The organism is Variovorax sp. PvP013 (genome assembly GCF_050435945.1).
Taxonomy (GTDB): Bacteria; Pseudomonadota; Gammaproteobacteria; order Burkholderiales; family Burkholderiaceae_C; genus Variovorax.
On record NZ_JBNDLF010000004.1, the window covers coordinates 395,409 to 452,432 of the forward strand.

At 60.2% G+C, this 57,024-nt stretch carries 54 protein-coding genes (2 of these 54 running past the window's edge); 20 read left to right on the plus strand and 34 right to left on the minus strand.

Annotated features, from left to right (window positions below; translation table 11 throughout):
- Both ABID77_RS14575 and ABID77_RS14580 read right to left on the minus strand, forming a co-directional pair.
- Positions 1–868, minus strand: the 5' portion of a protein-coding gene (locus ABID77_RS14575; protein ID WP_429597107.1) for a ChbG/HpnK family deacetylase. Its footprint begins 44 nt before the window's first position; 868 of the gene's 912 nt are visible here — the first part of the coding sequence; its start codon is at positions 866–868; its stop codon lies beyond the left edge, outside the window.
- A complete protein-coding gene (locus ABID77_RS14580; RefSeq protein ID WP_429597110.1) occupies positions 858–2,048 on the minus strand; it encodes a glycosyltransferase family 2 protein in 1,191 nt (396 codons plus the stop codon). Before ABID77_RS14580 ends, ABID77_RS14575 begins: the two co-directional genes overlap by 11 nt.
- A 260-nt stretch (positions 2,049–2,308) precedes the next feature.
- Here ABID77_RS14580 and ABID77_RS14585 point away from each other — a divergent pair, with 260 nt between their 5' ends.
- Complete coding sequence (locus ABID77_RS14585; protein WP_429597113.1) at positions 2,309–3,994, plus strand: glycosyltransferase family 39 protein; 1,686 nt, start codon at positions 2,309–2,311, stop codon at positions 3,992–3,994.
- 244 nt (positions 3,995–4,238) lie between these two features.
- Here the strand turns inward: ABID77_RS14585 and ABID77_RS14590 are convergent, their stop codons facing one another.
- The 5 genes from ABID77_RS14590 to ABID77_RS14610 all read right to left on the minus strand — a co-directional run bounded on the left by ABID77_RS14590 (position 4,239) and on the right by ABID77_RS14610 (position 10,044).
- Positions 4,239–4,673, minus strand: coding sequence for a hypothetical protein (locus ABID77_RS14590; RefSeq protein ID WP_429597116.1), 435 nt, complete (start codon positions 4,671–4,673; stop codon positions 4,239–4,241).
- Positions 4,670–6,667 carry an integrase gene (locus ABID77_RS14595; RefSeq protein WP_429597118.1) on the minus strand — a complete coding sequence of 666 codons (1,998 nt, stop codon included), beginning with the start codon at positions 6,665–6,667 and terminating at the stop codon, positions 4,670–4,672. Before ABID77_RS14595 ends, ABID77_RS14590 begins: the two co-directional genes overlap by 4 nt.
- Positions 6,664–8,187, minus strand: a complete 1,524-nt coding sequence (locus tag ABID77_RS14600) for a tyrosine-type recombinase/integrase (protein ID WP_429597121.1) — start codon at positions 8,185–8,187, stop codon at positions 6,664–6,666. The genes ABID77_RS14595 and ABID77_RS14600 overlap by 4 nt, the downstream gene beginning before the upstream one ends.
- Entirely contained in the window at positions 8,174–9,412 is a 1,239-nt protein-coding gene (locus tag ABID77_RS14605; protein WP_429597123.1) for a site-specific integrase, read from the minus strand. Before ABID77_RS14605 ends, ABID77_RS14600 begins: the two co-directional genes overlap by 14 nt.
- A gap of 197 nt (positions 9,413–9,609) precedes the next feature.
- A complete protein-coding gene (locus ABID77_RS14610; protein WP_429597126.1) occupies positions 9,610–10,044 on the minus strand; it encodes a helix-turn-helix domain-containing protein in 435 nt (144 codons plus the stop codon).
- A gap of 511 nt (positions 10,045–10,555) precedes the next feature.
- Between ABID77_RS14610 and ABID77_RS14615 the strand changes: the two genes are divergently transcribed.
- A complete protein-coding gene (locus ABID77_RS14615; protein ID WP_429597128.1) occupies positions 10,556–10,930 on the plus strand; it encodes a hypothetical protein in 375 nt (124 codons plus the stop codon).
- Between the two features lie 22 nt (positions 10,931–10,952).
- Positions 10,953–11,186, plus strand: a complete 234-nt coding sequence (locus ABID77_RS14620; protein ID WP_429597131.1) for a BPSL0761 family protein — start codon at positions 10,953–10,955, stop codon at positions 11,184–11,186.
- 899 nt (positions 11,187–12,085) lie between these two features.
- Here ABID77_RS14620 and ABID77_RS14625 read toward each other — a convergent pair.
- Positions 12,086–12,979 carry a LysR family transcriptional regulator gene (locus tag ABID77_RS14625; RefSeq protein ID WP_429597134.1) on the minus strand — a complete coding sequence of 298 codons (894 nt, stop codon included), beginning with the start codon at positions 12,977–12,979 and terminating at the stop codon, positions 12,086–12,088.
- Between the two features lie 94 nt (positions 12,980–13,073).
- Between ABID77_RS14625 and ABID77_RS14630 the strand changes: the two genes are divergently transcribed.
- From ABID77_RS14630 to ABID77_RS14645, 4 genes are all read left to right on the plus strand, one after another.
- Complete coding sequence (locus ABID77_RS14630; protein ID WP_429597136.1) at positions 13,074–14,285, plus strand: MFS transporter; 1,212 nt, start codon at positions 13,074–13,076, stop codon at positions 14,283–14,285.
- A 3-nt stretch (positions 14,286–14,288) separates the two neighbouring features.
- On the plus strand, positions 14,289–15,005 hold the full coding sequence (locus ABID77_RS14635; RefSeq protein ID WP_429597139.1) for an SDR family oxidoreductase: 717 nt from the start codon (positions 14,289–14,291) through the stop codon (positions 15,003–15,005).
- 117 nt (positions 15,006–15,122) lie between these two features.
- Complete coding sequence (locus ABID77_RS14640; protein WP_429597142.1) at positions 15,123–16,985, plus strand: glycoside hydrolase family 15 protein; 1,863 nt, start codon at positions 15,123–15,125, stop codon at positions 16,983–16,985.
- Between the two features lie 55 nt (positions 16,986–17,040).
- Complete coding sequence (locus ABID77_RS14645; RefSeq protein WP_429597145.1) at positions 17,041–17,913, plus strand: glucose 1-dehydrogenase; 873 nt, start codon at positions 17,041–17,043, stop codon at positions 17,911–17,913.
- A gap of 45 nt (positions 17,914–17,958) precedes the next feature.
- Here the strand turns inward: ABID77_RS14645 and ABID77_RS14650 are convergent, their stop codons facing one another.
- The 3 genes from ABID77_RS14650 to ABID77_RS14660 form a co-directional block, all read right to left on the minus strand.
- Complete coding sequence (locus ABID77_RS14650) at positions 17,959–19,299, minus strand: amidohydrolase family protein (protein ID WP_429597148.1); 1,341 nt, start codon at positions 19,297–19,299, stop codon at positions 17,959–17,961.
- An 85-nt stretch (positions 19,300–19,384) separates the two neighbouring features.
- On the minus strand, positions 19,385–20,167 hold the full coding sequence (locus tag ABID77_RS14655; RefSeq protein WP_429597153.1) for an alpha/beta fold hydrolase: 783 nt from the start codon (positions 20,165–20,167) through the stop codon (positions 19,385–19,387).
- 10 nt (positions 20,168–20,177) lie between these two features.
- The gene (locus ABID77_RS14660; protein ID WP_429597156.1) at positions 20,178–21,047 is read right to left on the minus strand and encodes a fumarylacetoacetate hydrolase family protein; all 870 of its coding nucleotides are present in this window, start codon (positions 21,045–21,047) and stop codon (positions 20,178–20,180) included.
- A 216-nt stretch (positions 21,048–21,263) separates the two neighbouring features.
- Between ABID77_RS14660 and ABID77_RS14665 the strand changes: the two genes are divergently transcribed.
- The gene (locus tag ABID77_RS14665) at positions 21,264–22,118 is read left to right on the plus strand and encodes a helix-turn-helix domain-containing protein (protein WP_429597159.1); all 855 of its coding nucleotides are present in this window, start codon (positions 21,264–21,266) and stop codon (positions 22,116–22,118) included.
- Positions 22,119–22,258: 140 nt separating this feature from the next.
- Complete coding sequence (locus ABID77_RS14670) at positions 22,259–22,654, plus strand: hypothetical protein (protein WP_429597162.1); 396 nt, start codon at positions 22,259–22,261, stop codon at positions 22,652–22,654.
- Positions 22,655–22,883: 229 nt separating this feature from the next.
- Here the strand turns inward: ABID77_RS14670 and ABID77_RS14675 are convergent, their stop codons facing one another.
- From ABID77_RS14675 to ABID77_RS14690, 4 genes are all read right to left on the minus strand, one after another.
- Complete coding sequence (locus tag ABID77_RS14675; protein WP_429597165.1) at positions 22,884–23,417, minus strand: RipA family octameric membrane protein; 534 nt, start codon at positions 23,415–23,417, stop codon at positions 22,884–22,886.
- The gene (locus tag ABID77_RS14680) at positions 23,417–23,806 is read right to left on the minus strand and encodes a TIR domain-containing protein (protein WP_429597167.1); all 390 of its coding nucleotides are present in this window, start codon (positions 23,804–23,806) and stop codon (positions 23,417–23,419) included. The genes ABID77_RS14675 and ABID77_RS14680 overlap by 1 nt, the downstream gene beginning before the upstream one ends.
- A 319-nt stretch (positions 23,807–24,125) precedes the next feature.
- Positions 24,126–25,103: a bestrophin family protein gene (locus ABID77_RS14685; RefSeq protein WP_429597170.1), complete on the minus strand. Its 978-nt coding sequence runs from the start codon at positions 25,101–25,103 to the stop codon at positions 24,126–24,128.
- A complete protein-coding gene (locus tag ABID77_RS14690) occupies positions 25,100–25,843 on the minus strand; it encodes an SDR family oxidoreductase (protein ID WP_429597173.1) in 744 nt (247 codons plus the stop codon). Before ABID77_RS14690 ends, ABID77_RS14685 begins: the two co-directional genes overlap by 4 nt.
- An 80-nt stretch (positions 25,844–25,923) precedes the next feature.
- Here ABID77_RS14690 and ABID77_RS14695 point away from each other — a divergent pair, with 80 nt between their 5' ends.
- A complete protein-coding gene (locus ABID77_RS14695; RefSeq protein WP_429597176.1) occupies positions 25,924–26,934 on the plus strand; it encodes a GlxA family transcriptional regulator in 1,011 nt (336 codons plus the stop codon).
- 182 nt (positions 26,935–27,116) lie between these two features.
- Here the strand turns inward: ABID77_RS14695 and ABID77_RS14700 are convergent, their stop codons facing one another.
- The 7 genes from ABID77_RS14700 to ABID77_RS14730 form a co-directional block, all read right to left on the minus strand.
- Entirely contained in the window at positions 27,117–27,791 is a 675-nt protein-coding gene (locus ABID77_RS14700) for a hypothetical protein (protein WP_429597179.1), read from the minus strand.
- 26 nt (positions 27,792–27,817) lie between these two features.
- A complete protein-coding gene (locus tag ABID77_RS14705; RefSeq protein ID WP_429597182.1) occupies positions 27,818–28,033 on the minus strand; it encodes a hypothetical protein in 216 nt (71 codons plus the stop codon).
- Between the two features lie 58 nt (positions 28,034–28,091).
- The gene (locus ABID77_RS14710; protein ID WP_429597185.1) at positions 28,092–28,829 is read right to left on the minus strand and encodes a restriction endonuclease; all 738 of its coding nucleotides are present in this window, start codon (positions 28,827–28,829) and stop codon (positions 28,092–28,094) included.
- A 491-nt stretch (positions 28,830–29,320) separates the two neighbouring features.
- Positions 29,321–30,388, minus strand: a complete 1,068-nt coding sequence (locus ABID77_RS14715; protein ID WP_429597188.1) for a hypothetical protein — start codon at positions 30,386–30,388, stop codon at positions 29,321–29,323.
- Between the two features lie 70 nt (positions 30,389–30,458).
- On the minus strand, positions 30,459–31,313 hold the full coding sequence (locus ABID77_RS14720) for a hypothetical protein (protein WP_429597191.1): 855 nt from the start codon (positions 31,311–31,313) through the stop codon (positions 30,459–30,461).
- A 202-nt stretch (positions 31,314–31,515) separates the two neighbouring features.
- Positions 31,516–31,710, minus strand: a complete 195-nt coding sequence (locus ABID77_RS14725; RefSeq protein ID WP_429597194.1) for an antitoxin VbhA family protein — start codon at positions 31,708–31,710, stop codon at positions 31,516–31,518.
- A gap of 351 nt (positions 31,711–32,061) precedes the next feature.
- Positions 32,062–32,259 (minus strand): hypothetical protein, encoded by a 198-nt coding sequence (locus ABID77_RS14730; RefSeq protein WP_429597197.1) that lies wholly within the window; start codon positions 32,257–32,259, stop codon positions 32,062–32,064.
- Positions 32,260–32,692: 433 nt separating this feature from the next.
- Between ABID77_RS14730 and ABID77_RS14735 the strand changes: the two genes are divergently transcribed.
- From ABID77_RS14735 to ABID77_RS14760, 6 genes are all read left to right on the plus strand, one after another.
- A complete protein-coding gene (locus tag ABID77_RS14735) occupies positions 32,693–33,133 on the plus strand; it encodes a LexA family protein (protein WP_429597200.1) in 441 nt (146 codons plus the stop codon).
- Between the two features lie 7 nt (positions 33,134–33,140).
- Entirely contained in the window at positions 33,141–34,439 is a 1,299-nt protein-coding gene (locus ABID77_RS14740) for a Y-family DNA polymerase (RefSeq protein ID WP_429597203.1), read from the plus strand.
- A gap of 27 nt (positions 34,440–34,466) precedes the next feature.
- Positions 34,467–34,709 carry a hypothetical protein gene (locus ABID77_RS14745; protein ID WP_429597206.1) on the plus strand — a complete coding sequence of 81 codons (243 nt, stop codon included), beginning with the start codon at positions 34,467–34,469 and terminating at the stop codon, positions 34,707–34,709.
- Between the two features lie 66 nt (positions 34,710–34,775).
- Positions 34,776–35,255 (plus strand): GNAT family N-acetyltransferase, encoded by a 480-nt coding sequence (locus tag ABID77_RS14750; protein WP_429597209.1) that lies wholly within the window; start codon positions 34,776–34,778, stop codon positions 35,253–35,255.
- 115 nt (positions 35,256–35,370) lie between these two features.
- Complete coding sequence (locus ABID77_RS14755) at positions 35,371–36,438, plus strand: PIN domain-containing protein (RefSeq protein ID WP_429597212.1); 1,068 nt, start codon at positions 35,371–35,373, stop codon at positions 36,436–36,438.
- 405 nt (positions 36,439–36,843) lie between these two features.
- Positions 36,844–37,551 (plus strand): hypothetical protein, encoded by a 708-nt coding sequence (locus ABID77_RS14760; protein ID WP_429597215.1) that lies wholly within the window; start codon positions 36,844–36,846, stop codon positions 37,549–37,551.
- 227 nt (positions 37,552–37,778) lie between these two features.
- On the opposite strand, the gene ABID77_RS14765 is transcribed toward ABID77_RS14760, so the two are convergent.
- The 10 genes from ABID77_RS14765 to ssb all read right to left on the minus strand — a co-directional run bounded on the left by ABID77_RS14765 (position 37,779) and on the right by ssb (position 47,929).
- Positions 37,779–38,633, minus strand: a complete 855-nt coding sequence (locus tag ABID77_RS14765) for a DUF2971 domain-containing protein (protein WP_429597218.1) — start codon at positions 38,631–38,633, stop codon at positions 37,779–37,781.
- A 175-nt stretch (positions 38,634–38,808) separates the two neighbouring features.
- Positions 38,809–40,005, minus strand: a complete 1,197-nt coding sequence (locus ABID77_RS14770; protein WP_429597221.1) for a hypothetical protein — start codon at positions 40,003–40,005, stop codon at positions 38,809–38,811.
- A gap of 45 nt (positions 40,006–40,050) precedes the next feature.
- On the minus strand, positions 40,051–40,563 hold the full coding sequence (locus tag ABID77_RS14775) for a hypothetical protein (RefSeq protein ID WP_429597224.1): 513 nt from the start codon (positions 40,561–40,563) through the stop codon (positions 40,051–40,053).
- A gap of 127 nt (positions 40,564–40,690) precedes the next feature.
- A complete protein-coding gene (locus tag ABID77_RS14780; RefSeq protein ID WP_429597227.1) occupies positions 40,691–40,933 on the minus strand; it encodes a hypothetical protein in 243 nt (80 codons plus the stop codon).
- Positions 40,934–40,984: 51 nt separating this feature from the next.
- A complete protein-coding gene (locus ABID77_RS14785) occupies positions 40,985–41,641 on the minus strand; it encodes a hypothetical protein (RefSeq protein ID WP_429597230.1) in 657 nt (218 codons plus the stop codon).
- Positions 41,642–41,793: 152 nt separating this feature from the next.
- The gene (locus ABID77_RS14790; RefSeq protein WP_429597233.1) at positions 41,794–42,309 is read right to left on the minus strand and encodes a Mov34/MPN/PAD-1 family protein; all 516 of its coding nucleotides are present in this window, start codon (positions 42,307–42,309) and stop codon (positions 41,794–41,796) included.
- Positions 42,296–44,098 (minus strand): ThiF family adenylyltransferase, encoded by a 1,803-nt coding sequence (locus ABID77_RS14795; RefSeq protein ID WP_429597236.1) that lies wholly within the window; start codon positions 44,096–44,098, stop codon positions 42,296–42,298. The genes ABID77_RS14790 and ABID77_RS14795 overlap by 14 nt, the downstream gene beginning before the upstream one ends.
- Entirely contained in the window at positions 44,099–45,241 is a 1,143-nt protein-coding gene (locus tag ABID77_RS14800; protein ID WP_429597238.1) for an SMODS domain-containing nucleotidyltransferase, read from the minus strand. It abuts the gene before it with no gap.
- Between the two features lie 2 nt (positions 45,242–45,243).
- Entirely contained in the window at positions 45,244–46,683 is a 1,440-nt protein-coding gene (locus tag ABID77_RS14805) for an SAVED domain-containing protein (protein WP_429597241.1), read from the minus strand.
- 703 nt (positions 46,684–47,386) lie between these two features.
- On the minus strand, positions 47,387–47,929 hold the full coding sequence (gene ssb / locus ABID77_RS14810) for a single-stranded DNA-binding protein (protein ID WP_429597244.1): 543 nt from the start codon (positions 47,927–47,929) through the stop codon (positions 47,387–47,389).
- Positions 47,930–48,152: 223 nt separating this feature from the next.
- On the opposite strand from ssb, the gene uvrA reads away from it, so the two are divergent.
- The 3 genes from uvrA to cas3f all read left to right on the plus strand — a co-directional run bounded on the left by uvrA (position 48,153) and on the right by cas3f (position 55,684).
- Complete coding sequence (gene uvrA / locus ABID77_RS14815; RefSeq protein ID WP_429597247.1) at positions 48,153–51,215, plus strand: excinuclease ABC subunit UvrA; 3,063 nt, start codon at positions 48,153–48,155, stop codon at positions 51,213–51,215.
- 66 nt (positions 51,216–51,281) lie between these two features.
- A complete protein-coding gene (gene cas1f / locus ABID77_RS14820) occupies positions 51,282–52,292 on the plus strand; it encodes a type I-F CRISPR-associated endonuclease Cas1f (protein WP_429597250.1) in 1,011 nt (336 codons plus the stop codon).
- Entirely contained in the window at positions 52,289–55,684 is a 3,396-nt protein-coding gene (gene cas3f / locus ABID77_RS14825) for a type I-F CRISPR-associated helicase Cas3f (RefSeq protein ID WP_429597253.1), read from the plus strand. Before cas1f ends, cas3f begins: the two co-directional genes overlap by 4 nt.
- On the opposite strand, the gene ABID77_RS14830 is transcribed toward cas3f, so the two are convergent.
- Positions 55,668–56,063, minus strand: coding sequence for a HepT-like ribonuclease domain-containing protein (locus tag ABID77_RS14830; protein WP_429597256.1), 396 nt, complete (start codon positions 56,061–56,063; stop codon positions 55,668–55,670). The two genes, cas3f and ABID77_RS14830, sit on opposite strands and share 17 nt — an antisense overlap.
- Positions 56,060–56,350 (minus strand): nucleotidyltransferase family protein, encoded by a 291-nt coding sequence (locus ABID77_RS14835; RefSeq protein WP_429597259.1) that lies wholly within the window; start codon positions 56,348–56,350, stop codon positions 56,060–56,062. The genes ABID77_RS14830 and ABID77_RS14835 overlap by 4 nt, the downstream gene beginning before the upstream one ends.
- A 391-nt stretch (positions 56,351–56,741) precedes the next feature.
- Between ABID77_RS14835 and csy1 the strand changes: the two genes are divergently transcribed.
- Positions 56,742–57,024 carry the beginning of a type I-F CRISPR-associated protein Csy1 gene (gene csy1 / locus ABID77_RS14840; RefSeq protein WP_429597262.1) on the plus strand. Its footprint extends 1,076 nt past the window's final position, so the window shows 283 of its 1,359 coding nt (coding positions 1–283); it begins with the start codon at positions 56,742–56,744; the stop codon falls past the right edge of the window.

Genomic DNA, 57,024 nt, shown 5'->3' on the forward strand with positions numbered 1-57,024 from the left:
CCAGGCTGTCGCCGAAGGCGGCCGACGACAGGTAGTCGAACTCCACCACGCGCTGCGCCGCGATGGCGTCGCCGGCGACGAGCGAGGTCGCCGGGTGGCACATCATCAGCGTGCCGTCGGGGCTGCCGGCGAGCCAGCGCTCCATGTGGCGGCCGTAGTCGGCCGGGGTGGGGGCGTCGAAGCCGTAGACGCCGGCGAAGCCGGTGTTGTGCGGGATGCCCAGGTGGTCGAGCCGGCGGCGGAACCACCAGCCGCCCAGCACCGCCAGCACGCCGGCCTTGCCCGCGCCCCAGCCACGGCGGGCCGGCACCGTGGCGCGCACGGCGGGCATCGGCGACGGGCCCGCTGCCGATGTCGATGAGGGCGGGTCCGAGCCGCCGCCGTAGCGCTCCATCAGCACGTCCAGCAACGCGTCGCGCACGCCGGGCAGCTGGTGGACGTGCTGGTGGCCGTCGACGAAGTCCGGCGCCCGGCCCATGGCCTGCTCGAAGGCGTCGAGCTGGCACACGATGCGCTCGCGCACGTCGGCCATCGGCAGGCGGCGCGCGTAGGTGTCGCGCAGCACGGCCACGAGCGTCGGCGCGGCGTCGCCGTGGCCTTCGGTGAGGTTGAAGTGCAGGCCGGTCGACAGCGTCGGCGGCGCGTCGGCGCGCAGCCCGCGCGCGGACTCGGCCCAGCGCGGCGAGGTCGTCATGCAGCTCGTTGCGCCCAGGCGGCCCTGGCGGGCCAGGCGCAGCACCGCGTCGTCGACCGCGGGGTGCAGCGCGAAGTCGTCGGCGCACAGGGCGATGCGCACGGGCGCGCGGACCGCCGCGACGGTCGGCCGCGCCGTCGCGCGGGACGTGTCCGTCGTCGCTTCAGCCGGCATGCGGCGCTCCGCCCTCGTCCTTCGTGGTGTTCCGCGGTCGATGGGCGGCGTGGGGTTCCGATCGCGGGCGCGACGGCTGGGCCTGGGCCTGTACCTGCGGATGCGGGTGGTGCGCGTCGGTCAGCGGGCTGTGGTCGAGGTCCTCGGCCAGCAGGTAGAGCGGGCGGCGCTTGACCTCGACGTAGATGCGGCCGATGTACTCGCCCAGGATGCCGATCGACAGCAGCTGCACGCCGGAGAACAGCATCAGGCCGGCGGCCAGGGTCGGCCAGCCCTGCAGCGGGTTGCCGTACAGCCAGGCGCCCACGGCGATGTAGAGGCCGTAGCAGATCGCCAGGAACGAGATGATCAGCCCGGCCGCGCTCCACACCCGCAGGGGCAGCGAACTGAAGGAGGTCAGTCCCTCGAGCGCCAGCATGCCCAGGCCGCGCAGGCTGAAGCTCGACTCGCCGCCGCGCCGCGCGTCGGGCGTGAAGGGCAGGGCCACCGAGCGGAAGCCGACCCAGGCGTAGAGCCCCTTCATGAAGCGGTTGCGCTCGGGCAGGCGGCGCAGCGCGTCGACCACCTTGCGGTCCATCCAGCGGAAGTCGCCCGCGTGCTTGGGGATGGGCAGCGAACTGCCCATGCGCAGCAGGCCGTAGAAGACGTCGCTGCCGGCGCGCTTGCCCCAGGACTCGGCGTCGCGCTCGGCGATGACGCCGTAGACCATGTCGTAGCCGTCGCGCCAGAGCCGGGCCATCTCCGGCACCAGGGACAGCGGGTGCTGGAAGTCGGAGTCGATCAGCAGCACCGCGTTGCCGCGCGCGTGGGCGATGCCGGCGGTCAATGCCGCCTCCTTGCCGAAGTTGCGCGACAGCTCCAGGTAGCGCACGCCCAGGGCCTCGGCGTGCGCGTGGGCGATCTCGCGCGTGGCGTCGCGGCTGCCGTCATTGACGACGATGATCTCGACCTCGGGCGTGAGGGCGGTGAGCGCGGCGTGCAGCGCGTTCAGGAATTCGGCCAGGTGCCCGGCCTCGTTGTAGGCCGGCACCACGCAGCTCAGGCGCAGGGTCTCGCGGCCGGTGGCGGTGCCGGCCTTGCCCGAGGGCAGCGCGGCGAAGGCGTCCGCGAGCCGCGCGGCGTAGGAGGCCTGGGAGATCGGGTCGGGCGAGTCTTCCAGCGAAGGCGGATAGAAGGACATGTTCGTTCGTTTCGAGGGACGGCGGTGCGCGCCAAGCGGCGCCCCGTCCGTGCAATGTACGTGGCGCCGCGTGGCGCGGGGCACGGCACCACGCGGCGCGATGGGGATAATCCGCACGCCGCGGCGCGCGTCGGCACGCCGACCCCCGCAGGCCGCCACGCGCACCGCGTCGCCCGGTACCGGGCCGGTTTCGATTGTCTTCGCTGACGTCCGCCGCCCGCCGCCATGTCCCTGTTTACCCCTCCGCCCGCCGTCCCACGATGCGCCCTGACCGCACCTCCCACCCGCACGCCCTGTCGCCGGCCGCCGCCTTCGGGCTCTTCGCGTTCCTGCACGTCGCGCTGTGGACGCTGCTGCCGAGCCTGCTGGCGGCCAACCTGCCGCTCGACACCATCGAGGCCCTGAGCTGGGGCCGCGAGTGGCAGGCCGGCTACTACAAGCACCCGCCGGCCTCGGGCTGGCTGGCCGAGCTGTTCCGCTGGGGTTCGGCGGACTGGCCACTGTTTCTGCTGTCGCAGCTCGCCATCGCCGCCGCCTTCTGGGCCGCCTGGGAGCTGGCGCGCGACGTGCTGCCGCCGTGGATGGCGCTGGCGGCGGTGATGGCGCTCGAGGGCGTCAACTACTACAACCTCACCGGACTCGAATTCAACGCCAACGTGGTGCAGTACCCGTGCTGGGCGATCGCCTCGCTGGCCTTCTGGCGCGCCGCGCGCCGCGCGCCGGGCACGGCGGGCGCCGCCGGCCTGGGCTGGTGGGTGCTGTTGGGCGTGGCGTGCGGTTTCGGGGCGCTGGGCAAATACTCGTTCCTGACCCTGCCGACGTCGATGGTGGTGGCGCTGATCGCGGTGCCCTCGCTGCGCGGCCACTGGCGCGGCGCCGGTCCGTGGCTGACGCTGGCGATCGTGCTGGCGATGTTCGCGCCGCACCTGGCCTGGGCGCACGCCAACGACTACCCGACGCTGCGCTACGCTGCCGCGCGCGCGGCCCCGGTGGGCGGCGAGTCCGGCGGCGCGGTGGCGGGCCGCCTCAAGGACATCGCCGGTTTCCTGGGCGCGCAGGCCGGCTCGGTCGCGCCGCTGGCATTGCTGCTGTGGATCGCCAACGGCTGGCGGCGCCGCCGGGGCGCCGCGCCGCGTCCGGAGGCGCGCGCGGAGGCCACCGGCGCCGCAGCCCATGTCGACGCCGCCTCCGCGGCCGCCGCTGCCGGCGGAGGGCGCGACGGCGCCGTTGCGCTGCGCGGCCGCGACGGTTGGCTGCTGGCGGCGATGGGCGGCGGCCCGCTGCTGATCTACCTCGTCGCCGGCGCCGCCGGGGTGCACCTGCACGACATGTGGGGCTCGCCGCTGTTCCTGGTGATCGGGCCGGCGCTGGCGGCCGCGCTCGGCCTGCGCCTGCGCCATCCCCGGCGCTTCGCGGGGGCCTTCGCGGTCTGGACGCTGGTGCTGGTGCTGCTCTACGGACTGATCGCCATCGGCGGGCCGCTCGCGCGCGGGCGGCTCTCGCGCATCCACTACCCCGGCCGCGAGATCGCCGTGGACGTGGCGCAGGGCTGGCACCGCGCCGTGGGCCGCGACGCGCCGCTGCGCATCGTCGCCGGTCATGCCTGGCCGGCCGGCAACGTCGCGCAGTACCTGCCGCCCCAGGCCGGCGGGCGGCCGTCGGTCTACATCGACGCCGACCCCGGCCGCGCCGCCTGGCTCGACGACGCGACGGTGCGCGCGCAGGGCGCGGTGTTCGTGTGGGAGGCGGTGTCGGGCCAGGTGCTGGAAACGCCCGACGCCGTGCCGCCGGCGGATTGGTCCCGGCGCTTCCCGGGCCTGCGCGTGCAGCCGCCGCTGGCGATCGCCGTGCGGCGCTTCGGGCGCGAGTTCAGGGTGCCGGTGGGGTGGGCGATCCTGCCGCCGGCGGCGTCGGCCGTCGCCATGCCCGTCGTGCCCGGCCCATGAAAAAAGCCTTGCGGGCCGTGAGGACCCGCAAGGCTCGACCGACGTGCGGAGCCGCATCGCGGCCCGGGATCAAAAAGGTAACCACCACTTAGCACTGTGGGTAGCGCCCCAGTTCCACCCGCTAATTTGCCAGAACCTTGGCTCGAATGGTAAGCGAAATGTTGGTAAGCATGCTTGATCTATGCAGACGCTGGCCTTCCATTGTTTTGTGGGTTGTGGATGTTGGTACTGTCAGTGCGCATGCCTACTTCAACCCCTTCGTGCGATCTCGGTCAGGTTTAGGCAGCGGCGCGTTCAGCATCTCCATGGTGACCCCCTGGCGTTGAGCATTCAAGGCCCACGTCACAAACTGCTCGTGGAAAAGAGCATTTTGTTCACTCAATCGCTCCACTTTGGAGTGAAGTCGATGAATGGAATTTTCCAACGCCTCCAACTTTCCGTCTTTCGACTGTCGCCTCGTTGATGGCAAGCCAAACTTGGGAGATTTCTTTCTTAGATCGAATGCGTTTGCTATCTCAGAATGCTCAAGCAGCGTAAATCTAGAATAAAGGATTCCACTCGATTTTTTATACGACTCAAGTAAAAGATTCCACGTCAACTTACCCTCCCAAACGTCTAGAATATCAAGAATCTCTTCTACCCTCGTTGCAGTTAAATCCGGCGATCTTGGTTTTTTCACGAGATATTTTGAGAAAGATTAATTTCAATCTGTGCTTTATCGCGTTTGATTAACGGAATATTGTCAGCGGATAACCGTATTCGAGCACCAATACTGACCTTTGGATCATCGAACACTGAAAGCAATGCTTCAATTCGCTCAAGCGTCCTGGTTTGATGCAAAACCCAAGTGTTAGCATTGTATTCTTCTTTTGAAAGCGACGCCTCGGCCCGCTTTAACAATATCGCGGTCTCATGCTTTGCACTTCTCAAATTCATTTCTTTTTCGTCGTCGCCTTTTATGCACTCTTGCTCCGAACAATTCATGCAATCTCGGAACAACTGGCACGGCTCACTCGCGAAGTCATGTTCGCAAAAGCCGAAATCAGTCGTATGTGCAGCGCCCAAAAACAGACCGCGAAATGATCCGCGCTTTACAACTCTCGTCGGCCGGTCGCGCCGAACTTCTAAATGCGATGTCATACCCGCCTGAAGGGCAAGCGTGACAGGTTTTTGGACTTCTTCGGAGGATCGGTCATCATAAAAGCGATTTTGACGAATGTCTTTTCGACCAGAGAAAATGGCAATATCAGAGTCGTTCAAGCCACCAGTTTGCGAAAGCATATTTAAATAATGACGCAATCCGTGACTTTTTAGATACAGGGAGGTGCCATCATCTTCAAAACATTCAAAACGATCGAAAATTGAGAGACCACGACCCGCCCTGCCGAATGAATTTGTGACGGCGTTGTAATCAATAGCTACAAACATGCATAGATAAGTTGCTTTACGCGGGTGCATTTCGTTAGTACGCATCACTGCAAGCGAATCCTCAAATTTTAGATTGGGGTCTCCAGGCACGCAGGGGAATGTTTCCGGCAACATCGACAGGACGGCTTTTTCAAAGTCAAGAAAACTAAATTCCTCTTTTACCGATTTGCTGCCGTTTAAGGCCGATACATGCTTATCTGACATGAACCTCCTCGCGCTTTCAATATTCTTACGACCCCAGAGAATTTCGGAAATTTCCGCTAGGCTCAACGTCTTTTTAGTCCTCAGATGAGTAACGTTGTGGTGAAGGTAAATAGCTCCGGAATTTCGGGTATACCAAACGGCTAGCTCGTGCCCGGAATGGCTCGCGCGAAGTAAATTGCCTACTGCCTCGCGCGCAATCGGGCCCATGACGGTTGGCAACCATTTCGTCGTGTCCGCAAAGCCCTTGGACCCACTCCACCGTAGACCTAGCTCCCCCTTAAACTCGTTTTGTCCGTTCACAAAACAGTTTCTGCGCAAGCGCAAAACCTCGTTTATCCGTTCAGGCGCACACAACATTAGTGCTGTGGTGCTCCCAACCATAACGTCGCGCGGTTCCTTTGATTCGAAAAAAATTATGCCCAGAGCTTTAATAAGCGCGGCAGACGGCAACACTTCTCTGCGACGCTTCAATGCCTGCTGCGAAATTCGACTTCCTAGCTCGGCGGGCTTGCTCATTGAATGATGCCATCGATGCCTGAGTGAAATGAATTGACTTTCCCGCATCAGGCGAGCGATTGCCTCGATTTGACCAGCGATTCGATAGGCAACGGATGGCGAGACACTGGTCCGCGCAAGCTCCACAGCTCTGTCAAGTACAACTTCATTGACAGCGCTAGGACGCGAATCTTTATTTAGATCGACTAGAGCGCTTTCGATGCAGCGTAAGGCTCCGATCCGAGGCGCTTGACTCACCACCGGGGCATAGTCTTGCATGTACACAATGATTGCTTTCGCAAAATCCAAGAACGGCGCCGGAAAGCTGGGTGTAAATGCGTTTGCCGCGGCCGCGTCCAACGTCACGAAATTCGCGCGATTTTTCTTGTTATGCCCCTTTAGGTAGCCGCATTCCCAATTGTTCGACGTCCACTGCTCACATGCACGCAACACCATTGATGATCTGCATAGCAAAACAAACGCGCGAATGTTCTCCGTTGCGCTCAGTTCATTCTTTGGGGTAAAGTAAAGCACTGATGCCGTCATCGCGTAATCCTATGCGCTTCAGAAGGGTTATTGTGGAAAAATTCATTGCATAATGCAATGACCTCTTCAACCGCTTTGATTGTTAAGTCTTTGACCGCAGCAATCCTCGCGTCCGAGATTAGCCGGCGTTCAAGTTTCAAACGCTCCAAAACACTCTCATGGGGAGCGTCGACCCACGGTTCGAATCTGAAACAGGTGTAGCAGCCGTCTGGTTTTAGAAAACCACATCCTTTGCAACCGCCCTCACATGCGCCTAAGCTCTTCGTTGATATTCGAAAGTCAATGATGACGCTGTCTGGTTGCCCTTTTAAAGTGCTTTCAGCTTTGCCACGCACCAATTTGCCTTGAAAGGCCTGTGCGACTGGCGCGAGCATCGCACCAATCGCAGTGTTGATTCGTTCGATGATTTTGGGGGAGGCGGCGAAGTAGACGCCAACGTTTTGCAGGTCGGCATGCGCTAACCGATCAGCCACCACAGCCTTACTTGCCCCTTCCTCCACCAGTCGGGTGCCGAACGTGTACCTGAATCGCCTGGCTGTAACCGGCATCGGGGCGTAATCTAGGCGCTCGGTGGCCGGAGCAAACTCAGACATACGCCTGCTGAAGACCTTTGAAAGGTTTGTCGCTAAGCAGTGTCCGCGGAAAAGATCGCCAACACTGCGACTACTAAGGTCGGCGAGCGAGTTGATGTGTGACTGCGGGAACAGCGCATCGTCGTTTTTGAATCCGGCAACGCGTAGTGCGCGGATGTACTCACTTAGAAGTTGGCTGGTCTGCGGGGAAATATCGCACTCGAGAAAACTTACCCTTTGGTGGGCATTACCTGTCTTGGCCCTCGGGAGCTGCAGCACACGCGAATCTTCATCAAAGTCTCGAATCTTCAAAGATGCATACTGTGAAATTCGGGCTCCGCAGGCTGATAGCAGTCTGAAGAGCACCAGTGTCCACATTGGAAGCTCCGCACGCCCATAAGCTGCGTTGGCGGCCGCGTTTAGCGAAACGAACTCCTGCTCGGTGAACGGTCCTTCTACAGGATCCCTCGTTTCGACTGCTTTGCCTTTCACGTTCCCGGGGATACGTCGCCGGCTTAAATAGTCCGCGCACGACGGCTCCACGCCGGGCAATCGCAGAGCCACCCACTTCTGAAGCAGCCCGTTCACCGTGCCTAGGCGCCATCTGCTGCTTTCTGCAAGACTGGCGGCCCAATCAGACACTCTCTGCGTTGTCACTACCGAACCATAGCGCTCGTGCTGGAAGGCCGTCATTTCAGAGAAGGTATTAAAGAGGTTTTGCACATGCGCTGAGGACCTGCCCATGACAAATGGCAATAGCGCAAGCTTTAAACAGGTCTCAAATCCAGATAGATGACTCACTCCAAAGTCGAGATGGCAGCGATGAACACCTTCCGTCCACTCCCAGACTTGCGGGCGGGTGTCGATCAGCGTGCCACCGTACGTAAGAATCTGCAGTGGCAGCGCAGTGATGATGTCGGCGCTTAAGGGCCAATCAGATTTCCGCATCAAGCTTCTCCTGCAACTTGAGCGAGAGCGAGCGGCCGATCGCAGCTGAACTTCGGCGGGTATAGACGGCTGCAGACTTAGAGTTCTCCGACCATCCTTGCTGCTCGTTGCGTGCGCTTGCTTCGTGCGCATCATTGATGCCGAGTTCGTCGGCCTTTTCAGAGAACCTGTCGTTCCAAGTGAAGCGCAGCCCATGGCTGGTGAAGTGATCGGGCAGCCACGGGCAAACCCGTCGAAGGTCTGCAAACATTTTCTGCGCGGCGGACATCGAGATTGCTTTCCCATCGTCCGTGACGATGAGCTTCGGATGAAAGGCGGCGAAGCGAAGGTGCCGACGGTCGGAGATGTACGCAACCAATCGCTTCATGATCCCAGGCCTAAGCTCGAGTTCGCGGTCGCGCGTTTTGGGGTTGGGCTGCTCTAGACGCGGGTCCTCGACGGCGTCGGCTCGCCGAACAATTCGTACTTTGCACGTTGCAAGATCCAGGTCTGCCAACTCAACACCGAGCAGTTCGCCAATTCGTATACCCAACCCAAGCATCAGTACGAAAATGATCCAGTTTCGTTCGCGAACAAAAGGGTGGTGCCAAGGATTGTTGGTGGACAGCGGATCTATCACGGACAACAAACGGTCTTCAATCTCCCGTGGCAGCCCTTGACGCTTGCCCAGCTTTGCATTGCGGGAAGTCTTAGGGATAGCTGCTCTAAATTTCGCAATCTCTTCCGCGCACCGATTCTTGAACTCTCGCTGTTGCTCCATTGGAAGACCACTGTGCACATAGTCCACGAGGTACTCAAGAAAATTGGCGATGTAGCGCAGCCGAGAGGAATGTGTGTCTTTGACTACGGCGTTTACTTGAGCTGCAGTCGCTTTGCGACGCATTGCGATCTTGCGAATGTCCACGACTTTATGAGAGCGATGGGCACTCGGGCGAATGAGTTCATCGATCCGGTACTGAGCGCTCGAAGTCAAGCGACCCAGTTCTGCAGAACTCAAGAATTTGCCGCTGCGCAAGCGGGCCAGCAGGTCAACCTCGCCAAGCGTGCGGTAGAGCAAAGCTAGTGCTACGCACGCGTAGCGGATGGTGTTGGCAGCGAGGCCCCTCGTGCGAAACGTACCAAGGAACAGTGTTACCTCGTGGACCGGCAGGCCGTTCGGCCCTGACAGCACGAAGAACCTCTCACCATTTCGGAACCTGATCGGCCTCGCAACATACTTCGTCATGTGATCCCACAAACATTGACAAAGCGGTGTCTTGACCTAGCTCATGAACTGGTCGCGATCCTGGATAAGCAGGCACTACATTCGACGCCGCGTTGTCGTAGACAAAGTGGGGAGGATGCACTGCACCCTCTTCAGACGCAACGCCGGTCCTTAGTCGCCATAAAGACCTAAAGCCGATTGTTTGTGTCGAAATGACATCAAGTTCTCGGCCTCGGACGCTTCGGCGGTCGAGACCTTGCTTCCTCATCAGTTCTGCCATCTGAGGAAGCGCGAGATCTTGAGGCCGATGGCGCAAACTTCGCCGCGCCGAGCGCTGCTACCTCCGCCTTCACACGCTCGAGCAATGAAGCGATCGCTTCTGCCGTTGGCTGCGGTGCGTAGGTCAATGCGGCAAGGGTCAAGGGGTGAACCCTGAGTTCGGAAGCCAGCCCTTCAATGGTAGTGAGCGTGGGTGTGTTCACGCCTCTTTCAAGCATGCTGACATGCGTTCTTCCGCTCGTCTGCACGAAATCCTCCTGCGTCTTGCCTTTTGCAAGACGCACAGTTCGGAACGCTCGTCCGAACGTCTTCTTCGCAGCAGGAATCTTCGAGCTTGGCACACCCGGATTTCCGCACTTAGAATAGAAAAACACTACATAGAAAACAGCGAGTTAGCGTGTTTCTGACTGTTAATCAAAACCAACTTCCTACGCTTGCTGGCGACGGGCTACGCGCGTGGCCTGCGGTCGAACTCGAATTCGACGAGCCAGTGTTCCTTTGCTCGTGGTCTGATGAGTCCACGTTCGATGCCGTCCGCGGGACTGCGCTGGTGCTGTTGGAGCGTGACCTGCGGCACTGGATCCAACGGAAATCGCCAGGGCCAACGCTGCGGTGCTTGCAGATGCTGATGCCGACGGAATATGGATGGGAGGCTCACGACATTTCAAGCGTGTGGGATGAGCGAGATGCTGGCTTAGGACGCATCCTCGTTTTCGAGGACAGGCGGGGAGAGTTCCGGAGCCTTTGGAGTGGCGCCGATGTCCTAAGACCCGGATCGGTACCGGTGTGGCGCTCGCGCGCCCAAACAACGGAGCATCAAGATGATCGGCCGCGGCAGTCCACCCGACGCGGCAGGCCTAGGAAACCGTCAAATCATGGAAACGGATGACCAGAAAGTTCCCCCTGGTTTCCGCAATCGAGGCCACGTACACGGTTGTTCCGGCACCGTCGGTCGCCGACCAGCCTTCCATGGATCTCTGGTTTTGGAGAGTGATCGAGGACGGAAACCGCGCTCGGCATCTGTTTGGCTATTTGCCGGACACCGAGCGCTGCCGCATGACGACGGCGATCGTTGATGTGGATCTTGCTCAGCGCAAATGGGTAACGTCTTCGGGAAGGGTCTACCGGACCCATGATGTACCAGGGCAGGAGATCGAGTCCGACCTTCTAATTTTTTTGGCCTCGCACCATAGGCTCCCGGGAGATCCGACTGATGTCACCGCCGAGTTCTGGCGAGCAATGCAAGCGGCGCTGCAATAGAAAGGCCTCACGAGGGATACCTATGACGCGACCCTACGAACGACGCCGCGCGATCGAATGGGCGGGCGAGATGCTTCGCGACATTCAGATTGCCAGCAAGGACGAAGCAAACTGGGGCGGCCCTGTGCCGGAAAAACTGCGTGCACTGGCCGTTCGCATACTTCGCCACTATCCCCAACCTTCCCAGATCAAGGCAGCTGCGACCATGGATGCCGTTCCTGTGAGCGATTGGATTGGCCCAGAACCTGAGCAGTAAGCGGCACTCGCCACTCGCCTGTTCGTTGATCAGCATATCGGTCTCGCCCGCACTGAAGTTGCTCTTAGAGCAAAGCGCGCACATTCACGCTCGGAGCACATAAGGCTTGGTGGCTGTGGATCTCGCACGAAGTATGGGGGCGCACGACACCGTTGCCTTCTTGGAAGCTTGGAAGCTTGGAAGCTTGGAAGCTTGGATGGTGGGTTGATTTCGCTGCGTCGATCGTTAAGGACATGGGTAAAATGATTACAGCGTACGGCCATCACTGCGCAAAAGAGAGGGGCGGTCGACGCTGCTGAAATCTTGGAAAATCGATCACCTAAACCAAATACACGGCCGCAACGTCCTGAGAGGCTTACACCGGAGGAATTGCGAGCGCTGCATGAACTTGCCGTTGCTCGCGGGAAGGAGCTTCAGCGACGATTGAAGCTTCGCCGTCTTGCTTAAGAGACGTTCGGCTTGTGGAGGCGAATGTCAGCGATGTCCGAATGCTTCCGACGGCAGTGCCTGTAAACGAATTGCTGGTCCCGGTGGCAGCGGCCCGTCGGCCCCTTGGGTCTCGTGCGGAGTGCTATCGAGCCAATGACGCAATACTGTAGAAATCAACGCCATAGATGCTTTCTGGAAGAGGCACTGGCGGGGATCAGAGCTGGCAGCCTCAGTCGTACTTTTCGGCGACTACAGGACCGCCTATCGGGCCTCTGGGCAGCAAAGACGCCATCGTCGCTCACCCCGCGAACGGCACCCGCTGCATAGCAGCCCGTGACGACCGGCTGCAAAAGACTGTTTGCAGACAGTCGCCTGCAAAGCGCGAATGACGCCAATGAGCATCAAGCAGGCTTTTGCAACCAATTGGTGGAATTATCTTGATTTTGCTGATCACATTCTCTGATTTATCATCAATAGACATCAGATTTGTTAAGAAAATGCGCCCGAAGATAGTCGATCAGAGTGCGCACTCTTGATGCCATATGATGGCTTGCAGGATAGACAAGATAGAAATCGGTTTGATCAACTGAATCCCAATCATCGAGCAAGGGTAGCAACTGGCTGCTCTCAACCACGCCTGCTGCGTAATAGGCTGGCACTTGAATAACCCCAAGGCCGTTAATCGCTGCGCGGACCATGGCTGCGCCGCTGTTGCTGGAAAACCGTCCAGCAGGCTTCAAGTCGAACTGTTTCGTGCCTTTTTTCAATCGCCAGATACGCTCTCCCAACGGCAGGCATAAAGCAGCGTCGAGATGTTCAGGTAATTTGATATTTCTAATTCTTGCTATCAGTCCAGGGCTGGCCAAAACGCGCATTGGCACCGTCAGAAGTCTTGTGGTTATCAGCGACGTGCTGCTTGCCAATGGCCCGACACGGACAGCTAAATGAAATCCTTCAGCCAGCAAGTCCACGTTGCGGGCTGAGATGTCGATGTCAAGTTCGATTGCAGGATGCTCAACGCAAAAGCGGGTGAGCGCAGGCACGAGTTGTTCTTCTGCAAATTTCCCCGCCAGACTGATGCGAATCATGCCTTCCAGCATCTCTTGGTTCGCGACCACATTTTCCTGCGCCTGAAGCACTTCCTCCAGTAAGGGCTGACAGGTCTTGAACAGCCGACTTCCAGGTTCGGTCAGTTGCATCTGACGCGTGGTCCGCACGAACATCTGCGCCTGCAGGCGGTGCTCCAGATCGGCGATCTGACGACTGATGTGGGACACGGAAACGCCCAGTTGCCGCGCCGCGCCGGTGAAGGTGCCGCACTCCACAACGGCAATGAATTCGAGCAGGCCGTCCAGGGTCTTCATATTTGCCATGCAGCAAAGGTCTGTTGCATAAACGCTGGATTATCAACTCCTGCGCAAATTTCTAACATGAGGCCTTCGATCACTGGAGCCCTACATGTCACCCGCCCTCCTTGCGCTCAGCGCCTGCACTTTCGCCTTGGGCTTTGCGGAGTTTGTTGCCATCAGCTTGGTCCCCTCGATCGCCAGCAGCACGGGCTTGCAGGTCGGCTCCGTGGGCTTCATGGTGGGCATCTACGCCATCGGGGTCAGCATCGGCGCACCGGTGCTCAGCGCGATGCTTGCCAACGCGTCGCGTAAAACAGTGCTGGCCGCCGGCATGTGGCTTTTCGTCGCGGCCAACGTCCTCACCGCCACGACGACATCGCTGCCATTGCTGCTGGGCAGCCGCTTGGTGGCCGGCCTGATGCACGGCCTCGTGCTCGCCCTTGCTGCGTCCACGGCGGCAGCGGCGGCAGGCAAGGAGCGCAGCGGCGCTGCGATCGCGACCGTGTTTGGTGGCCTGACCCTGGCGCTTCTTCTGGGGGTTCCGCTCGGCACCCTGGCCGGAGGCACGTTCCGATGGCAGTACGTCTTTCTGGCCATCGCCGTCATCGGTGGCGTGGGTGCGATCGCGTTGATGTTGTTCGCGCCATCGAGCACGCCACGTGCGGCCACGGAGGCATCGGCCTCGCCCTCGGTGTGGTCCACGGTCTCGGATCGCCGGACGCTGCATCCGGTTCTGATCACCGCGCTCACCTATGCCGGCTCTTTCACCGGTTTCACCTACATCTCGGTCCTGCTCGAGAACGCCACCGGCCTGGGCACAGCGGGTGTCACCGGCATGTTCGTGCTCTACGGCGCAAGCGCCGCCGCAGGCAACACCCTGGGCGGGCGTTTCGTGGACCGCTTCGGCAGCCGGGTTGCCGTTCTGTCAGTGATCTTGAGCCTGGCCCTCGCCCTGGTTCTCGCTTGGCTCGGCTCGGCCTCCATCGTCGTCATGGCCCTTTCTATGTTGGTGTGGGGTCTGGCGTCGTTCGCGGCCGTGCCGGTCCTGCAAAAGACGGTGCTCGTTGCCGCGCAGCAGAACCCTGCCGGCAGTCCTGAGCTCGCCTCCGGAATGAACATCGCGGCGTTCAACGTCGGCATCGCCGCAGGCTCCAGCCTCGGCGGCTTTGCCAGCAGTGTGTCTCCTCTCACTCCCATGGCGGCCGGACTGGCGCCACTTGTTCTGGCCCTGGCGCTTGCGTTCCTCCTTCGCAAAGCGGATGCGGCCCGCCGACCCCTCACCTCGACTTCCTCTTCAACCATCACCAACCAAGGAATCTGACAAATGAAGCTCCAAGACAAACACCTCGTCGTTGCCGGCGGCAACAGCGGCATCGGTTTCGCCATCGCGTCGATCGCACTGGCCCAAGGCGCCCGCGTCACCATCCTCGGGCGCTCCAGCGCCAAGCTGGCGGATGCGGCGACGCGCCTGGGCGGCAAGGCGGTCACCGTTCAAATGGACCTCGGCGATGCAATGTCGGCCCAAGCGGCATTCGCCGAGATCGGCAAGTTTGACTATTTCGTCTCGACCGCCGCTGACCTGACCTACGGTCCCCTGGCCAGCATGGAGCGCTCGGCCATCGAGAACATGCTGTCGGGCAAATTCTGGGGTCCGATCAACCTGGTTCAGCACGGTCTCAGCCAGCTCAATGCAGGTGGGTCGGTGCTGTTCTTCTCGGGACTCGCCGCGGACCGGCCTGGCGCGGGCACGTCCATGGTCTCCGCGCTCAACGCGGGCGTCGAAGGTCTGGCCCGTGCCTTGGCCGTAGAGCTGGCACCGATTCGCGTCAATGCGATTTCGCCGGGCGTGGTCGAAACCGAGGGCTGGAGCTTCATGGACGAGGCCAGTCGCAAGGCCTTCTTCAGCGACCTCGCCACAAAGCTGCCCGCCCGAAAGGTCGGCGCGCCCGAGGATCTGGCCGAGGCCGCGCTGTCCATGCTGACCAACCCCTATCTGACGGGTGAAGTCCTCCACGTCAATGGCGGTGGCAGCCTGACCTGACAGGCACAACGCCCAGCCGACGACAGGCCACTAACCCTGCGTCGGCGAAGCTGCCTGCTTCGTGCCTGCAGTTCACCCGCCTGCTTTTCCATCTCGACGATCGCTCGGAGTTCCATCTTGCAACCTCATGCCTCGGCACTGAACCGTCGCGTCCTGGCTTCCTCGAAGCCCAACGAAAGACCGATTACGGACCATGCCCTGATCGGTGACATGCGCGGTGCGGCGCTCGTCGCGAACGATGCCATGATCGACTGGCTGTGCTTGGAACGCTTTGACGCCGACCCGGTGTTCGCGGGCTTGCTGGACACCGGAATCGGTGGCGCCTGTAGCGTTCATGTGGAGGGTGGCGTGGTCTCGAAGGCTCAGCGCTACCGCGCGCGCACGAACATCCTGGAAACCTCGCTGCGCGCAGACACCGGCGCCATTGTCGTTTGCGACTTCATGCCCGTTCATGCGTTGAGCAAGGCTGGGCCGGTCGGGCCTGACTCAGAAAGCCGAGGAAGATTGATCCGGCTCATCCGGTGCGAAGCCGGCACGGTCAACGTGCAGGTTCGTGTGCAGCCGGGATTCGACTGGGGACGACGCACCGTCGTGCCATTGATTGCGGGAAAGTCAGCCGACTATGGGGACCAGGGCTTGTACGTCACGGCGTCGCACGATCTGGCCGCCGACGGTCCGGTCGTGACGTGCAGCGTCACGCTGCAGAAGGGCGAGCACCTCACCGTGATCCTCTCGCAAGCCCAAGTGCTCGAGGCAGGCGTGAGCGACGCACAGGAACACTTGATCGAGACCGAACGCTACTGGCAGCACTGGAATGCACGGGGAACCTATCGCGGTCCCTACGAGAGCGCCGTCGAACGCAGCGCGCTGTGCCTCAAGTTGCTGACCTATGCGCCGACTGGCGCCATGATTGCGGCGCCCACAACCGGCCTGCCCGAGGTGGCCGGGGGTATCAGGAACTGGGATTACCGGTTCGTCTGGACCCGTGACGCTTCGTTCTCGGTTTCCGCGTTCCTGAACCTCGGACATCGGCGCGAAGCCGCTGAATTCCTCAGGTTCCTGCAGGGCGCGTGCCACGGCGGCGAAGCCGTGCGCGTCATGTACACCGTCGAAGGCAAACCAGCGCCGGACGAGGTGAAGATGACGCACCTCGCAGGCTGGAAGGGTTCCACCCCCATACCGTCCGGTAACGGCGCTGTCGACCAGAAGCAGCACGAGATCTACGGCGAGCTGCTGGCCGCCCTGAATTCATACATCAGCCAGCATGGAACCGAGGGCCTGTGTGCCTCGCTCGTCAGCGCGCTTCCGGATTTCGTCAGCCGTCTGTGCGAGGAAGCGATCCAAAGCTGGCCGACACCCGACCAAGGCATCTGGGAGCTTCCCGGACGGCCCAGACACATGCTCCACAGCAAGGCCATGTGCTGGGTTGCCGTGGACCGCGCCATTGCCCTGGCACCGCGCATCGGCCTAGAAGTGCCACTGCACTGGCCCGAACAGCGCCATGCGATCAAGGCGGACTGCCTGCAAAACGGATGGAACGAGAGGGCTGGCACATTTGTCATGGAGTACGGCGGAACCGACCTCGACATGTCGCTTCTTCGTCTGACGCTGATGGACATGGTGCCGGCCAACGATCCCCGCATGACTGCGACGTTGAAGGCACTTCAGCAGGAACTGGGTCACGACGACCTGTATCGCCGCTACCGTTTCGACGATGGACTGCCGGGGGAGGAAGGCGCGTTCGCTGCCTGCTCGTACTGGGTCGTTGCGGTGCTCGCCGAGTCGGGCGAAACAGCGGCAGCGGTCGCGTTGTTCCAGCAGCTCTCAAGGCGTTCGAACCATGTCGGGTTGTACGCCGAGGAGTTCGACATCCCGACCGGTGCCCAGCTCGGCAACTTTCCTCAGGCGTTCACGCACATGGCGCTCATCCACGAGGCCGTTCGGCTGGCCTCCATCCCTGTCAAACCTGTCGGTTCCTGAGCGCCAGCAGCCGATTGTTCAGCCTTCAACGTTTTAATCAACTCAAGGAAGCAACATGTCAGATCAACAAGCCAACCACTTTCCCGAGCCGCCGTTCGACACGCCGAGCCAATCCTATCCGGGGAGCACCGAGCGCATGAACCCGCATCCCGATCACGGTGAAGAAAGCTACCGCGGCTCTGGCCGTCTGGCAGGCAAGGTGGCCATCGTCACGGGTGCTGACAGCGGCATCGGCCGTGCGGTGGCCATCGCGTACGCCCGGGAAGGCGCCGACCTGGTCCTGGCCTACCTCGACGAACACGACGATGCGGCCGAGACGGCGCGGTGGGTGGAGCAGGCGGGACGCAAAGCCGTCGTCGTCGCAGCCGACATCGCCCAGCGCGAATCGGCCAAGGTCATCGTCGCGAAGGCCGTCGATGCCTTCGGTCGCATTGACGTGCTAGTGAACAACGCGGGCTTCCAGAAGTGTGCCGACTCGATCGACGAGATTACCGAGGAAGACTGGGAGCATCATTTCGCTGTCAACGTGCACGCCATGTTCTATCTGATCAAGGCCGCCTGCGCGCACATGGCACCCGGCAGCTCGATCATCAACACGGCTTCCATGAACGCGAAGATGCCGATGCCGCGTCAGGTGGCTTATTCGGCCACCAAGGCATCGATCACCAACATCACGGCAAACCTGGCCAAGCTGCTCGCCGAAAAGCACATCCGCGTGAACGCCGTGCTGCCGGGTCCGATTTGGACGCCGCTGATTCCCGCGACGATGAACGACGAAGAGGTCGAGGGTTTCGGTCAACAGGTGCCCATGAAGCGCCCGGGCCAGCCCGTCGAGGTGGCACCGCCCTTCGTGATGCTGGCCTCCAACGAAGGCAGCTACATCTCTGGCGCGATGATCGCAGTCACGGGCGGCGCCGCACTGCTGTAACGCCCAGCGGGCGTGGTTTTCATACCCACGCCCGCTGCGTGCCATTCAGTGCATTTCCGCGAGCGCTTCGCGCACGCCGTTTTCCTGCAGCGGTGAGTCCGCGCCTTCCAGGTGCAACGCCGCCTCGTTCGGTACCGGCGTGGCGCAATCCTTGTGAATGACACCGTCTTTCATGACCAGCTGCACCTTGGTCGGGTCCGTGAGAATCGACAGGTCTTTCAGCGGATCGCCGTTCACGAGGATGATGTCGGCCAGATAGCCGGCTTTCAGCTGTCCCAGTTCCTCCGGACGCATCATGATCTCGCCGCCCAGCTTGGTCGCCGCCAGTAGCGCTTCCTTCGGCGTCATGCCGATGTAATCGACGAAGTATTGCAGGTCGTTGGCGTTGGTGCCGTGCGGCATCCAGGCGAACCCGTAGTCGCCACCGGGCAGGATGCGGATGCCGCGCTTGTGCATTTCGCGCAGCGAAGCCGATGCGATTTCCAGTTCGCGCTTGTAGCCCATCTGCGTGGCCACGGCTTCAGTGATGCCGTAATCGGCTGCGTGGTACGTGGTGCGGATCAGCCAGCCGATGCCCGGTGCAACGAAGTGCTTGTTCTTGGCCGCTTCGAGCATGTCGAGTGCTTCTTCATCGGCGAAGCTCGCGTGATAGACCATCTCGATGCCGTGGCGCACGCACTGCTTGACCGATTCGCTTGAACGCGCATGGGCCGCCATGCGCTTGCCGTAGCGCTTGGCCTCCTGCGCCAGCATGGCCACCTCCTCCTCTGCGAAAGGCGACATCTCCGCGGGCAGGCCGGCGATGTACTCGCCCGACAGGTTGATCTTCAGGTGATCGACGCCGTACTTGATGAAGGTGCGTGCCGAGCGCCGGATTTCCTCGGGACCGCTGCACACGCTGCCGAAGCTCAGCTCCTCAAAATTCATGTGCGGCAGCGTGTTGTCCCCCAGCGCGCCGATGGTGGTGATCTCCTGGCTGCCGGCGAGGTAGCGCGGCCCGGGGAATTCGCCGGCGTCGATGGCATTGCGCAGCACGACGTCCAGACGCGCTTTGGCCGCAGCCGCACCGATGGCCGAGGTCCAACCCATGTCCAGGTAGCGCTTGGCCACACGCACACACCAGAGCATGTGTTCCTCGGGCGGCATGAACTGGATCGCCGCGAGCGAGGGCTGATCGTTCCAGGAAAAATGGGTGTGGGCCTCCGTCATGCCGGGCATCAGGAAGCGGCCTCGGCCGTCGATGACGCGCGCGTCATCGGTGCTCACGTGCTGCGGCGCCCGCGCAACTTCGACGATGCGCTTGTCCTCCACGAGCACGTCGCCCATGTAGGGGTCGCTGCCCGTGCCGTCAAAAATGCGGACGTTGGTGAATGCGATGCGAGTCATGTGTGTCTCCTTGGGTCACTGTGGTGACGATTGCGGTGCAAAAACGTTACTGACAGAGAAATGCAAGCCCGACTGCTCGGGTCGCTCAGGCGATGCGTTCGTAGAAACTCTGGAGGAGTTCGGCGCAGGCACCGGGTTGCTCGAAAGGCGTCCAGTGCCCGCAGCCCGCGAGAACAACCTGCTGGCTGCCTGCGATGCGTGCGGCCATCGCAGCGACGTTGGGCGCGGGTGCAACGCCATCCTGGTCGCCGGTCACGAGCAGCGTCGGCACCCGGATTTGCTCGATGGCCGCGGACTGTGCGCCCGCCAGCGCTTCGCAGCTCTGGGCGTAGCCCTCGGGCGGCTGGCGCATGACGATTTCGCGGATGAGCGCCAGCACGGCGGGCTGCTGCGCTTTGGTCTCCTTTGAGGTCGCAGCCTGAACGATGGCATCGGCGATCTCCTGCATCGCCGGGAGACCCGATCGAGCCAGTTGCGCACGCGCCAGCGTGCCTGGACGTGCCGCATCGGGCGGCGCCACCAGGGTACCGAAGAGCGCCAGCGACCGGACCCGCGCGGGATGCGCCACGCTCAGGTGCTGCGCCACGACAGTTCCCAGCGAATGGCCAACCACGTGGACGGACGAGATGTCCAGCGCGTCGAGCAGTGCCACCAGCGACTGGACGTAGCCGGCAATCGTCAGCGGCTCCGACAGGAGCGGTGAGCGGGCGCTGCCGGGAAGATCCGGCCGCACGATCTTGAACTGGGCCAGATGCGCCACGAGCGGCGTCCAGACGTTGGACGAACCGCCCAGGCCGTGGATGCACAGCAAGGCCTCACCGTCGCCGCTGACCTCGACGGCCAGGCCATTCACGATTTGAGTGGTCATGCTTGCCGCCTCAAACGAACTTGTTCTCGATCGCGCCGAGGCCGTCGATTTCCACCCGGACGACGTCGCCCGCCTGGAGGTAACGCGGCGGGCTCATGCCCATGCCCACGCCGGCCGGGGTCCCGGTAGCGATGATGTCGCCGGGGTACAGCGTGATGCCGCGCGAGATCGTCTCGATCAGGGTGGGGATGTCGAAGATCATGTTTTCCGTCGGACCGTCCTGGCGCAGCTCGCCATTGACCCAGCAGCGCACCCGCGTCTTGGTGCCGTCGAACTCGTCGGCCGTCACGATCCACGGACCCATCGGGCAGAACGTGTCGAACGACTTGCCCATGTCCCACTGCCCATGGCGCATCTGCACGTCGCGCGCCGTCACGTCATTGACCACCGTGTAGCCGAACACGTGCTCCAGGGCTGCCGCGCGGGTGATGTTCTTGCCGCCCTTGCCGATCACCACGGCCAGCTCGGCCTCGTAATCGATCTGCTTGGAAATCTCGCTCGGCACGAGCACGTCGTCGTGCGGTCCCACCACGCATTCCGGGACCTTGGTAAAGACGATGGGCCACTCGTCGGCCTTGGCGTTGTTGTCCTTGAAGACCGATGCCGACAATTCTTTGGCGTGCGCGTGGTAGTTGCGCCCGACGCACCAGACGTTGCGGCGCGGCTGCGGCAGGGGTGCGGCCAGGACCACGTCGGCCACCTTGACCTTGGAGCCCGAAACAGCCGGGAGTTCGCCGCCCGCCGCAAGGGTCTCGATCAGCGACAGAGCGCCTTTCTCGGCCAGTTCGGGCGTGAGGTCCATCGGTGTGAGGGTCAGTCCGTCGGCGGACACGAGACCGACGTGGTGGCGGCCGTCGGCGAAATAGGTTGCGATGCGCATGTGTTTGGCTCCGGTGGTTGTGGGGACTTGCCGTGGTGGCGAGGCTCGCCTTGGCAAGAAGCAAATTTACAAACGCAGTGTTTTTTGCGCTTATCAGCGCATCCATCCACGTATCAGGGAGTCTTCCGTAGACCTAAGGACTTACCCGATCCGGTGTGCCTGGACACCCGTCAGGCAGGAACAATCGCAGCCGTCTGAACTTTGCAGAGCACCCCTATGCAGGAGGCCTATGCGCTCCATGAGGGCGCGTTCGGCACCGCCATCGTGCTGGAGGCACGAGCCAATCTGGTGGCGCACGCGCACTCGGAAACCCAGCTGGCCTTGTGGCTGGGTGGCGCACGCGCCTGCGCCCATGTCGGCTCGGAAGTCGTCGCCTACAGCGAGGATGTGGCGCTGGGCGTCAACGCCTTCGAGGCCCATGACATGGCGCGGCTCGACTCGGCGGGTACCTCGCTGTTCCTGGTTTTCATGGTGAAGAAAGCCTGGCTCGACGAACTGGGCGCGGCCAAGGCCCGCAGTTTTCGCTTTCCCTCGCCGCAAGTGCCCATCAGCGCCACCATGCGCCGCTCATGCTGGCGGGTGCTGGACCTGATCATCTCGGCCAATTCCTTGAAGCCATCGATTGATGACGAAGTGGAAAGACTGCTTGAAGCCGCCATTGCCGCTTCCACGAACGGGAAGGAAGGCAGGCCGGAGGAAATGGCCAGCTTGATGCTGGATCACCGCATCCGCAGCGCCATCTCCCACATGCGTGCCAACGTTTCGGAGAAGACCACCATCGAGGAAATCGCAGGCAAGGTGGGTCTGTCGCGCGCGCGCTTGTTCGCGCTGTTTCGCGATCAACTCCACACCACCCCCCAGGTGTTCTGGAGCGGTGTTCGCGTTGAAGAGGCCATGCGCCGCGTGAGCGAAGGTGGCGAGCTCACTGATGTGGCCCTCGATCTTGGCTTCTCGGCGCCTGGGAATTTCTCGCGGTTCTTCAAGGAGCACACTGGGGTGTCGCCATCGATCTTCAAGCGGGCCACCCGCAGCCCTTCGCCCGTAACGGTGACAGGCGTCCCACGCGAGTGACCCACCTCACTGCTGAAGACTCATCATCAGAAAGCCATCTGACCGACAGGGCATGAATGACACCCCGTGACTGAACCTGGGTCAAATGAGGATAATTCTCATTTACTATCAATGAGTCCATTTCTCCGAATGGGTGTGCCATGAATTATCAGATTCACGACGTCAGCTGCTTTCCATTGATCTCCTTGCGCTCCGAAGTGTGCACGCCCGGGTTCTCGGAAGCTTGGTGTCAAGAGATGGATCAACTGGTGGGCGCCACTGATCCTTTCGTGATCGCCTTTGATCCATCGACCATTGAGGAAACACCCGAGGACTATCGAGTTCGGGCGATGTGGTTCAAGGCGAATCGGCAACTTTTGCAAGGACGTTGCGCTGCGATGGCGGTGATCGTTCCATCGAGCAGTCAACGTGAGGCCATGAAGGCTGATCTCGGAAAACGCACTCGTGGGTTTGGAGTGCCCTATCTTGCGGTGGCTTCATGGACCGAGATCCAAGAACAAACTCCTGAGCTTGTGGAAGCATGCAACGTGTCTTAGCCACGGCAAAAGTCAGTCAGGAATAAGCCGACGCAGCGAGGAAGGCAGGCCAAACATAGGCAGAAACGCAAGTCTGTCGCGATTAAGTCTGTTGATAAACTACATTTCGCCGATTTATTAACATACCAAATTATCAAAGCTCGTATAAACCCATCAACTTGTTTTTTTTATAGCAACCGATGGTTAAAATTTACTATTTCCGACTGGCGTCTCGAACGGCACCAAGCAGCTAGCCGAGGAGTTGAGTCAGGTAAGCCCAATACCGCTCGAAGGGCATTGTCTTCACGAAAACGAAAAAGTGGAGAAGCAAGAAGACCCATGGCACGCCGCCCTCGACATGTGAGATCGGACGGTAGAGCGCCGAATTCTTGCCCCGCTCGACATAGTCCCACTCGGCGTCATAGGGGCTGATGGGCAGCCTCTTCTCAATCTCGTGAACGACCTTCCACTTCGCGGTGTTCAGGTTCCGGTACGAGGCGATGCCGACGCGCCAGAGAATGCAAAGAGTCATGCCGGCAAGCGCAAGAAGCCAGAGGTACTCCTCAGAGTCCTTTGAGTTCAGGTACCCGACGAATGCAAGGATTGCCGAGTTCACCGTTAGGAAATACGAGTTGGCAGTCGTCCGGCGTTGGCTAATTCGATCTGCCATCTCGACATACAGCTTGTACTGTTCCAGCAGATGGCCGTGCCACTTGTCGTTGGACGGGTAGACGACGCCTTCAGTGATCTCGTTCCAAAGAGTCCTCTGCGGAACGTCTGGCATCACCGCCCGCCGTGGATCAAGTTTTTCAGGTTTTCCCACGTCCAGTCGTACATCTTGTCGGCAGACGACGCAGATGTCGGTTTGGTGCAGGCTAAATTTTTGTAGCCCTTGAGCAGGAAATACTCCTTGCCAAGATCCTTCGCAATCTGCAGTTCGATGGCAACGCCCTTTGCGGTATAAGTCGTCGAGCTGCAGAGGACGCAGACAACATCAACGTTCCGAATCTTTTCACGCACCTTTGCCTGCCAATCACCGGTCATGTGCTCCTTCACCGATGAATCCCAGATGTCGAAAGGAGCGTCCGGGTGCTTCGACTGATTGACGAACAGCATTTTTAGCGTCGCGTCATTGTCAAAGTCAAAGCTCACGAACAGCTTTTTTTCTGCCATGTTGTCACCTCTGCAGTTGTTGTGAAAGCGGAAACGCTTCTACGAAGTCCCAGAGTTGCACCTGCTCATTAAGCTCGCGAGGAACTGATCGACTGGTGGATTAACCGGTTTTTCAGTTTCTAGCACAACTCGCTTCGTTTGTAATCGGCGCCATTGTGCGCCTGGGTGGTCGCCAGGCCAATCAAAGTCCGGTTCTAGCCAAATTCTGCTGCACAGGGGAACGTCCGGTTCTGGCGGAACTGCGCCGTTTCCTGCTCGAAGCCGACTGTCTGCAACCGCTGCAAAGCAGACAGTTCGCTTTTATCTGACCCTGAGCGGCCTAAAGAATGATGTTGTTCTTGGCCCGCAAGAGTGGCGGCAAGTCGGTGTCGCCCAGAAGTTCGCGCACCTCGACTTCGATCATTCGGGCGATCTGCGCAATCGGCACATCGTTGGCACCGCCCTCGAACGGGTTCTCGGTGCTTTCACCCACCTGCTGCAGCGAGGTGTACATCCATGAAATGATCACGCTGAACGGAATCACCAGCCACACACGTTGCAGGGCATCGAACTCCTTCAGCATGCCGAACGGCAAAAGGATGCAGAAAATCCGGATGAACAGCGCGTTGATGATGGCGTACTGTCGCGGGTACGGAAAGTTCTTGAGGCGCTCGCTGCGGCCCTGGTGATCGAGCAACTCCTTGATCGCCTTTTCCATCTCGATGAAGAAGTTGATGGCGATCTCGCCACTGGTGAACAAGTCGTGGATCGCGCGGCTCTGGTTCGCCAGCAACTGCGTCGCCTTGTTGCGGGAGGCGAGCACGCTGCGCAGTTCGTCGGCCTCGAGGTATCGCGCGAGTTCGGCCTCCAGCGTGCTCTCCTTTTCCGGAACTGCGTAGAACGCCTGGTACTCGGCATTGGTGCGTCGGTTGGTGCTCTCCCAGGCCCGGTGTCGGCGCATCTGGTAGCGCAGCGCCGTCACCCAGGCGATGTGCCGGTTCACCAAGTGGCGCGTGGCCTCGGAGCTCTTCAGGTAGTCGCGGCTCATGAGGCCCCAGGCCTTGCTGTTGTTGAGAATGGCCGTCCACACCTGCTGCGCTTCTACCGTCCGGGCATAGGTCTGCGTGTTGTTGAAGCTCACGATCAGCGCTGTGGCAGTTCCGATCAGCGCCACCACTGTCCATGGAATCGCAAGCCAATGCCAGCCGGCGAGTTCGTACAGACACACCGGCACGATGCCCAGCGCGAGAAGCAGGTAGAGCTCGCGCCGCGTCCACAGGAAGAACTCGCGCAGCCGGTACGAGCGGCCGACGTTCACCGCGCGGCTAGCCAGGCGTCGAGGGTGGTCGCGCCGAGTCGCGCGTCGGTGCGCGTCGTGAGCGAGGCGTTGTCGATCGCCACGCCGAAGTAAGACGCCTGGGCGTCGGTCACGACGATCCGCGCGTCGCCACTGGCGCGCAGGTAGCGCTCGACCATGGCGGCCATGCCGGCGCGCTCGGGTCCGCCGACCTCGACCATGCCGTTGACCGGTGCGCCCAGCGCTGCATCGGCCATGGCCAGGGCCACGTCCTGCGCTGCGATGGGCTGCAGGTGCGCGGACGGCAGCCGGACAGTCTGCCCCTCGATGCCGGACTGCGCGATGGCTGCCAGGAACTCCATGAACTGCGTGGCCCGCACGATGGTGTACGGAATCTTCGAGGCCTCGATTAGCTGTTCCTGCACCAGCTTGGCGCGGAAGTAGCCGCTGCCCTGCAGCCGCTCGGTGCCCACCACCGACAGAGCCACATGGTGCTGCACGCCGGCTGCCGCTTCCGCCGCCAGAAGATTGCGGCCCGAAGTTTCGAAGAAGTGCATCACGGCTGCGTCTTCGAACGACGGCGAATTGGCCACGTCGACCACGACCTGCGCGCCGGCCAGAGCCGCTGCCAGGCCTTCGCCGGTCAGCGTGTTGACGCCGGTGCTGGGTGAGGCCGCGATGGCCTCATGTCCGCGCTGTCGGAGCAGTGCGATGAGCTTGCTGCCGATGAGGCCGTTGCCTCCGATCACGACGATCTTCATGGGTGTTCCTTGGGTTGATGGCGCCATCGTAGGTATGGAACAATCTGGCGCCAATGACAAAGACCCCTGAATTACTGCCAATGAATGCACCGAAGCGGCAACGCGCGAAACGGGTGTTGTTCGTCGCCTTCCCCGACGTCGGCCTGCTCGACCTGACCGGTGCGCAAACGGTGTTCTGGGCGGCCACCAAGGCGATGGAGGCGCGCGGCCTCGCGGGCTACGAGCGCTGCACCGCCAGCCTCGACGGCGGCTTGGTGCGCAGCGCCGAAGGGCTGGTGCTGCAGACCGACGCGCTCGCCGCCTACCGCCCGAGCACGGTCGACACCCTCGTCGTGCCCGGCTCGCCGCACATGGCGCAGGTGCTCGACCATTCGGAGTCGCTCGTCCGCTGGCTGCGCCGCGCGTCGGGCAAGACGCGACGTACGACATCGGTGTGCAGCGGCGCGTTCCTGCTGGCTGCGGCTGGTCTGCTCGACCACAAGCGCGCCACCACGCACTGGCTCATGTTCGAGTTGATGGGCCAACGCTTCCCGACGGTGCAGATCGACCGCGACGCCATCTTCGTGCAACAGGGCGCGGTTTGGACATCGGCCGGCGTCACCGCGGGCATCGACCTCGCGCTGGCGCTGGTCGAAGCTGACTGCGGCCACGACGTCGCGATGGAGGTGGCCCGAGAACTCGTCGTCTTCCTCAAGCGGCCGGGCGGGCAGTCGCAGTTCAGCGAGTTGCTGCAGGCGCAGGCTGACGATGCCCACACATTCGACGAACTCAACCTGTGGATCGCGGGCAACCTGGAGCGTCGGGACCTCACGGTCGAGTTCCTCGCCGAGAGGGCGCGCATGAGTCCTCGCAATTTCGCTCGGGTCTACAAGGAGAAGACCGGCCGCACCCCTGCCAAGGCGGTGGAGGTGTTCCGGCTCGAGGCTGCTCGGCGCTTTCTCGAGGACTCGCCACGCAATGTCGACTCGATCGCGCGCCTGTGCGGCTTCGGCGACGAGGAGCGCATGCGCGTCACCTTCAAGCGCCACCTGGGCGTGGCCCCGCGAGACTATCGACGGCGGTTTGCAGCGAGAGATAACTCAGCCGCGTAGCATGAATTCGCAATTCGCCTGTGCCTCTGGGTGCCTAGGTCCGCTTCAGACTGATTGCGGTCAGTCATACAGCAGATGTGCGATGCCAGCTTTCGGCCAGTAGTAGCCGGTCACCGCAAATGAAAGCGGACGTTCATCGTGTGAATTCAGCGATCACTGGAGGCGGTACGCCAGAAAAATGGTTAGGCCCCACCGAAACCATAGTAGGAGGCGATAGCTGCCGCCAACACACCGCCGGCGGTGGATACGCTGATCTCCCAAGCGCCTTCGCCAGCCTTCGCAACCATGCTACCTATCCAGTTCCGAACATTAGGGCCGAGCTTTTTGTTCTTGACGTCGTCACAGGCGTCGTCGATCTCTATGGCCCGCTTGAGCTGCTCCATGTCAGTGTCTTGAACCCCGTAGGCGCGCAGCGCAGACATTAGGCTGCCTAGGCCATTGACGGTCACGTTGTTGGTGACACCCTGAATCGACCCGCCACCAACCACAATTGTCGTATTACTGCCGAATACCGCGTTCCGAAAGATCTCCGAAACCGCCACTTCCTGGGCCACTGCTCGTATGGCTTCCAGACGCGGCTCCTGCGGAATGCGGTCCGACATTTGAAGAGCCAATCCAAGGAGACGCGAGCGCACCTCGGTGAAAATCTGGAGCATTGCGCCGACGGAGTGCTTTCCCCAGGCACGTTCAATCTCGAAGCTGCGGTCAATGCCCTTTTTGATGTGGCCATAGTATTCTGGTGCGACGACAATTGCTAAGTCTGTGTCGAGCTTTGTCCACTCAGCCACTACCGCAACGCTTTCCGACACTCTCCGCGTTTCGAGCTCTTCCCGAAGTCTTTGATCTACGCCCATCATTGGGAGCGGCTGGTCTATGTAGCGAACTACCCGTTGCTCAAATTTGCCATCACGGTGACGGGCACGACACGGTAGGTCGGAAGGTTCTCGCGATCGGGGTAGCCCTTTAGTTCATTTGACACCCACTGCTTCATGTCTTGCTCACCAAGACGATGGGCGAGCACCTGCGCCTTAAAGAGCGCGTCTTCAAGGCTCGGCGAATTTGAACTTAAGCGATCGGTGATTTCGTTGAGCAGGTGCATGACGAGCTAGCCCGTGGGGAATAACGTTTTAAGTTAGGCGCTTATACTTATATAGTGCTTACGACGTGCCTTCAAGAAGCATGTCCGCAAGGTCCGTCGTTGGCTTGAAAATTCCGGCAGTGTCTTGAAGATAGTTTTGACAAAGTGAGACGATCTTTGCACGCCCGCCAAGGCGGACTGTCTTCTGTTCCACTTCAGTGCGCCCGTTCAGGACATTTGTCGTGAAGCCCGTGGAAGAGAGAATTAGTCCAATGGAACTGGAGGTCGCCTTCGCCACGACATCTACCAGTGACTTGAGCACCGGCCGCCCCGGCTTCTTTCCGCTGCCAGCCCAATGCTTGACCTCAACGAGGAACTGCTTGTCAACACCGGCATCAGTGCAGTTCAACTGCAGGTCAAACCCCCCATCTTTTCCTGAGCGAGTAAGACGGGTTACAAATCCGAGCTCCTCAAAGACCTCGCGTAAGACTCGTTCAAGATCACGCCACTCGACATCGCGAAGACAAGCGGGATTCTCGGCAATTGCGACTGCTATTGCTCTCATTGCATTGCGCACAATGAACTCTAGCTGGGAGCTTCCCGATATTGGAGCTTGAAGGGTTTCTGCTTCGATTGCCTCACTCAAGTAGCGTTTGAGCCGGGGTCTTCCGGCAGCAGTTAGAACGATTCTTTTTTCAGCATCCAGCAACTCAGCCTTGGACTTTGTGAAGCGCCAAGATCTTCCAGCAGGCGGAAACTGGCCGTGCCACTCATACCTCTGCATGGGTCTGTCGAAAGGCGAAGTGACGTCTGCCAACAGATAAGGTCCCTGTGGGTCATTGTCGGGGTTCCGATAGCGTGACCTGTCAGCCGGCTTACGGGCGATTTTTGTATAAAGTCGTGGAACAGTTTTTGGCACTTGGAAATGTCTAACGTAATTTAGACCGCAAAGCTGTCGAGACAAACGGGCTCTGCGGATATTCTGGACACTGATTCCCGGTAGAAGTGGCTTGCAATACAGGTTTGAAAGCAGGTGTCTGTTCAAAAATCCAAGCCTGAAAAGTCCGTGAAACCGTGCAAGCGTTAAGTTAAACTATATCGTGGTCGCAAATGTGACTGGGGAAACCCAGCGAATGCCTGGAACGCTGGATCAATCTGTCTTGAATCAATGCCGCTTTTTGGACGGTAAACCCATGATGGTCCGGGACCCAAAGCGGAATTTCAGTATTCCTCAAAGCGGTTTTTAGCCTTTAAGCTGAGTGGATTGCAAAGCCGTCCGCTAAAGCGCCGGTTAGATTTTGTTGCTTGCTAGTCACGTGCCCACTTGTATTCAACTATATCTTGAAGCAAGTCCGGCTCCTTGTCCTTAAGCTGCAAGAGCCTCCCGTAAAAGCCATCCTCTTTGACCGAAGGAAACATGTATTCACGCGACATCTGAAAGGTTTCGGGTAGAGAGAATTCTGGAGTCAGATTGATGATACAGTCAACGTCTGTCAACGCGATGTTTCTCTCGCTTGGCATAATGAGCGGTAAACCACATTCCTGCCGAATGATCCTCAGTGGCGGGTACGTTTTGAAGAGATCGAAGTCTTTAATCAAATATTGCGTCCGCTTTACAGGCGGGTCACGAAACCTGAAGCAATAGATGACGCCCGAATGTTCACCGTTGGGCACTGCTTCATAATATGCACGATCTGTTTCGTCGAACTTGAAGCGATGCGTTGCAAAGAAGAGAGCGGTGTCTAGACCAAAGGCGAGATCGAGTCCAGAAGTCTGAGTTGCGTAGTGCTGCTCCGTACGCATGATGTCGTACGCAGACTGCGAGTCTAAGAACACGTCCGGATTGTTCGGTTCAAGTTCGGCCAGTAGCCATTCGAACGACCGGCGCTCGGGACACGACCGCGCAAATGAATAAAACTCGTCTGTTTGGCGATAGGCACCTGACAGGATTGAGATTTCGCGACCGTCCTTGCCGGCCCTGACCGGACTTGGGATCTTTCGCTTGTACTTGTACTCTTTTGGTTGGCCACGAAAAGTGAAGGTGCCTTCGGACATGTGGTGCGCCCTGCGCGGCTCAGCCAGAACCTCATGGATTTCCGCAACGGAACTAACATCGTAACTGCGTGGCGGAGGTAGGGCGGGAAAGGAGTAATTTCCGTTGATGTATTTGATAAATTCCTCAGTTGGGAAGCTACTGGAGAATTGCTTGTTTCCATACATCATGTCGCTGACCGACTGCCACGTCCTGCCGGAGAATGGATCAACCCAGCCGCGCATGTAGAAGCCAGAGTCCTTAACTGAATCAATTAGATTCGTGGGAACGTTCTCTGCTGCCAAAACCTCTGGCAAGGGTTTTATCTGAGCTGATTTGGACAAGGCATCTCTCCTAAGTACACTAGCGGTTTAGTTGAAGGCTATTTTGCCTTGTTGTGCGGAAATTAGTCATTCAGTTGTTGAAAATTTCCATCCACCTTTTGCGGCGCTTGATAGCCGATTTTTCGGCAAGGAGGAAGTAAAAGAAATCTTCGTAGTGGGGAATGATCATGCTTTTATGACCTTGGGCGACCTCATCCACACTAGCTTGGCACGCCATGGACTCAAGCAGAAGGTGAATGGGGCGCAAGATTTCCACAAGCCTCCAGATGACAAGAGGACCGCTTTTCTTGATTACATACTGGCGATTTATGCAGTCGAACACCATCATGGGGTGGCCGATCTCGTCCAAGTTCATGGTGAATTCGTTAGAAACGCCTTTCCTGTCCATGCTGTAGAGCAAGTCCATGGTGCATTTTTGCCTGACCTGGCGGGGCGTGTGCTGCTCGTAGATTGAGCGTGCAATGTCGAGCCACTGATCAAGCGGGCTCCGATTGAGCTTGGCCTCACACAGCTCGTTGAGATTGAAGTAGCGGGAGTTAATCGCGTACTCAGTGAAGAAGTCGATCAGAGCTTCGTCTTCAGCGGTCAGGGCAGGTTGCTTTGTGCGCGTGGGGCGGTAACTTAGCGTGAGCTTCGCGCACTCGCCATAAAGAGTTTTCACATCATGGCCGAACTCTCTCTTGAGATGCTTGACGGTGGGCGTAGCATAGTGGTTTGTCAGCATGTAGTGGGTGATGACGGCCAGCTTCAACATGCGCTCGATGCCGATGGAAACGTGGAAGAAAGACGAGTAAAAGTAGCCCTCTTTGTCTTGGAAGAAGTTGGCTTTGAGCAAAAGGTCAAAGCCTGAAAGGAGGGTGTTCTTCGTAAGGTGTGCTTCCTGAGCAAGTAGTGTGAACCTCTTGTCAAAGCCTATCTGTTTCATTTGCACTTTTCTTTTCGTAAGGGGGCTGCCGGCCACTTTCAGGTTCGGGAGCGCAGGCAACGAGGACGCGTTGGGCCTGGTCCTCTGCTCTGGTGCCAGTAGCTATATGGTGCTGCGGGAGAGCGAAGATAAGGTCTAGCAGACTGCTGCCTTTCGGCTGCGAAATTCGACTGGCTGAACCCAGTCTCAAGCGGTCATTCGCTCAGCATTTGCCAGGGGCACCCACGAACTCCGTCAAAGTGATCTCACCATCTATAAAACGTTGAGCACGTGCTTCTTCATCTTGGGTTATTTTAAAACCAGAGAGTTCAACAGAAGCACGTGCAAAGTCAATCGCTTGCTTTCTCTTTAAGCGCAAATCTGCAAAATCATCACTGGGGGGTGAATTTGCCGTCATAAAAATTTCAGATCAAGTTTGCCGACGTTCGCTTTCACCGGATTAGAAGACATAATATGCAATTGTCACGTGCGCACCAGCAAAGAAGCTGCATCATGCCAGACCACGCAAATTGAATCGTATTTGAAGCTCGCGGCCACGGTCCAATGCAATTGGACGCAGCGTGCACAATTCTTCTTTAGATAGCCTCTCAACGCCAGAAACGCTGCGCTGTTAATTTAACTTCGGGCTCTCTGCAGGAAGCTCTGCATTGTTCGGCTGAATCGTTTGCTCAGGTTCTACCGGAACATCGTCTTGGTTAGTCATCACACCATCGAAGAGCTAATCACCGAGGGCGCAATGCATCGATGGCTACACAGGAGGATTCAATTTCGCAAGATCGCGAATTGCTTGCAATCCAACTTTCAAAGGAATCCCGTCAGCTTCAAGCTTTCGAAGAAAAACGTCCGCGTACGATTTCGCGCTTTCGAGGCGTATCGCATCGCGTCGACGATAGAGCTGTTCAAGTTCTTTTTCTAACACTTTTATCTGGTTTTCTACAACAGTCATCGTTTTTTCTGAATCAGTATCATTTTTGCGCTGTACTTGCGCTCGGTTTGCGAAGGTATTCCGGTAGCGACTGAATATAGCGAAGTTTTAAGCAGACACCTAAAGTGGAAATACTGAAGTGAGTCACGAAATGCTTCAGTTTTGACTTTCGTGTGGTCTACACATGCTCCAAGCTATGTGTTCAGCATCTTCATTCTCAATGCCATGGCGTGGACCAGTTGCACGATTCTCAGTCACGTTCTTCAACGCTGCCTTGCCACATTGAGGTCTGCATCCCATATGTCTATCGGATCCTCCGCAGCATCAAGCCTGTTGACGATCGTAGCGTCCACTGCCGTGCCACCGTGAACTTCTTCTGCTCATTTCTCGATCACTGCACACCGCTTCAGAAAAGGGTGGACACCCAAGCACGAGGAAAAACTATACTGTATGCATGAACAGTAGTGTCGTTTTCATCATTCCGCCGGCAGAACCGCTGCCGCGCGTGCTGATTCCGATCGTTCAAAGCCTTCTGGCAGCCGGCTTTCCTTCTCCGGCAGACGACTTTGCGGTCAAGCGGCATGACCTCAATGAACTGCTGATCACGCACCCTGCCGCCACGTTCATGTGGCGCGTTTCGGGGTTGTCGATGATCGAGGCTGGGATTTTCGACGGTGACGTTCTGGTGGTCAATCGTGCGCTGACACCAGCGCACAAAGACATCGTCGTGGCCCAGGTCGACGGCGAGTTCACGGTGAAGTACCTCTACAAGCGCGCTGACCGCGTGAAGCTGGTGCCTGCCAACCCGACCTACCCTGTGATCACGTTCCGTGAAGGGCAGCAGCTCATCATCGTGGGCGTGGTGACGGCGACCATCAAGCGCTTCCGTCAGTGAGGTCACCATGTATGCGCTCGTCGATGGCAACAACTTCTACGTGTCGTGCGAGCGCGTCTTCCGGCCAAGTCTCGAAGGCCGGCCCGTCATCGTGCTGAGCAACAACGACGGCTGCGCGATCGCGCGGTCGAACGAGGCCAAGGCGCTGGGCATCACCATGGGCGAGCCGTGGTTCCAGATTCAGAAGAAGTACCCCGACGCGGGCCTGGTCGCACTGTCAGCGAACTTCTGCCTGTACGGCGACATGAGCAACCGGATGATGTCGATCGCCGCGGGCCTCGGGCCTGAGCAGGAGATCTACAGCATCGACGAATCGTTCATCGGCCTCGCCGGCATGCGTGGTGACTTGGGCAAGCGATCGCATGCCGTGCGCGAGCGCATCCTGCAGTGGATCGGCGTGCCGGTCGGCATCGGCATCGGGCCCACGAAGACGTTGGCCAAGCTCGCCAACCACATCGCGAAGAGCGCGGATCGGAAACCGGGCAGCTACCCAACCGAGCTGGCGCGCGTGTGCAACCTGGCCGCCCTGCCCGCGTCCGACCTCGACGCCGTTCTCGAGGCAACAGATTTGGGTGAGATATGGGGTATCGGCAGGCGCATTGCTGAACAGTTGCGCGAAGCAGGACTGAAAACCGCGCTTGATGTCTCCCGCATGGACCCGGTGGTAGCGCGGCGGCGCTGGTCAGTGACGTTGGAGCGCACGGTACGCGAAATGCAGGGACAGGCATGCATCGCGTTCGAAGACTCGCCGGCGTCGAAGAAACAGATCGCCTGCACCCGCAGTTTCGGCACCGCCATCACCGAGCTCGCCGACTTGGTCGAGTCTGTCACCGAGTTCGCATCACGCGCTTGCGAGAAGTTGCGCAAGCAAGGCGGGTACGCCGGACAAGTGCTGGTGTTCATCAATACGAGTCCCTTCCGCAGGGAGGATCCGCAGTACGCGCGATCGATCACCGTTCCGCTGCGACGACCGACGTCTGACAGCGGTCTGATCGCGTCCAGCGCGGTGCGTGGGCTACGCGCGATCTACCGACCAGGGTACCGCTTCGCAAAAGCGGGCGTGATGCTGCTCGACTTGCACGATGCATCGACCGAACAGGGCGAGCTGGACCTGGACGACGCCAGCGAAGACCGCAGCAAACTCATGGATGCGATGGATGCCATCAACGGTCGGTACGGCCGCGGCGCACTGACGCTGGCAAGTGCGGGCACGGCACGCGAAGCGCGTTCGTGGGTGATGAAGCAAGACCTGAAGACTCCCGACTACACAACGCGGTGGACGGATCTACCCTGCGCACGCGCATGATCTGCAATCGATTCACAGGAGATGGAAATGAGTACAACCCGTGCCGGAGTGCTTGACGGGGACGGTGCGCCGAAGGCCGAGGCCCATGCGCTGTATGCCGCCGCTGCTGAACGTATCGGTCTGATTCGCAAAGGTGATCCTCTCGATCAAAACTTGGTCGACTATGCGTTAGAAATTGTGGCCATCGCAGCAAGGATTGCCGATCGATATTCAAATTCTGCTTGCTCGGATGACACTGTCGGAGACGTGATCAGAGCTCATCTGTTCTAGTTCTGACAGGGAGCACCGTTTGGCCAATTCGGGCTTGACACACAGCACTGATGTCGGTTTTCGGCAATGAGCAGACCTTCGAAAATTGCGATGCAAATTAAAACTGGTGACCTAACACGCGTAGAAGTCCATGCCTTGCTGAGTGAGCATCTGCAAAACATGCACGATCTAAGTCCGTCAGAAAGTGTTCATACGTTAGATCTGGACAAGTTACGGCAGCCGGACGTCACCTTTTGGACTGCTTGGGACGACCAGACTTTGCTCGGGTGTGGCGCACTCAAGGAGTTGAGTCCGGTTCACGACGAAGTCAAATCAATGCGCACCCCGGCCGCGATGCGACGTCGCGGAGCGGGGCGGCAAATACTCCAGCATACTTTGATGACCGCCGAAGAGCGAGGTTACGAGCGCCTCAGCCTCGAGACCGGCACGGCGACAGCATTCGTCCCAGCCCACCGGTTGTATGAGAGCGCAGGCTTTACTTTCTGCGGGCCATTTGGTAACTATGCGGAAGACGACAACAGCGTCTTTATGACGCTTCGTCTGTGAAGTTCCGACTCTTCAGCGAACGATCGCAACCGGCCACTAGCCGCCATTCATTTTGCCTGCGCGCAACGCAGCAATAGGTATTTCGAAAAATTAAGTAATTGGATTGGAGGTAAATTTGGCTTTACAAACACGCAATGTCTTCATCGACACTCAGTCATTCGTTAAATCTGGCCTCGATTTTCGTTCCAAAGCGATGCAAGCATTTGCAGATGCCTCGGGCGATGGAGCATTCAATCACCTGATGACGACTATCACAGTCCAAGAAGTCAAGGATAAGATTTATGACGCTATAAAAGAGGGATTGAACCGCGTCATGGATTTTAGACGTAAAGCAAAGATGCTTGAAACGTCCAAGAATCCAATAATTGCCGGATTCTTTGCTGAGTATGATCATAGCAGGGTGCAGTCGCAGGCGCAGGAAGTCTTTCAGGGATTTATCGATGACAGCAACGCGACAGTCCTCGATCTCTCAAAGGTCGATGCGAATGAGGTTTTTCGTAAGTACTTCCAGCACGAAGCACCTTTCCAAGAAGGTAAGAAGAAAGACGAGTTTCCTGATGCCTTCAGCATGCTAGCGATCGAGGCTAGTCTGGGAGAAAATGAAAAATGCTACGTTGTTTCCGAAGACTCTGACCTTATAGCCTTTTGTGCTGCGAACAATCGATTTTTGCTTATTGAAGACCTACCGAAGCTATTGGACCTCTATAACAGCCATGATGAGGACCGTGCTGCGGCGATAAAAGCGTATCTGGCAGCCCACGATGAGCATATTCGGAAAGCAATCACAAAACAGGTAAATGACGCCGAGTTTTATAACGTCTCCACTTGGGATGATGCCGAGGTCAATTCCCATACGGTTAGCAGCGTCGATGATTTTGATCCCGACATAATTTCAATCGATGACGAAACGTGCCTCGTTTCATTTGACGTCACGGTTCATTATGAAGTCGTTGTTGATGGGCCTGACTTCATCAATGGGTACTATGATCGGGAAGATGATCGAATGTACTCTGCTGGCAAAACTCGCCGCGAAGAGACTTCGTCTCTTGACGTGACGGTGGAGATTGAAATGTCGTTCGAGGTCCAAAACAATAAATTCGTTATCACGGATATGGACGTCCACGTGGCAAATCTTGGAAGCGGAATTGAGGTAGCGGTGGAAGAGTCGGAGAGCTTTTACTGAAGGGTCCGGCAACGCTTCGCGATAGCTGTATGACGGTTGTGAAGCAGATTGATTGGCCGCTTGGGGCCCAAAGCGGTCATTTATTCTTCCCTCAAGAAAGTCCGTTCTGCGGCGAATGCAGTCTGCCGCTCTGGTCGCGATGAATGACCGGAAGCGCGAATCCTGCGATCATTCCCCGCGCGCTTACCGCTCTACTCAGTGCAAGGTGTAGCACCCGCACACTCATCAAACACCCGCCGAAGTAGCATGCAGCATTACACAGGACGTAAGATTTATGACATAATCAAGTCGGATCTATCGCCTAATTTGGTAAGGCACCGGACCCTTTCGGATCCGGCAATCCCGGTTCGATTCCGGGTAGATAAAGGGCATTGTCCTTAGTGCCCTTTATCTACCGAGGAAGACATGCAAGAACAACAGCGCATAGAAGTGTTTCGCGCTCAGACCACGAATGTGCAAGAGTTAGAACGCTCTTGGAAGCATATTAACCGTCAGTTGAACGCTCTACTGCTAACGAGCAACTATGTGGCGGTTCAAGTGAACACCAAGATTCTTGCACTTGTCTACTGCGCCCTTGCTGAAGCGCTTTTCTCTAAGATTCTCCATACGCCCAAAGGCTTGACCCTCGACGAGATCGAACAAGTTAAAGCTGCCACAAAATCCGGCGGTGTGAATGAGGGATGGATTAAATGTGTTGAACTTTCTATGCGCAGTGTTTATGGCGTGAAAGGTAGTCATGGTCCCAATGTAAAACAGAGACTTCAGCGTCTGATTGAAAAGTTCATCTTTGACCCCATCTTATTGAGGAACAAGCTCGCACACGGTCAATGGTGCATCGCTCTCAACCGTGAAAACGAGGCAGTAAACGTTCAACTTACATCAGAACTGTCTGCCTTGGACGTGGTCGAGATATACCGCAGGAAATCCGCATTGCAGCGACTTTCGGCCATCCTGGAAGACATTATCGAGTCGCCTAACAAAGCGCATTATCGCGACTACTGGGATCATATGGATAAGTTCGAAAGTGATCAGCAGGAAATGGCGGCATGGTCGCTGGCCAAGAAGGTTGAGCAGCTTCGAGCGAAAGCAGCTCACGCGTCGCGCAGCGTTTAGCCTGCGTTAAAGCGCCAGCTATCGGTGCTGGCGACGCGATCCATTGACCGTCGGCTAATCAGGTCTCAGCCAATTCGGTTCACAGCAGTAAACATTTGAACCATTTCTGCCCGGCTCGTAGGCATTGCAGACGCCCGTCACCCCGCACTGAAATTTGGCTATCGGCCGGCCCGTCATACCCGCTCATGGTTTAAGCCTCTGCCCAGCGTCCCCACTGCACGACACGCTCAGCGGTACGGTGATGTGGACTTCCAGACACGAACTCTAGGAAGCCCGCATTCCGCCAACTTGGCGTTGACCTCGTGTGGCAGCATCGAGTTCTTGGGCCCTAAGACAATCCCGGTAACTAGGTCCGCCATGTCAATAGGGAGCGCGATGTAAGGTGCCTCAATGCCTCTGGAACTCCTTGAGTGGATAGGCAATGCAGGAGCCGGGCCTGATGCCAGAGTTCCACCAGGGTCGACAAAAGACGAGCCGTCCCGAACGAGCAGTCGGACCATTCGCACTTCCTGCTCCTCATAGAAACTGGGATGCTTCAATGAAAGAAGGTCCATTGCGAATGATGGAAGCACCTCCATCACCGCCATTTTTGCAGCCTTTTCATCCCTCCTCCACCAATTTGCAAAACTCTGAAGGCTATAGCGGACTAGCGCTTCCTGCTCGCGCTGGTCATATAAGACTGTCTTCATGTTGACTGCGGAAGCTGTCTGTAGCCGCGTTGCGTCAAGTTCGAGCGCGAACCCGTCTGCATCCCCCGCGTACGCCCTCCATTGGCTAAGCAGGTCACCATTTCGCGACAGCGAAAATACAACCGGTAAGACATTTTTATCTGCCGATGAGAAAGTGCTGTGCACGGCGAACCTGAAATCAGCCTTGAACTCAATAATGTCATCTGCAAGCACCCTCGCTGCGAGCGTTCGACCCCACTGTAGTTCACTACTGTCATTCAAGGAGTGGATGGCGGATAGCCAGAAGGTACGACTATTCAAGATTGCCCAGAACGAGGTGGCAGGACAGTAGTGATATAGCTTTTCGTCGGCGCCGGGCTCGTAGTTAAGCGATGCAAGGTCTATTTGGGACATGCGATGGTTTCTTGTGTCTAGGCATACGGGCGCGGAAAGGCGAGCATGAACGTCCGGTGGCCGCGCTTCCAAGTGTCCTTGACCTAGCCTTCTCCATGAAGGCCTGGACGAACGTCGCCTCATCTGGATCCAGGAACAGACGTCGCCCGGGCATTTGCATTTCGACCCGCAAGCTTCAGCGGGCCGATGGATAAGCAGCCTCGATGCCGGCCCGGTGTTCGGCGCTCATGCCTGCTTCGAGTTCGTTGAGCCATGTGATCAGTCTGTCCCAGCTGCTCAAGCTGAACACCTTCACGCCGTACCTTTGCTCCAGCCGGATGCCGGGCCTGGAAACGAGATCCGCCATGAAATTGTCGATCACTATCGCGTCGCAGTACGGTGCATAAAGCGAGATGTGCCTGATGTCCTCGAAAGCACCAGTCAGCGTCTTGCGAGCCGTGTCCGGGTTCGTCAGACCTCCTGCCTTCAAGATCTCCTTCAGCGTGGCGAACATGTGCGAGTAGATCCAGTGGTTGGGCACATTGGAGAAGTGCTCTGAACCAAAAAATTCGGCACATCTTCTAAGCTTGTCGACAACGGACTGGTCTTCCGGCAACCAGTGCATCATCTGCTCAACGACATTCGAGGAAATTGGCGAGTCGATGGCAGCGGTGAAGTCACCCTGCGCGAGCCGCCGATGTTTGGTGATGTAGAAATCAAGATACTGCCTGCCGGCCTCGCCGATCTCCAGTGCGACAGCTTGCTCGAACGTTCGCTTGGAGGCTCGCCATGCGTCGAGGACGCCGAGCAGCTCTTCGACTGACTCGGCTTTCAATCGCCGCTTAAGTTCGATGTCTCGAAAGTACCCGCCGACGTCGATCCGAAAGTAGTCGTCCCACTGAGTCAGATTCACCTGAAGTCCGTCGTTCCTGTCCACGGTGTATTCAGCTGGTCTGCGATCAAGAAAAGCTTGCCAAGCCCGAAACACTTCAGCGTGTTCCACGGCATAGTCTTTTTCGAACTCAGCGCCTCTTGCCGTGTCTTTGATGAATTCAACCAGTTGAGCGTTAGTCATGCCGAGATGGCCTCGCCACTGCTGGGCCTCATCCTCGTGCACGGACGAATACGGAGCGATCAGGAGCTGAAGATGGCACGCTCGCCGAACCCTATTTGCAACATCCTCGAATCTTGCATCGCGTCCTCGCATCGCACCCGAAAAGAAGAATTGGTCGAGGTAGATGACCTTTTTTTGGATGGAGGGGAGCCAGGAACAGGCTTGGTAGTCGCAGCGCCTGCAGCCTCTGAGCACGTGGTCATCGGTAACGGATACGTTGCCGTACGCGTCTTTGGCGCCACATCCCGGGCAGTCGCCGATCACTCTCATAACCAGCATGTCAATATTTCCTGCTTTTAGTCGTTCGACCTTGAGGAACTCGCATCACACCGGGTCAGGGATAAGCGTGCGGATGGCGACACCTCGGTCGAAATCGATCTGCACCTGCGGCAGCGACGACTTGCGCGCTTCAAGCGCTGCTTGGATCTCGAGTTCCGCGCGGAAGAAGCCATCCCTGGCATGACGACGAGATTCATCGATGTGGCGCGCTTCATTCGCGGTTCCCGCTGTCTGCCCAACCTTTTCGCGCGCTTCGCGCAGGAATCGATAGCTGGTCAACGAAGTCGCTACGGCAAATGCCGGCCGCTCAGACGGGTACTTGTCGAAAGCGATCGCTCTCAAACTTGCAATTGGTTCATCGATCGCGACCCATTTGTGGTGAAGGTAGGGAACATCGTGTTCATCAATGTCGCGAAGCTTCGCCCGCACTTCAAAGACAAATTGACCAATGATCTTCAGGAGTCGCACCTCTTCCTCGAGTCTCGCGGCGCGCGCGCGGCGCGCCTCCAGGCTCTGCACACAGAGGGCAATGATCACCGAAGCGATGATTGCGATCACGCTACCCCATGCCTGGACCCACGACGCACACTGACCCGGGTCTAGCCCGCGTACGAACCAACAAGTCTCCCAAGGTCCATCGAACATCTGATCATCTCCTCGCTTCGCTTTTCACCCGATTTATCTTTTAAGCGGAATCTAGGCCGTCCAGAATTGCCTGCATGCGCCTTCGCTGCGCCTCGAAGTCTTGATCGATACCCAAAATTCGCAGGCGGTAGGGCAATGTTCCCGTGTGGTCCATCAATCCATACACTAGCGTCATCACCCTGACGATAAGCATCACGGCCATCTTCGTGCCTTCTTCCCCGTGGAGAAAGATGCTTTTCATCTGGATCTGCCCATCTGCCACGCCAGCGTGCTCAACGCTCATTTGTACGCCTTCGACGTTCGGATGGGCGCCATCTTCGATCGTCCGCTTGTACTACTCCTGGATGATCTGAATCAAGGTCGGGTTGACGTTGGCTTCCTGCAGATTTGCCATCAGGCGAAACCATTTGAAAGCTTCCTTGGCCAGCTTCATTTGATCCGGACCGTCGGCTCGCTGCTCCCAGGCCGTTCGATGCACCTCCAATTGACCGCAGGCCCAAGCGTAGACTGCGCATTCGATGATGCTGCGAGCCAAGATGGTAGTTTCAAAGAGCTGTCCCGCCAGCGCCAATCGACAAGCAGCACGAAAGATAGCAAAAGTGCGCATGTAGAGCTGACACGAAACTCTAAGATCGGCGCTGGGCTCATGGAATATCGTGGGCGCTCTTTCGGTAAGAAAGTCATCCAGGGTTTCGAGCGCGAAGAGCCACTCCGGATGGGCAGCGAACACTGCATAGGTGTTGTCAGTCGCCAGATCGAAGAACCTCGTCAGCGGCAGCTTTCCCCAGTGCTCCGGAACTTGGCAAGTGACTTGTCTGCTCAAGACTTCAATCTTTTCTTCTGTCTTGGAGTCGCACATGCCGCGCTCCTTCAGTGAAAGTTCGTTGTACACGTAATTGTGATGCGAGCTCGCGCCGGAAGCACTAGGCTTTTCGAACGGTGGGGTGGCTAGGGCATGCATTGCTCTCAGGAACAGCGTAGCGACGCCCATGCCAGCATGGCTGATAGGCGTGAACCGCCTTACAGAGCCCATGATGCGAGTAACCGAAAGGAATTCCAACCCGCGTCCGGATCCCCAACGGGAACCTCAGCGTCCCGAGAAATTGTCGCCTGAGCAACTGCGCGCGCTTCACGAGTTTTCGATTATTTGAAGCGTGAAAGGGGGCATCCGGAGAGAGCGATGGTCGACTCCCCACGAGGGAATACGGTGACCGAAAGCTGGAAGGCGTCAGGCGGACGCCCTCCCAGAATGATCAACATCGGTTCGGCACATGCGTATCGCTCGTCCAATGCGATGGCGGCCATGGCGGAAAGATCCGCACCGCTTGGTTGACATCCTGCGCCAGGATGAAAATGCCATTCACCGAGGTAGTGCAGGCCCGTCTCCCATCGCTTGACGAGCAGGCCTCTCAAACCATGCGAACCCCGCTGGAACCACGTCCATCCGGCAGACGAGTCTGCGGGCTTCTCGGTCGCTTCGCACACCGAGGCGATTCGACCATCGCCTTGTAACCGGCCAATGAGGATGCCGCCCGTTTCTTTCGAGCCAGCGCGCTTGCACGCCTGGACCATGGCGCGCAGGGCTGGGTCGTCGACCAGGACCTCAAACCGCCCGGCTGTGCCGTCCACAAATCGTTGAAAGGGCTTAGGTTTCGACACGTTCGACCTCTCCTGATTCTGACTGTCGAAAATACGCGAAGCGCCGTTCTGAGTTCGACATCGTTTGCTGAATGAACTTGCACCCAATCGACGCCCAAAGATGCACATCGTCGGCGCGGGCCGGAAATACGGGAAGCCAGCATCCGATGCCCTCTGAACGAGCCTCGCCGAAGTCAACTGCCGGCACGGGCGCCGTACTGAAGCGGCTGCGAGCATCAAGCGCCGGAAACGATGCCTCGCTGGCGCTGAACGCGAGCAGACCGTCGGCACGCCAAGCCATGGATAGCGAGATGAATTTCTTTTCGCTCGTCCATGGAAATGAAGCCAAGGCATCGAGCACGGCATCCTCAGCCGAACAATCGACGATTACTTCGCACGCATCGACCAAGGCTCTTGTCTGAGCATCCACCGGCGGAAAATCTGCAGCAATTCCCTCGACATTTGCATCCGGCATGGACAGATTCAGGTGCCGTGCCAAGGCAATTGCCTTGTTATGACCTGCATCCGACAACCCAAGGATGTGACGACTCAGGTTTCCTACCTCCAGGCGCTCGCCATCGAGGATGCGCATGTCGGTGACGCCCATGCGAAGAAGCTTGTCCGCAACGGCGGCGCCGAGGCTCCCCGCACCGATGATCAGGAGTCGCTTGCCACGAACGTCTGCGCGCGCTTCGCCACGCGTGCGCAGCTGATCCGGCGCCCAATTCATGGTGCGCTGCCAACGCAAAGCCTCGGCCGACCCAGCGATCTCGCCGTCCCACCGCCGGTGATTCGCTTCCGAGGGTTTGAAGCCGTTACGCTTCGCGAGCTTCTCCGTGAGGGGAACGTCGGCGATGGCGAGCCAATGCATCCTGGTGGGCGCCTCACCGACGTATTCGGCCATGGGGAAGCACAACAGCAGGCGATAGGCCTTGCGTCGTTTCCGCTCGGAGCGATAGCGGATGCCGGCTCTCACGAGAACAGCTGAAAGATCGATGCCTTGGGCTGCAACGATGCGGTCGAGTTCTTGCCAAGTTTCAGGTCGACGCCAAGGTTCCAACACTGGGAGTTCAGCAAGGCGTAACCAAACGGCCGGCGCAGGCATCGAGTCTCGCCTGCGAGGGATTGCCGAGGTCCACTCGACCCGCTCCAACGTAGTCCCCGCTCGATTCATGCGTTCGCTGATGACCCATGTCTTCACAGCGTCGGGCACTGGAGTCAGCCAAGCGTAGCCCCACAACTCCTCTTCGCCTGCCATGCGTTCCAGTTGTTCGGGAAGTTCCCGAAAGCCGACCACGCCAGCGGCCAGGCGATCACGAAGATCGGGAAGCTCCAAAGGGTCACCCGCTTGCGTCAGCTCACCGGCGGCGGCAGCTTCAACCCATTTCACAAGGCGATTCAAATGCCATTGAAGTCGCGGCAAAATGGCCGACGGCTCGTCATTCCACGACACCCTACCGAGTCTCGCCAGCGGAAGATCAAGACAGGGATGACCGTCGCGCCACGGCCTTTTGACATCTCCGGCACCGTTGTAGGTCTGGTGGGCAAAGGTGACTGTGACCCCGTCCTGCTTGTCGGGGTAGAACTTCACTTCCACGCTCGAACCTTCCGAACGCAAGACCAGATGCCAAAGCGTTTCGCGAGCGACGTGCGGTGATGGGTTGCCTTCGATGCGAACGCTTATCGGGAGCGACCATTCCTTAAATTGATCGCGCCACACCCAATCCCCCTGCACTGCAACGCTCGATTGCTCAGCCAGCCATTCAAAAAATATGACGAGCGCTTCTGGAGACGTCTGCGAGCCGCCCATTCAGGCAAAGCGTTGCGTGGGCGGCGGGTCGGCCGGTCGCGCAGGTTGCGTGAAACCGTCGCGCGGGCGATCGCCGCCTTGAGGACCCGGCGCAGGGAACTTCGATCCGAAAAGGGCTTGCCATAGCCGAGCGCTTTCCTGAGCGTCGGTGGAGTCGTAGGCGGCACGCGCCTGCTCAGCAGCGCCCGACACAGCCTCGTGAAACGCTGCGAAGTCTTCGACACTCAACCGCTTGAGGACGTCGTGCTCGGGCACGCCATGGTCTGGAAGGACGGGCTTTTCACCCTGCTCAACCATGGCCGCCCAACGGTCGCGGATCGTTTCAAGTGCTTGGACAAGACCTGCAGCCGTGCTGGCGGTGCCGTCGGTCAGGGCATTGCCGATCAGATGCTCCAACGGGTAGCCCTTGGGATACTTCGGCAGCTTCTCGATGTTGGTCTGGCGCCACCATTTCAGCGCGCGAACGACATTGAGGTAGTGTTTGTTGCAGCGCCGGTTCTTAGCCGCAGTCCATTGAATTTGAGCTAAAGGATGGGTACGACCCCAGTTCCCGACATCCCTATCCGGCAGAAAAAGAGGATTGGGTTTCCAGTCCGACTCCGGCGCATCCTCGGTCAAGACCGTTGAAGGGAAGAGCCCACCGCCCGAAGGAGTCCAGGATCGATTCAGGCGCCATGTCGAATCGTCTTCCAGGGTGGAATCATTGAGCACCGACTGCGACCGATACAGGTCTTCCATCGCACGCGAGCGCTGGTCCACCGGTAACGAGGTGATGACCAGGTCGAGCTCGACGAACGAGAGCACGATGCCGAAGGAACGGCCTTGCGGCTCCCACTTGCCGCGGTAGTGCTCATCGAGGAAAGGCACAAATAAATCCATCGCTTGCTTGGGCGTGGTGTCGTTGTAGTCGATGTTGGTGACGACGACGATGTCTACATCGGGTCGCTTGTCGCCAACGGGTCGGATCGCCGTCGAACGGCGAATGCTTCCCTGCAGGAACGTAGACACGATGAGCTTGCTCATTTTCGCGTCGTTGCTGAGCCGGTTTCGCAGGGTTCGCGCACCGGTCTGCCATTCCTCCTTCTGCCGATCGGTCGGCCGAATGTTGCTCAAAAAGTCTCTGAACTGTGGATTGAGTTCCATGGCTATCCAATGGTGATGCTTGGCTGGTACGAACCGGTGCCCGTGTTGTTGAAATCGAACTCGTAGAGTACGCAGGCGCCAAGCGCCACGGCGTGCTGTCCCAGATAGAAGGCAAACGAGTTGGGACCGACGATGAAGATATGCGTGGAGGCGCCTTTCGGAGGCCGATGTTCGCGGACGGCGTCAACCACGGTGTCCGCGAGAGTGGCTGCATGCGCGCCGCCGACAACGCTCATCTGGCCAGAACCGGTTTGCAGCTTGGCATGCAGAAACCGACCGACCCTCGGGAGGTTTTGCGCCGCATACTCCATGACGTCCTTGAGACCGTCCCGCGAGAGACTTACCACGACGGCCACGTCATCGCCATTGCCAGTCACGTGAGTGGCGACGGGGATGGATGGTCCCGCTTTGCCGTCGTCTGCACGCCAGATCGACAAGCCTGTACGCCCCTTCTGTACGAGCTCGACAGTGGTGCCCGACTTCGTGTTGAAGATCGAGCCACCGAGAAACGCAATGGACAGATGGGCGTCGAGATGCAGGCGGATGCGTTGAGTCCGCTGGCGGACTTCCAACAAAAACTTCTCGACTGGTGCCTGCACGGCCATCGCCCAGGATTGCCCGGGCGAAAGATGCCTTCCTTCGAACACGTCGACGAGCGAAAGAGCGTTCTGAGGTGCAGCGTCGAGATGCTCGGGAAAAACGTCTGCGAACGATCTGAGGGAGACGTTCAGCATGGCTTCGACGTCTTTCGAATCGACCCGAAGCCAACCTTCGTCGCGACACAGCTGCGCAAACTGCTCTCGATTCAGGCAGTTCTGCCTCTTCTTGAAGAGCTCGCGCGCGATCTGGTCGTAGCGGAAGTCCATGCTTTCGCGGCATGTGACCATCCCGATCAGCTGAAGCCTCATGTTGACGTCTTCACGCAAATCATCGAGGGAGCGAGGCATCTGCCTGATGTGAAAGCCTTGCAGGACTTCTCGCAGTTCGTCGTCCGTTGCAAGCTCCAGGTGCTCGCGCCAGAGCTTTCGAATCCGTCCGAACTTGCTGCGATCGCCACCTTTGCCGAAGAGCTTTTCCAGGTGGAGAGAGTGGTCCTTGGTTGAGAGGATCTCTCCCAATGGATCTTCATCTGCGACCCGATCGGTCGTGACCAAGAAGAACGCCGCGTCCTTCTCGACCGTCTTCTTCGTGTCTCTCAGTCCTTGAAGAAGCGACCTGACCTTGGCATTGATGAACTCAGGCTTGACAAGGTCCTCGTAGCCGAAGCGGCCGCCTTGAACCGCATGGAATTTGACCTGATGGAAGTCGACGGCGATTCGGCCGAGCTGCGAGCTTATCGGCCGGCCCGGTGCCCGATAGCGGACCACAACGTCATCAAAACCCTTCGGTTCCTTCGCCTCGAAGGTCACCTCGACGACGTGCGACTGCTCGTCATCGCCCAAAGCGGTCGCGTGATACCAAAAAAATCGAGTCTGGTAGTCGTTCCCGTTCCAACTTGGCTCCAACGCATTTGCCAATTGCTCCTCCGTCTTATTCGATCCCGCTCAGTGCAGCCGAGTGGCTAGACACTGCGAGAAATTCACCGTCGAGAGTTACGCATATACGGACCGCTCAGATTTGGGGATGGCCAATCAGTATTTCAAGCTTTGATACTCAGTTAAACACGGCCGTAGGACCATCCTCGGCATAATTACAGAACTTCGAGGCAAAGATAGGCACCGGAAAACAGTTCGTCAGACCGCCCGGCGGTGCGCGCAATCAGTGCAGTGACACTGTAGATTAAAACAGTTCCAAGAGTTCTTTCTCGCACCCACCCGCCAGCCGCTCAGCCGGAAGACGTGCGAAAACCGAAATCTTCTGTCGTTCCTTTTCGGCGACCTTTTAGCCATTGAGACGTGCGCACAGCGCAAGCAGGGGGAGAGAAGTCTCTCTCCCCCGCCTTAAAGGCATGGACAACTTCTGCGTACAGAAGTTGCCCACACCGCGGCGTCCCCTCTCTCTTCTAATTAAGAAAAGAAGAAACTAAAGAGCAAGTCAGGGATAAGTACCAAAGCTGACAGGGTGAAAAATAGTGTGGGTAGAAAAAAGCCCGGGCCCCATGGGGAAAACCGGGCCTCTACCCACAAAAAGACTTCCAATTCGGGGTTAGAACGGAATGTCGTCGTCCATGTCGTCGAAGCCCGAGGAGGACTTCGCCGGCGCCGGTGCCGGGCGCGCCGCCGGTGCGCGGGGCGCCGCGGCCGGCGGGCGCGAGTAGCCGCCACCGCCACCACCGGCGCCCTGGCCGTAGCCACCGCCACCGCCCCCGCCGCCGTACTCGTCCTCGCCACCGCCCGACGGGCCGCCCTGGCCCTGGCGGCTGCCCAGCATCTGCATCTGGTCGACACGGATGTCGGTGGCGTACTTCTCGACACCGTCCTTGTCCTGGTATTTGCGGGTGCGGATCTGGCCTTCGACGTATATCTGCGAGCCCTTGCGCAGGTACTGCGCGGCGATCTCGGCCAGGCGGCCGTTGAACACCAGGCGGTGCCACTCGGTGGCCTCGCGCATCTCGCCGCTCTGCTTGTCCTTCCACTTGTCGGTGGTGGCCAGGGTGGCGTTGCAGACCTGGTCGCCGCTGGGGAAGGTCCGGGTTTCGGGATCGCGGCCGAGGTTGCCGACGAGGATGACTTTGTTGACCGATGCCATGGGTGCACTGCTCCTGATGAATGGAGTGGAGGAGAAGGAAAAAGGGGAAGGACGAAGATTGTGCCGCAGGCCCGGAAGTCAACCCGGCGCGAGCACGGATCGGGCGCGATCGGCCAAGTCCGTGGCCTGCGGAGGTCGGGATGGACGACGACAGGCACGGCCGGAACCCGGCACTTATCATGCTCGGTTGCCTTCCAGTTCCTTCTTTCCCTCCCCCCCGCCCGTGACCGCTCCTGAAGACCACGCCTACCTGGGCGCCGTGCTCGCGCAGCAGCGCATCAGCATCCGCGGTGCGCGGACCCACAACCTCAAGAACGTCGACCTCGACATCCCGCGCAACCGGCTGGTGGTGATCACCGGCCTGTCGGGCTCGGGCAAGTCGAGCCTGGCCTTCGACACGCTCTACGCCGAGGGCCAGCGCCGCTACGTCGAGAGCCTGTCGGCCTATGCGCGGCAGTTCCTGCAGCTCATGGACAAGCCCGACGTCGACGTCATCGAGGGCCTGTCGCCGGCCATCAGCATCGAGCAGAAGGCCACCAGCCACAACCCGCGCTCCACCGTGGGCACCGTCACCGAGATCCACGACTACCTGCGCCTGCTGTTCGCCCGCGCCGGCACGCCGTTCTGCCCGGAGCACCACCTGGCGCTGCAGGCCCAGACGGTCTCGCAGATGGTCGACGCGGTCGTCGCGCTGCCCGGGGAGCCGCGCCTGATGATCCTGGCGCCGGTGGCGCGCGAGAAGAAGGGCGAGTTCGTCGAGCTGTTCGCCGAGATGCAGGCCGCCGGCTACGTGCGCTTCCGGGTCGACGGCGCGACCTACGAATACAACGACCTGCCCAAGCTGAAGAAGACCGAGAAGCACGACATCGACGTCGTCATCGACCGCCTGCGCGCGCGCCCCGACATGCAGCAGCGCCTGGCCGAGAGCTTCGAGGCCGCCCTGCGCCTGGCCGACGGCCGCGCGCTGGCCGTGGAGATGGACGCGCCGGCCGACGGCGGCACGCCCACGCCGACGAGCCTGCCGGCCGCGCCGCGCGAGCACCTGTTCAACGCCAAGTTCGCCTGCCCGATCTGCCACTACTCGCTGGCCGAGCTCGAGCCGCGCCTGTTCTCCTTCAACTCGCCCGTGGGCGCCTGCCCGAGCTGCGACGGCCTGGGCCACCGCGAGTTCTTCGATCCGGCGCGCGTGGTGGCCTTTCCGTCGCTCTCGCTGGCCAGCGGCGCGGTCAAGGGCTGGGACCGCCGCAACGGCTACTACTTCAGCATGCTGGAGAGCCTGGCCGCGCACTACGGTTTCGACGTCGACGCGCCCTTCGAATCGCTGCGCGCCGAGGTCCGCCACGTGCTGCTGCAGGGATCGGGCGAGGAGCTGATCAAGTTCGACTACACGATGGAGTCGGGCCAGTCGGCCGGTCGCAAGCTGGTGAAGAAGCATCCCTTCGAAGGGATCATCCCCAACCTCGAGCGCCGCTACCGCGAGACCGATTCGACCACCGTGCGCGACGACCTCGCGCGCTACCGCAACCTGCAGCCGTGCCCGGACTGCGGCGGCTCGCGGCTGCGGATCGAGGCGCGCAACGTGTTCCTGGTCGACGACGCCGCGTCGTCGAAGCAGGCGATCTACGAGATCAGCCACCTCACGCTGCGCGACAGCCTCGCGTACTTCCAGACCCTGCGCCTGCGCGGCGCCAAGGCCGAGATCGCCGACAAGATCGTGCGCGAGATCGGCCTGCGCCTGAAATTCCTCAACGACGTCGGCCTGAACTACCTGAGCCTGGACCGCAGCGCAGAGACGCTCTCGGGCGGCGAGGCCCAGCGCATCCGGCTGGCCTCGCAGATCGGCTCGGGTCTCACGGGCGTGATGTACGTGCTCGACGAACCCAGCATCGGCCTGCACCAGCGCGACAACGACCGCCTCATCGGCACCCTGAAGCACCTGCGCGACATCGGCAACAGCGTGATCGTGGTCGAGCACGACGAGGACATGATCGCCGCGGCCGACCACGTGATCGACATGGGCCCGGGCGCCGGCGTGCACGGCGGCCGCGTGATGGCCGAGGGCACCTACGCCCAGGTGCGCGACAACCCAAATTCGCTGACCGGCCAGTACCTCTCGGGCGCGCGCAGGATCGAGGTGCCGCGCCACCGCACCGCCTGGCTGCCGGCGGTCGCCAAGCCGGCCTTCAACGAAGGGAAGAAGGCCTCGCGTTTCCCGCAGAGTCCGGCGGCCGAACGCCGCGCCGCGCGCGAGGCGGCGCACCGCGCGTCGCAGACCGACCTGCAGGAAATCCGCGTCGTCGGCGCCACCGGCAACAACCTGAAGAACGTCAGCGTCGCCTTCCCGGTCGGCCTGCTGACCTGCGTGACGGGCGTCTCGGGCTCGGGCAAGTCGACCCTGGTCAACGACACGCTCTACGCCGCCGTGGCGCGCACGCTTTACCGCGCGCACGAGGAGCCGGCCGCGCACGAGTCGATCGAGGGCATCGAGTACTTCGACAAGGTCATCAACGTCGACCAGAGCCCCATCGGCCGCACGCCGCGCAGCAACCCGGCCACCTACACCGGCCTGTTCACGCCGATCCGCGAGCTGATGGCCGAGACCAACACCGCGCGCGAGCGCGGCTACGGGCCCGGGCGCTTCAGCTTCAACGTCGCCGGCGGGCGCTGCGAGGCCTGCCAGGGCGACGGCGTGGTCAAGGTCGAGATGCACTTCCTGCCCGACGTCTACGTGCCGTGCGAGGTCTGCCACGGCCAGCGCTACAACCGCGAGACGCTGGAGGTGCAGTACAAGGGCCGCAACATCGCACAGATCCTGGACATGACGGTGGAGGCCGCGCACGAGTTCCTGAAGGCGGTGCCGACCATCGAACGCAAGCTGCACACGCTGCTCGACGTCGGCCTCTCCTACGTCAAGCTCGGCCAGGCCGCGACCACGCTGTCGGGCGGCGAGGCCCAGCGCGTGAAGCTGGCGCTGGAACTCTCCAAGCGCGACACGGGCCGCACGCTCTACATCCTGGACGAGCCCACCACCGGTCTGCATTTCGCCGACATCGAACTGCTGCTGAAAGTGCTCCACCAGCTGCGCGACGCGGGCAACACCATCGTCGTGATCGAGCACAACCTCGACGTCATCAAGACGGCCGACTGGTTGATCGACATCGGCCCCGAGGGCGGCGCCGGCGGCGGCACGGTGGTGGGGGAAGGGACGCCGGAGGAGATCGCGGCGAACCCGCACAGCTTCACGGGGAAGTACCTGCGGCGGCTGCTGGGAATGGCGGAGGACTGAGGCCGAGGATGTCCTGAGGGTCGGGACAGAATGCTTGTCATCGTTCGATGTCGATGCGAGGCCTTCGTGGAAGATTTCAGTCCCTCCGATCTCAAGACCATCCTGCATTCCAAGCGTGCCAACCTGTACTACCTGGAACACTGCCGGGTCCTGGTGAATGGTGGGCGCGTCGAGTACGTGACCGACGAGGGCAAGCATTCCCTCTACTGGAACATCCCGATCGCCAACACCACCACGCTGCTGCTGGGGACGGGCACTTCCCTCACTCAGGCGGCGATGCGCGAGCTGGCCAAGGCCGGTGTACTAGTGGGTTTCTGCGGCGGTGGCGGAACGCCGCTCTTCAGTGCCAACGAGGTCGATGTCGAGGTCGCGTGGCTCACGCCGCAGAGCGAATACAGGCCCACCGAGTACCTGCAGCACTGGGTGCGCTTCTGGTTCGACGATGCGTTGCGGTTGGCGGCGGCCAAGGCCTTCCAGCGGGCACGGCTGGAACGCATCCACACGCAGTGGTTGAAGAACCGGGCACTGAAAGACGCGGGCTTCTCGGTGGATCCGCAAGCGCTGGAGGCCGCGCTGACCGCTTCCCTGCGTCACATCGACGCGGCACCCGACAACACGCACCTGCTGACCGAGGAGGCGCGCCTGAGCAAGCACCTCTTCAAGCTGGCGGCCCAAGCCACGAAGTACGGCGAATTCACGCGTGCCCGACGCGGAGAGAGCGGGGATCCGGCCAACCGCTTCCTGGACCACGGCAACTACCTCGCTTACGGGCTTGGCGCCACCGCCACCTGGGTGCTGGGCCTGCCACATGGACTGGCCGTCCTGCACGGCAAGACGCGCCGCGGCGGCCTGGTGTTCGACGTGGCCGACCTGGTGAAGGATGCCACCATCCTGCCCCTGGCCTTCGTCGCGGCGGTGCGCGGCGACGAGGAGCAGGACTTCCGCCGCGCCTGCATCGAGAGCCTCACGCGCAGCGAGGCGCTGGACTTCATGATCGACACCGTGAAAGCCGTGGCCGAGCGAACGGGACGTTCGGCGCAGGCCGCGACCCCTCCGACGCAAGACCCGATCGCATGAACATCCTGCTGATCGCGCAATGCGACAAGCGTGCGCTGACCGAGACGCGCCGCATCCTCGACCAGTTCGCCGAACGTCGCGGCGACCGCACCTGGCAGACGCCCATCACGAAAGATGGCCTAGACACCCTGCGCCGCCTGCTGCGCAGGACCGCGCGCAAGAACACCGCCGTGGCCTGCCACTGGATCCGCGGACTGGATCACAGCGAACTGATGTGGATCGTCGGCGATGCCGGCCGCTTCAACGCCGAAGGCGCCGTGCCCACGAACACCACCACGCGCAACGTGCTGCGCGCGCGGGACGAGAACGACTGGCGGACGGGGGAGGACATCCATCTGCTCGGCACACTGGCCGCGCTGTTGCACGACCTAGGCAAGGCCACGGCCGCATTCCAGCAGCGCCTGCAGGGCCAAGGCCCGCCGACGCGCAACCTGTACCGCCACGAATGGGTGTCGGTGCGGCTGTTCCAGGCCTTCGTCGGCCGCGACGACGATGCCACCTGGCTCGCGCGGTTGGCCACGCCCGGCGCGCAGGACGATGCCCACTGGCTTGGCCGACTGCAGTGCGATGGCATGGGCACCGCATGCGACAAACCCTTCACCGTGTTGCCGCCGCTGGCGCAGGCCGTGGCCTGGCTCGTGCTGACGCACCACCGGCTGCCGGTCAAGCCACGCGCCGATGGTGCTTGGCTGGGCAAGAAGCTCGATGCTTTGAACCCCGATGACCTAACCGGTCTGCTGGCCCAGGTCGATGCCGGCTGGAACGAGCAGTGCACGGAGACCGCCCGGGAACGGATCGCGCCGTACTGGGAGTTTCCGCATGGGCTGCCCGTCACCACCGCGGCTTGGCGCGAGCGCGCCGTCCGCGTGGCCAAGCGACTGGCCTCGCTATGCCAGCAGCCCGGCAAAGGAGACTGGCTGGCCAACCCGTACGTGATGCACGTGTCACGCCTGGCACTGATGCTGGCCGACCATCACTACTCGAGCCTGACCGACCCGAAGGACGCGAGGCGCGTGCGCGGCGAAAAGGGCTATCCGCTGGTGGCCAACACGCGCACGGACGGCGATGGCCGACGCGTCGTCAACCAGACGCTGGACGAGCACTTGGTCGGCGTGACCCGCCACTGCGCCGAGTTGTGCCACGCACTGCCGCGCTTCGAGTTGCACCTGCCGCGCCTGGCCCGCCACAAGGGCCTGAAACGGCGCAGCGACGATGCGCGTTTTCGCTGGCAGGACAAGGCGGCCGACCTGGCCGCCGGCATGCGCACGGCTGCGGCTGCAGGCGGCGCCTTCATCGTCAACATGGCGTCCACCGGCTGCGGCAAGACGCTGGCCAATGCGCGGGTCATGTATGCGCTGGCCGACGCGCAGCAAGGCATGCGCTGCAGCTTTGCGCTGGGCCTGCGCACGCTGACTTTGCAGACCGGACGCGTCTACCGTGATGACGTGCGGTTGGGCGACGAGGTCGTGGCGATCCGCGTGGGCGGTGCGCCCAGTCGAGAGCTGTTCGAATACCAGCTCGCACAAGCAGAGGCCACGGGCTCCGCCTCCCGCCAAGCGCTGCTCGACGAAGTCGGCGACCGCGACGATGGCGGCGTGTTCTTCGAAGGCAACACCGACGGCCATCCCTTGCTGGCCAAGGCCATGCATGACCCTGCCATGCGCAAGCTGCTGGCGGCGCCCGTGCTGGTCTGCACCATCGACCACCTGACGCCTGCCACTGAGAGCCAGCGCGGCGGCCGGCAGATCGCGCCCATGCTGCGACTGATGAGCAGCGACTTGGTGCTCGACGAACTGGACGATTTCGACATCGCCGACCTGCCGGCCGTGGCCCGGCTGGTGCATTGGGCCGGCCTGCTGGGCGCCCGCGTGCTCATCTCGTCGGCCACGCTGCCGCCGGCACTGGTGCAGGGCATGTTCGAGGCCTACCAGGACGGTCGCAGCCTGTACGCCCGCAACCGCGGGCTGCGGCCCGGCGAGGCGGCGCCCGTGGCCTGTGCGTGGATCGACGAGTTCGACCAGCAGCGCAGCGACAGTGGTGACGCCGCGGGCTTCGCACAGGCCCACCTCGGCTTCGTGCGGCAGCGCCACGTGCAACTGGCCAAGGGGCTGTTGCGCCGCCGCGCCGAATTGCTGCCGTTCACGCACGCCGGCAAAGCGGCTGATCTGCCAACCCATGCAGCGCAGCGCATCCGCGAAGCCGTGACCACGCTGCACCAGCGGCACCATGGTCGCGATCACATGACGGGAAAGCGCGTGAGCTTTGGCTTGGTGCGCATGGCCAACATCGAGCCGCTGGTCGAGGTGGCGCTGGCCCTGTACCGGCTGGGCGCGCCGGCCGGCCTGCGTGTGCACCTGTGCGTCTACCACTCGCGCACGCCCTTGCTGCTCCGCTCGGCCATCGAGCGCGTGCTGGACCGGGCGCTGGACCGCCGCGACGCGGAAGCGGTATTCCGTCTGCCCGAGGTGCGCGCGCGACTCGACATGCGGGGCGAGGACGACCACGTCTTCGTGGTGCTCGGCAGCCCGGTCACCGAAGTCGGCCGCGACCATGACTACGACTGGGCCGTGGTCGAGCCTTCGTCCATGCGCTCGCTGATCCAGCTGGCGGGCCGCGTGTGGCGACACCGGCCGCTGCGTGAATGCACGGTGCCGAACCTGATCGTGCTGGACCACAACCTGCGCTTCTGGCTGCGACCGGACCAGCCGGCGTACATGCGGCCGGGTTTCGAGACCGCCAGCCAGTGCCTGCCGCGCAAGTCCTTGGGCGAACTGCTGCGCGCCAGCGAACGCGACGTCGTCGACGCCCGGCCGCGCATCCTGCCGCAGGCCGCGCTGCGGCCCGATGCCAGCCTCGTCGACCTGGAGCACACGCGGCTGCGGGACACGATGCAGTCCGTGCCGCCGGTTGCCGTCGCGTCCCCTGCGCCCGGACGCCGCAGCAACAGCCGCTCGGGAGCGGACGCCCCGAAAGATATGTTCGCCCACCATTGGTGGACCCTGGCCCGGCAGGACGCCTTGCTGGCGGCCGTGCTGCAACAGCAGCAGCCGTTTCGCCAGAATGACGGCCCGCAGAAGGAAGCCTGCCTGTTGCCCGATGAAGAGGGCGAGCGTTTCGTCCTGCATATCCTGGAGGACAAGCCAGAAGCCAGGCGCGAGACGCTCTATGTCGAATACGACAGCAAGCTGGAACGAATTCCGGACGCGGCCGTCACCGGCGAGCGCATCACGCCCTGGAATGCGCCGGACTATCTGCAGACGCTGGCCGAACTCGCGGCGGCGCTCGACATGCCGTTGCAGGTGTGCGCACGGCGGTATGGCCAAGTCACGCTACCGGAGCACGACCGGGGCTGGCGTTTTCACCCGGCGCTGGGGTTTACGAAGCGGCGGTAGGGGGATCACCCTCTGCCATAGGGCGCTTGGCGGCATCCTGAACTTTTGGCAACAGCGTCAGGAGTTGCGGTAACGCCGTCTGCACCGTGTCCCAGACCACATCCAGATTGAGGTCGAAGTAGCCGTGCGCCACACGGTTGCGCGTCGCGCGGATGGTGCGCCAAGGAATGTCGACGTGCTGTGCGGCAAACGTCGCATGGTGGGACAGCACATTGCCTGCGGCCTCGCCCAATACCAGCAGCTTGTAGACAACGGCGCTCTGTGTGCGAGGGTCGCCAAGGAAGGCGGCTTTGTCCATGCGCTCGACGAAGCCGATGGCTTGGGCGGCCGCTTGCTGCATGTGATCGATGTAGTCCGCCAGCCGCAGCGTGTGCTTCATACCGGTTGCGCCTCGGCCAGCACGACGCTGCGGAACTTCGGGTGAAGGTCTTTAGGTGTGCGCACGTCGACATGCACGCCCAGCAGATCCTCCAGCTCGACCTGCAATCCGCTCAGGTCGAACAGCGTGGTCCCGGGCAAAGCGTCCACGAGCAGATCGAGGTCGCTGCCGTCGGTGTCGTCCCCATGCAGGACCGAGCCGAACACACGCGGATTCGCCACCGGAAAGTGGCTGGCGATCCGGCGGATGTCCTGGCGCTTCTGTTCAAAAGGAATAGATGGCTTCATAGATGCTGCCTACGCGGCAGTGGGTCGGCCTCTGAACTGCAGGCGGATATTTGCTGAGCTGCCTATGCGGCAGTACACTCGTTCATCGACCTGTATCAGATGCTCCTTCAATCATCCTCATAACTTCATGCCGATATGGTTCGGGAAACTGATTGCTTTCAACAAGAATGGGTGAGGCAAGCGCCTCACCCATTGCCCGACGCACGCTCCAGGCCGGCAAGCCTGGATTTCCAACCCCGTCGACAAACAAAGAAAGGAGGTCATCGTGAGTAGCTCTCGCTTCCGCAGAAGAGTTTGAGGCCGGAAGAGCTCCGGCTTCAACCGCCCCGACGACCGCAGTGCGCCGGGGCATTTTATGGACTGCGATCCCGTTCTCAATCAAGGAATTGACATGCCCCCAGCCTCCCCCGAGAGGTCGGCAGCCCTTCGCTCGGCCATCGAACGCTTCCTCCAGGAGCGTCTCGACACCAAACTGAAGCCGCTGCCGCCCGATGACCTCAAGCGCCAAGCCTTGCTGGCGCAATTCGAGTTCAAGACCTGGGTCGACGACGCGGCCCGCCGCGCCAGCCAGATCCAGGCCGTGACGCATGCGCTGAAGGCCATGCACCCTGACGCGCGCGGCACCAGCCTGTACCGGCCGCCTGCGGAACTGGTGCAACACCCTTCGGTCGGCA

What these genes read in the sequence shown, in the direction of transcription:
- ABID77_RS14720 (WP_429597191.1), bottom strand. Translation starts at nt 31,313, where the DNA reads ATGAAACAGATAGGCTTTGACAAGAGGTTCACACTACTTGCTCAGGAA.
- ABID77_RS14615 (WP_429597128.1), top strand. Translation starts at nt 10,556, where the DNA reads ATGACCAGAAAGTTCCCCCTGGTTTCCGCAATCGAGGCCACGTACACG.
- ABID77_RS14665 (WP_429597159.1), top strand. Translation starts at nt 21,264, where the DNA reads ATGCAGGAGGCCTATGCGCTCCATGAGGGCGCGTTCGGCACCGCCATC.
- ABID77_RS14680 (WP_429597167.1), bottom strand. Translation starts at nt 23,806, where the DNA reads ATGGCAGAAAAAAAGCTGTTCGTGAGCTTTGACTTTGACAATGACGCG.
- ABID77_RS14635 (WP_429597139.1), top strand. Translation starts at nt 14,289, where the DNA reads ATGAAGCTCCAAGACAAACACCTCGTCGTTGCCGGCGGCAACAGCGGC.
- ABID77_RS14770 (WP_429597221.1), bottom strand. Translation starts at nt 40,005, where the DNA reads ATGCTGGTTATGAGAGTGATCGGCGACTGCCCGGGATGTGGCGCCAAA.
- ABID77_RS14690 (WP_429597173.1), bottom strand. Translation starts at nt 25,843, where the DNA reads ATGAAGATCGTCGTGATCGGAGGCAACGGCCTCATCGGCAGCAAGCTC.
- ABID77_RS14650 (WP_429597148.1), bottom strand. Translation starts at nt 19,299, where the DNA reads ATGACTCGCATCGCATTCACCAACGTCCGCATTTTTGACGGCACGGGC.
- ABID77_RS14600 (WP_429597121.1), bottom strand. Translation starts at nt 8,187, where the DNA reads ATGCGGAAATCTGATTGGCCCTTAAGCGCCGACATCATCACTGCGCTG.
- ABID77_RS14660 (WP_429597156.1), bottom strand. Translation starts at nt 21,047, where the DNA reads ATGCGCATCGCAACCTATTTCGCCGACGGCCGCCACCACGTCGGTCTC.
- ABID77_RS14695 (WP_429597176.1), top strand. Translation starts at nt 25,924, where the DNA reads ATGAATGCACCGAAGCGGCAACGCGCGAAACGGGTGTTGTTCGTCGCC.
- ABID77_RS14620 (WP_429597131.1), top strand. Translation starts at nt 10,953, where the DNA reads ATGACGCGACCCTACGAACGACGCCGCGCGATCGAATGGGCGGGCGAG.
- ABID77_RS14605 (WP_429597123.1), bottom strand. Translation starts at nt 9,412, where the DNA reads ATGACGAAGTATGTTGCGAGGCCGATCAGGTTCCGAAATGGTGAGAGG.
- ABID77_RS14745 (WP_429597206.1), top strand. Translation starts at nt 34,467, where the DNA reads ATGAGTACAACCCGTGCCGGAGTGCTTGACGGGGACGGTGCGCCGAAG.
- ABID77_RS14630 (WP_429597136.1), top strand. Translation starts at nt 13,074, where the DNA reads ATGTCACCCGCCCTCCTTGCGCTCAGCGCCTGCACTTTCGCCTTGGGC.
- ABID77_RS14655 (WP_429597153.1), bottom strand. Translation starts at nt 20,167, where the DNA reads ATGACCACTCAAATCGTGAATGGCCTGGCCGTCGAGGTCAGCGGCGAC.
- ABID77_RS14780 (WP_429597227.1), bottom strand. Translation starts at nt 40,933, where the DNA reads ATGAGCGTTGAGCACGCTGGCGTGGCAGATGGGCAGATCCAGATGAAA.
- ABID77_RS14795 (WP_429597236.1), bottom strand. Translation starts at nt 44,098, where the DNA reads ATGGGCGGCTCGCAGACGTCTCCAGAAGCGCTCGTCATATTTTTTGAA.
- ABID77_RS14785 (WP_429597230.1), bottom strand. Translation starts at nt 41,641, where the DNA reads ATGGGCGTCGCTACGCTGTTCCTGAGAGCAATGCATGCCCTAGCCACC.
- ABID77_RS14835 (WP_429597259.1), bottom strand. Translation starts at nt 56,350, where the DNA reads ATGAAGCCATCTATTCCTTTTGAACAGAAGCGCCAGGACATCCGCCGG.
- ABID77_RS14800 (WP_429597238.1), bottom strand. Translation starts at nt 45,241, where the DNA reads ATGGAACTCAATCCACAGTTCAGAGACTTTTTGAGCAACATTCGGCCG.
- ABID77_RS14750 (WP_429597209.1), top strand. Translation starts at nt 34,776, where the DNA reads ATGAGCAGACCTTCGAAAATTGCGATGCAAATTAAAACTGGTGACCTA.
- ssb (WP_429597244.1), bottom strand. Translation starts at nt 47,929, where the DNA reads ATGGCATCGGTCAACAAAGTCATCCTCGTCGGCAACCTCGGCCGCGAT.
- ABID77_RS14625 (WP_429597134.1), bottom strand. Translation starts at nt 12,979, where the DNA reads ATGAAGACCCTGGACGGCCTGCTCGAATTCATTGCCGTTGTGGAGTGC.
- ABID77_RS14735 (WP_429597200.1), top strand. Translation starts at nt 32,693, where the DNA reads ATGAACAGTAGTGTCGTTTTCATCATTCCGCCGGCAGAACCGCTGCCG.
- ABID77_RS14585 (WP_429597113.1), top strand. Translation starts at nt 2,309, where the DNA reads ATGCGCCCTGACCGCACCTCCCACCCGCACGCCCTGTCGCCGGCCGCC.
- ABID77_RS14730 (WP_429597197.1), bottom strand. Translation starts at nt 32,259, where the DNA reads ATGACTGTTGTAGAAAACCAGATAAAAGTGTTAGAAAAAGAACTTGAA.
- ABID77_RS14645 (WP_429597145.1), top strand. Translation starts at nt 17,041, where the DNA reads ATGTCAGATCAACAAGCCAACCACTTTCCCGAGCCGCCGTTCGACACG.
- ABID77_RS14830 (WP_429597256.1), bottom strand. Translation starts at nt 56,063, where the DNA reads ATGAAGCACACGCTGCGGCTGGCGGACTACATCGATCACATGCAGCAA.
- ABID77_RS14705 (WP_429597182.1), bottom strand. Translation starts at nt 28,033, where the DNA reads ATGCACCTGCTCAACGAAATCACCGATCGCTTAAGTTCAAATTCGCCG.
- ABID77_RS14760 (WP_429597215.1), top strand. Translation starts at nt 36,844, where the DNA reads ATGCAAGAACAACAGCGCATAGAAGTGTTTCGCGCTCAGACCACGAAT.
- ABID77_RS14700 (WP_429597179.1), bottom strand. Translation starts at nt 27,791, where the DNA reads ATGATGGGCGTAGATCAAAGACTTCGGGAAGAGCTCGAAACGCGGAGA.
- ABID77_RS14740 (WP_429597203.1), top strand. Translation starts at nt 33,141, where the DNA reads ATGTATGCGCTCGTCGATGGCAACAACTTCTACGTGTCGTGCGAGCGC.
- cas3f (WP_429597253.1), top strand. Translation starts at nt 52,289, where the DNA reads ATGAACATCCTGCTGATCGCGCAATGCGACAAGCGTGCGCTGACCGAG.
- ABID77_RS14595 (WP_429597118.1), bottom strand. Translation starts at nt 6,667, where the DNA reads ATGACGGCATCAGTGCTTTACTTTACCCCAAAGAATGAACTGAGCGCA.
- ABID77_RS14675 (WP_429597165.1), bottom strand. Translation starts at nt 23,417, where the DNA reads ATGCCAGACGTTCCGCAGAGGACTCTTTGGAACGAGATCACTGAAGGC.
- ABID77_RS14725 (WP_429597194.1), bottom strand. Translation starts at nt 31,710, where the DNA reads ATGACGGCAAATTCACCCCCCAGTGATGATTTTGCAGATTTGCGCTTA.
- ABID77_RS14765 (WP_429597218.1), bottom strand. Translation starts at nt 38,633, where the DNA reads ATGTCCCAAATAGACCTTGCATCGCTTAACTACGAGCCCGGCGCCGAC.
- ABID77_RS14670 (WP_429597162.1), top strand. Translation starts at nt 22,259, where the DNA reads ATGAATTATCAGATTCACGACGTCAGCTGCTTTCCATTGATCTCCTTG.
- ABID77_RS14580 (WP_429597110.1), bottom strand. Translation starts at nt 2,048, where the DNA reads ATGTCCTTCTATCCGCCTTCGCTGGAAGACTCGCCCGACCCGATCTCC.